This is a genomic window from Kluyvera sp. 142486 (assembly GCF_046569695.1).
In the GTDB taxonomy this organism is placed as follows: domain Bacteria; phylum Pseudomonadota; class Gammaproteobacteria; order Enterobacterales; family Enterobacteriaceae; genus Kluyvera.
In genome coordinates this window covers 57672-114306 of sequence record NZ_JBKHUI010000004.1, presented here as the reverse complement: position 1 = coordinate 114306, position 56635 = coordinate 57672, and the positions used below count along the sequence as shown (strand labels likewise).

The following is a 56635-nucleotide window of genomic DNA, read 5'->3' as shown; positions in this document are numbered from 1 at the left end:
AACCGTCCCAACCATGAAGTGATTGACCACTTTACCTATGTTTTTATGGGTGATGGCTGCATGATGGAAGGAATTTCGCATGAAGTCTGCTCGCTGGCGGGTACGCTAAAACTGGGTAAGCTGGTGGCGTTTTATGACGATAACGGTATCTCAATTGACGGTCACGTAGAGGGTTGGTTTACCGACGACACCGCCCAGCGTTTTGAAGCCTACGGCTGGCACGTGGTGCGTGATGTTGATGGACACGATGCCCTAGCGATACAACGTGCCGTCGAAGCCGCTCGTGCGCAGACGGATAAGCCTTCTTTGCTGATGTGTAAAACGGTGATTGGCTTTGGCTCACCGAACAAGGCGGGCACCCATGATGTCCACGGTGCACCGCTTGGCGAAGCGGAAATTGCCGCCACCCGTGAAGCGTTGAACTGGCCTTACGCACCGTTTGAAATCCCCTCTGAAATTTATGCGCACTGGGATGCTAGGGAAATCGGTGAAGCCAAAGAGTTACAGTGGCAGCAAAAGTTTGCCGCCTATGCGCAGGCTTTCCCCGAGGCGGCGGCTGAGCTGACACGTCGTCTGAATGGCGAACTACCGGCGGAATTCGACGCAAAATCGCAGGCTTTTATTGAACGCTTACAGGCTAAACCGGCGAAGATTGCCAGTCGTAAAGCGTCGCAAAATGCCATTGAGGCTTTCGGCCCGCTGCTGCCGGAGTTTCTCGGCGGCTCGGCGGATTTAGCCCCCAGCAATCTGACGCTGTGGTCCGGTTCAAAGGCTATCAATGAGGATAGCGCTGGTAACTACATCCACTATGGCGTGCGCGAGTTTGGTATGACCGCCATTGCCAACGGCATTGCGCTGCATGGGGGTTTTCTGCCTTACACCTCCACTTTCCTGATGTTCGTTGAGTATGCCCGCAACGCAGTGCGCATGGCGGCGCTTATGAAGCAGCGCCACGTGATGGTCTATACCCACGATTCGATTGGTCTGGGAGAGGATGGTCCGACGCATCAGCCGGTGGAACAGATTGCCTCGCTGCGTCTGACGCCGAACCTCAGCGTGTGGCGGCCATGCTGCCAGGTTGAAACCGCCGTGGCCTGGAAACAGGGCGTAGAGCGCACAGATGGGCCGACGGCGCTGATCCTCTCAAGGCAGAACCTGACTCAACCGGAGCGTACCTGGCAGCAAATTCAGGATATTGCGCGGGGTGGCTACGTGCTGAAGGACGGCGAGGGTGAACCGCAGGTGATTCTGATTGCCACCGGTTCAGAGGTAGAGTTGGCCGTAGTCGCCTGGCAGCAGCTGACCAGCGAAGGCATCCGCGCTCGTGTGGTATCGATGCCCTGTACCGACCGCTTTGATAAGCAGGATGCAGCCTATCGTGAATCGGTGCTACCCGCAGCGGTGACCGCGCGTGTGGCGGTCGAAGCCGGTATCACCGATTACTGGTTCAAATATACCGGGCTGGGTGGGGCGATTATTGGCATGCACGGCTTTGGCGAGTCGGCCCCCGCAGAACAGCTGTATGAAGCCTTTGGTATCACCGCTAAGGCCGTGGTACGTCAGGCCAAAGCGTTGCGGGCGTAATCACGCAGGCCCCTGCGTATGGGGGCCATTTTTCACCCAGGAGGAGCCATGTTCAACGTCGATTTACATCTGCATACCGTGGCCAGCACCCATGCGTACAGTACCGTTCACGATTATCTCGCCGCCGCGGCGCGTAAAGGTATACGGCTGATAGCCATTACCGATCACGGCCCGGAAATGGTCGATGCGCCTCATGCATTTCACTTTAACAATATGCGCATTCTGCCACGAGTCGTGGAGGGCGTGGGTCTCCTGCGCGGTATTGAAGCCAATATCAAAACCAACGGTGAAACCGACTGTAGTGACAAAATGCGCAGCGCATTGGATCTTATTATCGCCGGTTTTCATAAGCAGGTTTTTGCCCCCGCCGACGTGGTGACTAACACCGAGGCGATGATTGCGGTGATCGCCAGCGGCAAGGTGCATATCATCAGCCATCCAGGTAATCCGGAATACCCAATTGATATTCCGGCAGTTGTTGCCGCCGCCCGTGAATATGATGTGGCGCTGGAGGTGAATAACGCCTCGTTTCTGCTTTCCCGGCGGGGCAGCGAAGACAACTGTCGCAAAATTGTGGCGGCGGTGCGAGATGGCGGCGGCCTGCTGTCGCTGGGAACGGACTCGCATAGCGCCTTTGCATTGGGTGACTTCAGCGCCTGTCTGCCTCTGCTGGTGGAGAGTGGGTTTCCTGAAGCGCGAATTTTAAACCGCTCGCCGCAGCGGGTTCTGGCATTCCTTGAACGTCGCGGCGGCGAACCTATTGCAGAGTTGAATGCGTTGTTCGCTAGAGATCGATAACGTTGCCTCTTGGAAGATTCAGTGATTTGCGGATAGCAGAAATGACCTCGGCGGGCTTGAGCAGCAGCGAGTTGATGCAGACGTTGAGGATGCGGCAACCGTCGAAGCGCGTGGGGTTATCGATGGTGATGTCAGAGGCAATGATGGCGAGTTCGGCCTCAATTAAGTCTTTTTCGGTGATCTCGTTTTTCAGCCCCAGCACGCCCTGGGTCTCGATTTTGATAGAAAAACGGTAGGTTTTTGCCAGCTTTTCCAACTGCTCTGCGGCCATATAGGTATGCGCCACGCCAGTAGCGCAGGCAGTGACCGCCACGATATGCAGATGGCGATCGCTGGAAAAGGGCTGCACGTCATCTTTTGCGGTACGGGTCATGATAAGTTTGCTCCCTTGTTCTTACGCCGGTACTCAAGCGGCGTACAATCGTTGATGTCCCGGAACACTTTGCAAAAATAGTTGGTATCGGTGAAACCGCACTTCTCGGCGACCTCGTTAATCTTCATGGTGGTGTTGGTCAGCAGCGTTTTCGACCGTGAGATCCGGGCGAGCTTCAGGTACTCATTAAACTTCACGTCTGATTCGCGGGAGAACAGACGTGAAAGATAACCGGGAGAAATATTAAAAGCTTCCGCGACGCTTTCGCGGCTGATCTCCTGATGATAGTGGCTATCAATATGGCTTTTGATGTCGTCCAGCAGCGAAAAGGGCCCCCTTGGGTTGTTCATCCCTTCGGCCACCTGATAAAGCAGGTCGTTAAGCAGCGCGTAGACGATGTGAGCGAAGGTCTCGCTGGTTTTATCCTGTGCCCACGCCATCGATTCTGCTAACTCCAGCAGCCGGTCGCGTACCGTACTGCTGGAGTTTTGCAGGTTAAATTTTTCCACCTCTTTGAATTGCGTACCGTCCCAGTTGCTGATGCTAAAGCCGACGTCCTGCTTCCAGAAAACAATCGACATACAGATAACCGGGCTTTCCCACTGCGGTGAATTCCAGCTGTTGGCGGGAATATAGGTGATGGTGCCGACGGCACGCTCGCACTTAATGATGCGGTCGCTGCCTTTTGGCAGCAGCATACTGAGCGCGCCTTTTACCGTTAGTTCAATGCGCGGTACGTGCAGATGGTAGGCCATTACCGGCGGCTGGGCGTCACCGTTGGCGACCAGCACGCCTTCGCTGGTCGAGCTTTGAGCGCTGAACTCGCTTAAAATTGACTGAATAAATGCGGCCATTGTCTGCGTCCTTATTGCTCATCCTGGGGTTTAACCATGGTTTTCAGCACTTTTACCGCAATCGCGGTGGTCAGCGTGCCGGCAATCACCGAAACGATATAGCCGAAATGGTTACCCACCACCGGCAGCACGATAAGCCCGCCCCAAGGCGCGGCGTTGGTCGCGCCAAACCACAGCGACGAAATCGCTGCCACGGCGCTACCCAGCATGATGGCGGGGATCACGCGGATGGGGTCGGCGGCGGCAAAGGGAATGGCCCCCTCGGTTATCCCCATAAAACCCATGATGATCGCGGGCTTACCGGCTTCACGCTCGACGTCGTTGAAGATGCCTTTAAACATAAAGGTGGCCAGGGCGAGCCCGAGCGGCGGCGTGCAGTCGGCGGCGGCGACGGCGGCCATGAGCTGTGGGTTGGTGGAAATCAGCGCGACGGCAAAAAAGAAGGCGGTTTTGTTCATCGGTCCGCCCATGTCGACGGCAATCATGCAGCCCAGAATGCCGCCGAGAATGACAAACGACACTCCCTGCATATTGGCAAGCCATTCACTCAACCACTTCATGAGCCCGGCAATCGGGTCGCCGATGATGTAGTACACCGCCATCCCGGTCACAAAGGTGCCCAACAGCGGGATGATAAAAATGGGCAGCACCATGCGCAGAAAACCGGGGATCTTCAGGCGGGCAATCATCGCCAGCAGCACCCAGACTACCAGCCCGGCGATAATGCCCGCGAGCATACCGCCTAAAAAGCCTGCGCCCATTTGATAGGCCATCAGGCCGCCGATAGCGCCAGGAGCAATACCGGGTTTGTCCACCATCGACCAGGCGATAAATCCGGCCAGAATTGGAATAAAAAGCGTTAATCCGGCCATGCCAATTTGCGACATCGCTTTAAGAAAACCACTCTCCGGTACCGCAGCATGGCCGCTAAACATGACGGCCAGCGCCAGCAGTACGCCTCCCGCGACGACAAACGGCACCATATAGGACACGCCGGTCATAAAATGCCGCTTGGTATTTTTTAAGAGTTTTAACATACCGGCCTCGTTGCAGGGTTGGGCGAATCAGCGCGTTAAAGCGCTAAAAATCAGGTTGTAGAGCGCAATGGGGGTGGCGGCCGCTTTAGCTTTGCTGACGAATTCGTCGTTCATCAACAAACGGGCAAGGCTTGAGAAATGGCGCATATGCTCGTTTTCCGCTGCAATCGCGCTGATGGACAGCATAAAAACGGTATCCACCTGTACGCCGCCCCAGGCAATCGGCTGACGTAAGCGAGCGATGCTAATGGTGGAATGTTCAACAGAGGTAGTACGCGCGTGCGGAATGGCAAAACCTGTGCCAACCACGGTTGGGAACGGCGTTTCTCGCGCCCAGATGTCGTGGCAAAGCTGGTCACGGGCATCCGTACGCTGGTGTAGCCAGAGGTTATCGACCATGCTTTTGATCGTTTCGTTTTTATCCTTGGCATCCAGATCCCACTGGATCAATTCCGGCGTCAATAAAGGCCACTCGCTCCGGTTAACGGCGGTCTGCTGTCGTTTTTGTCTCTGCACGACTATTTCGCGACGGTAGTAGCGCTCGATTTTGTTATCGACCTCGGTAATCAGAATGCCGTGCTCACCGTCGAGTATCAGAAGCGGTTGTCGAGAAAGTGCGGCAGGATCAACATCGATATCCGCAAGCGTTGGAATATCCAGCGCTTGGGCGAGGATCGCAGTATGTGAACTTTTCCCCGTCTCGGAGAGTACCAGGCCCGCCAGATTTTTCCGCTCCAGCGACATCAGTTGGCTCGGGGTAAGCGCGCTGGCAAACACTAAGCGAGGGCGCGTGAGAGAAGGGGCAGGCTGCAGCAGCGGGTGGTCTGGATAGAGCACATGCAGAATTTGCGTGGCAATATCAAGAATATCCAGCGTGCGCTGCTGAATATAGCGGCTGGGCGAACGCGCCAGCACGGCGCTAAAATCCATAGACGCCTGGATAACGGCAGACCAGACGTTCATACCCCGATGGAGATAATCGCTGATGCTGGCCTGAAACTCACTATCGGTAATCAATGCCTGATGTGCTTCCAGCAGATCGTGCTCGATACCCTTCGTGCGCTGCAGGTCGATTTCTTTTGTCTGCCCCAGCGTTTCTAGCGCGGTCAGCAGGCGCTGCTGCGCGTGCTCCGAACTTTCACATTCATTAGGGCTCTGGACAAGCAGGGTGTTAAAGCAGGCGCCTGAAATAAAGACCGGTGGCGCGATGGCTATCCCGGCGCTGATACGAGCACCGGTGAGATAGTGCGGGCGCAGTTCTTCAAGGCAGCGCGGAAGCTGTCCGGGTGACGATTCCTGAGCGGTGCTGAAATCTGGCAGGCACTGGAGTAACGTGGTCAGGGCAATGGCTGCAGTCTGGCAGTCCGGCCCCCTTAGCGTAATGTGGCAGATATCGCCGGGTAAAGTATCGGTGGCGACCAGCGAGAGCGCATTTCTGGCGCTGCCGGTAATCCCGGTACGTAGATTCTGCCAGACAACCTCGGCCTGCCAGGTATTGCACAAACGGGCAATATGCCCCGCTGGCCTGGCGTGGATCCCCTCGCTTAACGAACAGTGGTAGGTGATTTCCTTCGCCATGGTGACTCCTGAGGGCATAACGCGGGTGGGTAGGATAAAAGGGTCATGCGACACCTGCTATCTTTTACCGATCCCTCAGGGGTTAATATAGTAAAAATGTCACCTTTCCTTGAAAATAGTGACCTGATTGTGAATTTGTGACGTTAGTCATACTTTATTTAGCGAGGGATATCAGCTATCTCTCTGTTTTTAATAATGATAATTATTAAGAGAGAACGTGTGGAGTTTGCGAAGTTAGTCACAAAATTTAAGCAATGCGGCGGGAAGTAAGACAAACCGCCCATTTCTGGGCGGTAGCGGGGGATTTATTCGCGAACCCAGCCTTTACGAATAGGTACAGAGAAAACAATGCGGTACAGCTGTTGCAGGCGTGGGTAAACCGTCGCACCACTATACTGCCACAGCATTTGTGCCACCATGCAGCCGGTAAGGCCACTCAGGAAACCGCCGAGCATATCCATTGGCCAGTGGACGCCGAGATAGACGCGGGACCAGGCAATCGCCAGGCCGACCACCATCAGCACCAGCCCGGACCACAGGCGATGCCAGAACAAGAAGGCCAGCGCAAAGGTGAAGATCACCGTGCCATGGTCGCTTGGGAAGGAGTTATCCGGCGCGTGTTGGAGGAAGGTGTGGCCGATGTTCTCCACAAACGGACGTTCATGCGGGAACAGCTGACCAATCATCCACGACAGCGCGAGGCTAACGGCGATAGCTAGCGCGACTTTAATTACCAGATGGCGCTGTGCGTGGACCTGTTTACGCTCTCCCCACAGCCACATGGCCGCGGCGAGCAGGGGAACTATCAGGATCAGATTCTGGGCAACAAAAGTGGCGAATGAGATCGCCCAAGGGGCGGACGCTGGGGTTGCGTTAATCAGCAAAAACAGCGAGTGGTTAAGATTTTCCAGCATAACGTTCCGGTTTCGCAAATGACGGTTTTATGACAGCTACCTTAAAAAGCCAATCCTGGACCGTAAAGCGGTATTGTCTGAATCACGCTATCGGCGTACAAGTGTCTGAAATTAAGGTCCTGCACTTAGTGGCGTAGAGTATAACGCCCACTACCTTAAGCGAATCTTAACAGCGTCAATTTGTGCGAAATCGTTAAGCTGCGTGATAATTAACTATCACCACTACTGCGCATTGATTAAACTTGCGCGTTTTTATGATAGATGCGAGCCACATGGATACTTCCTCTTCTTCCCGGAAACGCTTAGGGCGTAAGGCAATTTTGTTCCCGCTTTGCCTCGTGCTCTACGAATTTTCCACCTATATCGGCAACGATATGATCCAGCCGGGCATGCTTGCTGTCGTCAAAGAATTTAACGCGGGCAACGAGTGGGTTCCGACCTCGATGACCGCCTATCTGGCCGGCGGCATGTTCCTGCAATGGCTGCTTGGGCCGCTGTCGGATCGCATCGGCCGTCGCCCGGTGATGCTGACCGGCGTTATCTGGTTTATCGTCACCTGTCTTGCCACGCTGCTGGTGAACAATATTGAGCAGTTTACGATCCTGCGCTTCTTGCAGGGGGTGAGCCTGTGCTTTATCGGCGCGGTGGGCTACGCGGCAATTCAGGAATCGTTCGACGAGGCGACCTGCATCAAGATTACGGCGCTAATGGCGAACGTGGCGCTGATTGCACCGTTGCTGGGGCCACTGGTGGGCGCGGCGTGGATCCACGTGGCGCGCTGGGAAGGGATGTTTGTGCTCTTCGCGGCGCTGTCGGCCATTGCCTTCGTCGGGCTGTTTAAATCGATGCCGGAAACGGCGACCCGCATCGGCGAGACGCTGTCGCTCAAGACGCTGGGTCGTGATTATCGCGAAGTGCTGAAAAACGGCCGTTTCGTGGCTGGTGCGCTGGCAACGGGTTTTGTTAGCCTGCCGCTGCTGGCGTGGATTGCGCAGTCACCGGTGATTATCATCAGCGGCGAACACGCCAGTAGCTATGAATATGGCCTGCTGCAGGTGCCGATTTTCGGTGCGCTGATCCTCGGCAACCTGGTGCTGGCGCGTTTAACCTCGCGCCGTACGGTGCGCGCGCTGATTATTGCCGGTGGCTACCCGATTATGTTTGGCCTGGTGCTGGCTGCTGCGGCGACGGTGGTTTCGTCCCATGCTTATTTATGGATGACCGCCGGGTTAAGCTTCTACGCTTTCGGGATTGGCCTTGCCAACGCCGGGCTGGTGCGCCTGACGCTGTTCGCCAGCGATATGAGTAAAGGCACGGTCTCTGCGGCGATGGGGATGCTGCAAATGCTGATCTTCACGGTGGGGATTGAGCTCAGTAAGCATTGTTATGAGCTGGGCGGAATTGGTTTGTTCAGCCTGTTTAACCTGGCGGGTGGCCTGCTGTGGCTGGGGCTGATGGTGATGTTCCTGCGGGATAAAGCGGTGGGTAGCGGGCTGCAGCCGCAGTAATTAAATAACCCCGGCGGCGCTTCACCCTTCAACGCCTTATCAATCATCTCTAGCACGCCTTCTTCATTATTGTGCGGCGCATGATAGCCCGCCACGGCTTTTACCGCGTCGTTGGCATTGGCCATCGCAAAGCCGTAGCCTGCCTGCTTCACCATCTCAATATCGTTGCCGCTGTCGCCAAAGGCCACAACTTCATCATCGCTAACGCCCCAACGTTCCTGCAATAACCGCAGCCCGTTGGCTTTGTGAACGCCGGGAATAATCAGGTCGATGCTGCCGTGGCCGGTGGTGACGGCGGTCAGCATATGGCCGAGCTTCTCGTCGAGCATGGTCTGCATCTGCGGCACTTTCTCGTCCGGGATATTCAGCGCGAACTTCAGAATGGTGTCATCGAGGTTATCGAAATTGTCCACCAGCTCCAGACGGTGATAGTAGCGTACGGCAATATCGTGGAAGCTTTGGTCGTAGTTTTTTAGCGTATAGGCGCTCTTTTTACCGCAGACGATAATCTCGACTTCAGGGAGTGTGTGCAGGAAGCTGGCGATTTTATCGACGTGGTCACGCGGCATGGCGCAGTTATACACGTCTTCACCAGCGTCCTGCACCCAGCCGCCGTTCTCGGCGACAAAGGCGATTTCATTGACGATGTCCGGGAAGAACGAGGCCAACTGGTAATACTGGTTGCCGCTGGCGACCACAAAGTGGATCTGCTGCGCTTTCATCTGCTGATATTGCTGTTGAAAGCGCTCGCGGTTATAGGTTTTTTTATCGTTCAGGAACGTGCCATCCATGTCGACAGCGATCAGTTTAACGCTCATCAGTGACTCTCCATTACAACGCGGGGCTCGGGTTTTGCCACCGCTTTCGCCACCAGAGCGGCAATAAGAACCAGCGCCAGTACAGCCAGCATCGCACTGCGCAGGCCGTAGTGTTCGCCGAGGAAGCCGAGCAGCGGTGGGCCAACCAGGAAGGCCAGATAACCGGTGGTGGCGACAACGCTCACGCGGGTAGGGGCATCCGGGCCGGTGTCACTGGCGGCGGAAATGGTCAGCGGGAAGCCGAGCGATGCGCCAAGACCCCACAGAATAACCGACACGCCGGCAACCCAGGCGCTGTCGACAAAGATAATCAGGGCAATGCCCAGCGCACCCATTAGCGCGCTGGCGCGTACTACGGTAACACGGCTGTAGCGGTCGATAAACCAGCCGCCGGTAAAGCGCCCGACCGTCATACCCAGCGTGAAGCCAGCGTAAATCAGCGAGCCTGAGGTTGGGCTAAAGCCGTGGCCGTCCACCATCAGCAGCGGCAGCCAGTCGTTGGCGGAGCCTTCGGCAAAGGCCATTGCCAGTACCACCACGCCAATCAGCATCAGCTGCATATCGCGCCAGAACGGCACGCCTTTTTCTTGATGGTGCGCATCTTCCGCCGCGTTTTTGCCGGTGCCTTCAGGAATGGCTTTAATGGCGATAGCGATTGGCGCAATACCTATCAGCGCCGCCACAAAGATGTGCCACATGGCGGGCAGGCCGTAGGCGGTCACCGCCATACCAATTCCTGCGCCAATCAGCGTTCCGAAGCTGTAAAAGCCGTGCATCATCGGCAACACGGTTTTCTTCATTTCACGCTCAACCGCCGCGCCTTCAACGTTGATGGCCACTTCGGCAGAGCCAAAGCTGGCGCCAAAAATAGCTAACCCGATGGCGAAGATCCATGCGGAACCAAAGTGCAGCGCGAGGCTTAAAATCATCATGCCAAAGACGGCGCACGACATGGTGGTGCGGATGACCTTACGGGTCCCGAATCGTTTCACCAGAAACGCGGAACAAAGGATGCCGCTCATCGAGCCTATCGACAGGCCAAACAGCACGATGCCCATCTCAGCCGTTGAGAGCGATAAAATATCGCGGATTGCCGGGGTACGTGTAGCCCAGGAGGCCATGAGTAAACCGGGTAGAAAGAAGAACATAAAGAGCGCCCACATGCGTAGCTGCAGGGCTTTACGGGAGGTTAACGTTGTCATCCATTCGCGTCGGGTCGGAAAGTGTGCAGACAACACTAACAAGCTTGTGTACATTTGTACATAACCAGAAAGAGGAGAATTATGGCTCGCCGACCGAATGACCCGCAGCGCCGGGAGCGCATCCTGGATGCGACGCTCGAGACTATCGCCACGCACGGGATTAGCGCGGTAACGCACCGTAAAATCGCCAGCTGCGCCGACGTGCCGCTCGGCTCGATGACCTATTATTTCGACGGCATTGAAGCCCTGCTGGGGGAAGCATTCAGCGCCTTTACCGAACGGATGTCGCTCGAATATACCGCCTTTTTTGATGATGTCGGGACGCAGCGCGATGCCTGTGATGCGGTGGCGGCGCTTATCTTCAGCAGCCAGGTCACGACGCCGAAGAATATGACCCTGATGTACCAGTTTTATGCGCTGGCGAGCAGTTCACCCGCCATGAAAGCGGTAATGCAACGCTGGATGCAGCGCAGCCAGCAGACGCTGGAGCAGTGGTTCGACCCGGCAACCGCCCGCGCGCTGGACGCCTTTATTGAGGGAATGACGCTGCATTTCGTGACCGACCGCCAGCCGCTCGACCGCGACGATATACGAAAAATGGTAGGGCGGATTGCGGGGGAGAACGGCTGAAAAACGTTTACGCTTAGCGAAAGCGCAAAACGGAGATCTCGCGATGACAACCCTGCTTTCCGGTGGCTGCCTGTGCGGCCATATTACCTTCACCGCCGCTAACCCCGGCGCTTCCCACAGCTGTTCCTGCGATCTCTGCCAGAAGCATACCGGCGCCCAGTCGGTTATCTGGCTAGAGTTTGACGCCGACGATGTGCAATGGACCGGGGAGGGCGGAAAGCCTGCGGTCTGGCGCTCTTCCGAGGCATCCAGCCGCGCCTTCTGCCCACGCTGCGGCAGCTCGCTCGGGGCGATTGACGATGGCCCGGTTATTGCGCTGCTGAGCGGCGTATTTGACCAGAACCAGGATGCGCGATTTGCACCCGCCTCCCACTCGTTTGAAGATATGAAGCCGCAGTGGTGGCGGGCGCTGTTTACTGATGGACATGGGAACTAGCTAAGCGTTGCTCCGGCGGTCACGTTAACCACCGTGGCCGTCATAGCACCTGCGCTGCTGGAGGCGAGAAAGGTCATCACCCCGGCGATTTGCTCAAGCGTTGGCAGGCGTTTAAGCATCGTGCCCTGCGCCGCGCCTCCTAACCATTCATCGACCGTTAGCGACATCGCCTGCGCTTTTTCAGCAAACAGTTCACCGGTATAAGACCCTGCCTCGACCGCCCCCTCGATAGCATGCGACCGTACGCCTAGCACCCGAATATTACGCGGCCCCAGTTCACTTGCCAGCGCTCTGACCATTGCCTCCATTCCTGCACAGCCAACGATATGTCCCAGATGCCCCGGCATCGCCATGGTCGCTGCCGGGGCGACGACGTTCAGCATCACGCTATCGCGCTTGCCGCCCATATAGGGTGCCGTTGACTTGGCAATGATGAACTGCGCGATGAGGAAAGGATCAATACCTTGCTTAAACTCTGCCAGCGACAGACGTTCCAGATGTTTGCCCTGCTGATGCATAAACCCGGTAGCGTTGACCACGATATCGATGCCCAGCGTTTGTTCCGCAAGCTGCGCCACGCGCCGCTGGGTCGCTTGTTCATCAAGCACATCAACGGTAAAGGTACTGACCGCGCCACCTTCTGAACGAATGCGCTCAGCGGTAGCATCGAGCTTCTGCTGGTTACGCGCAGCCAGATGCACCAGCGCCCCTTCCCGCGCCATGGCAAGCGCCACCGCGCCCCCAATGGCACCGCTGCCGCCGAAGATGACGGCGACTTTGCCTGCAAGCAACATGAGTCACCTCGAATGTTGAGTGGGTGTCTTAGCAGTATGGGACAGGGGGGAGGGGATGCAAGCGAAGGGGCAAAGTGGTGATGGCTTCGAGGAGTATAGCGGATTGATTTTTAAAGGGGATGTGAATCTCAGGCAACAAAAAACCCATCAACCTTGAACCAAAGATGGCGGGGTTGATGGGCTCCACAAAATGGGGACATCAAAGAAAAGCAGTGGCACTAATTAAGACTCGCACCCTGATAAAAAGTTCTGCGTTGCGCAAAAATTTTTTTCTTTTCTTTGTTCCCCTTAACGCAGGGCTAACCGCCTAGCCCTGGCCAGATGATGATAATCAGCGTACCGGCAAGGGTTAGCAGCACGTTGGCGATAGCGTAGGTGCCCGCATAGCCTAGTGCAGGAATGTTGCTGCGCGCGGTGTCGCTGATGATTTCCATTGCCGGGGCGCAGGTGCGTGCGCCCATGATGGCGCCGAACAGCAGCGCGCGGTTCATGCGCAGCACGTAGGCGCCGAACAGGAAGCAAATAACCACTGGGATCAGGCTGACCAGCAGACCGGCCACCAGCATTTGACCGCCAACTACGCCGAGGCTCTTGCCGATGCCGCCGCCCGCACTTAAACCCACGCCTGCCATAAAGACCATCAGGCCGAACTCTTTCACCATGTTCAGCGCACCTTGCGGGATATAGCCGAAGGTAGGGTGGTTGGCACGCAGGAAGCCGAGCATGATACCGGCGAACAGCAGGCCGGCGGCGTTACCGATGCCGAAGTTAAAGTTGCTGAACTGGAAAGTGATCATGCCGATCATCAGGCCGACGATAAAGAAGGCGCAGAAGGCCAGCAGGTCGGTAACCTGGCTATGAATTGAGACGAAGCCGATGCGGTCAGCGACGGTTTTCACGCGGCGGGCATCGCCGCTCACCTGCAGGACGTCGCCCTTGTTAAGCACGATGTTGTCGTCGATAGGCATTTCAATTTGGCTGCGGATCACGCGGTTAAGGAAGCAGCCGTGGTCGGTCAGCTTCAGTTGCGCCAGGCGGCGGCCTACCACATTGTGGTTTTTAACCACGATCTCTTCGGTGACGATGCGCATGTCCAGTAGGTCGCGGTCGAATACCTCTTTGCCGTTACGGAAGCTTGGGTCAAGGCGTGCGTGCGCGTCCGGGTAGCCGACCAGCGAAATTTCATCACCCATTTGCAGCACGGCGTCGCCGTCAGGGTTGGCAAGAATACCGTTACGGCGGATACGCTCGATATAGCAACCGGTCTGGCGATAGATGCCAAGCTCGCGCAGGTTTTTGCCATCGGCCCACGCCACCAGTTCCGGGCCTACGCGGTAGGCCCGGATAACCGGCAGATAGACTTTACGGTTGGAGTCGGTGTCCAGACCGCGCTCGCGGGCGATTTGTTGGGCGCTGGTCTGTAGATCCTGATGCTGAAATTTAGGCAGGTAGCGGGCTGCGACAATCAGGCTCACGAGACCAATCAGGTAGGTCAGCGCATAGCCAAGGCTCAGGTGATCCTGTGCCTGCGCCAGCAGGCTCGCCTCCATGCCGGAGTGGCGTAACGTATCGCCTGCGCCCACCAGTACCGGGGTGGAGGTCATTGAGCCGGCGAGCATCCCGGCCGTCAGGCCGATGTCCCAGCCAAATAGCTTACCGAGACCTAATGCAATTAGCAGAGCGCTCCCGACCATCACCAGGCCGAGCATCAGATAATTTTTGCCGTCGCGGAAGAAAATTGAAAAAAAGTTTGGTCCGGCTTCCACACCCACGCAGAAAATAAACAGCATAAAGCCCAGATTCAGCGCTTCGGTGTTAATACTGAAGTGTTGCTGTCCTAATAGGAGAGAAACCACTAAAACGCCAATGGAATTACCGAGTTGGATGGAGCCAAGACGTAATTTGCCAAGACAAAGCCCCAGCGCTAATACCACGAATAATAACAGGATGTAATTCCCGTTTAACAAATCTGCGACGTTTATATTCACGGAGTCTAACTTATCGTTTACCAGTAACGTGTTGAAAGGAATGGTTATTTGGTCTACTGTTTACCACGGGCTAGGGTATGCGTTTTGCTATCCGGAACCCGAATAATAACCAGAAAATAGCGGCCAGTAGTTTAATCGTTCCTGATAGCTACGGCTAGCAACAATCGCTTTTGATACACATTACATATGATCAATCAGTCTGCATCGCGACGGTCAGAGAGTGAATCATCGGGCACACGATATTTTAGCCCGGGAGAACGCTCCGAAAGTACTGATAGATAAAATGTAGCGAAGTTTTGGCAGGGAAGGCCAACAACTTTATCTGACTGGGTGTCCGTAAGGACGAAGTCTGGGGTTTGATAGAGATATTTTCAGGAGATACGTGTGAAATCTGAACGCGGTTGGGCAGGGGTTATTTGCTGCTTCTTACTCTTTATTGTGGTCTTTTTTTCACTGATTCTGAACGTGAAGGGCGCATTTCGTGCAAGCGGAAGTCCTGAACTGGGGCTGCTATTTTTTATTGTCCCCGGCGTTGTCTCAAGCTTTATCTCATCGCGTCGTCGGGTGCTGCGCCCGCTGGTTGGCGCAATTCTGGCGGCACCGCTATGTCTTATCCTGCTTCGTCTCTTTTTCAGCAGCGATCGTTCATTCTGGCAAGAGCTGGCCTGGCTCTTCAGCGCCGTGTTCTGGTGCGCGCTCGGTGCGCTATGCTATCTGTTTATCAGCTCGCTGCTGCACGATAAGCGGCGAGAAAACAAACGCCCGCTTTAAGAGCGGGCGTTGATTGTGTTATCAGGCAAACAGGCCGAGATTCTCTTTCGCCCAGGCTTCAAAGTCTGTGCACCCGCCAATGTGTTTCTGATCGACAAAAATCTGCGGTACGGTTTCAACCGGCTTACCGACGGTTTTTTCCAAATCGGCTTTAGTGATGCCTTCCGCGTGGATGTCTACGTAGCGGTAGTTGAAATCATCACGCTCCTGGGTCAGCTTTTCCGCCAGCTCTTTTGCACGAACGCAGTAAGGGCAGCCTGGACGACCAAAAATTACGGTAAACATAATGTCTCTCCTCAAACGAGCGGAATAATCAACGTGCCTGTCGGCGAATGGCGCTTATCATGCCGCGCGAAGCGCTGCGGGGAAAGAAGGTTCTACCTGTTACTCTGATTCATTCTGGCTATGTCTCGCTAATTATTTTTCATCCGCATACCGTTATAATCGTCATCAATTGGCTATCAAAATACGCGAAGGGTTCACAGGAGAAGCAGCATGCGTTCGCTCGGAGCACTACCGAAAAGCGTTTTAATTCTGGAGACGGTCGGCATGATCGTGCTGGCGGTGGCGTGGCTATCGCTCAATCAGTACATCACGCTGCCCGCTCCGTTTGCCAGCCAGCTGGCGGCGGTGGTGATGATTTTTATCGGTATTGCGCTGATGCTGCCCGCAGCGGGCGTCCTCTTTTGGGGAATTGCCCGCGCCGTTGCTCCACAGCTGATGAACCCTAACCTGCCGCGAGACAAGGAAAAAAAAGATGACTCCGACCATTGAGGTTCTGCTTAACCATCGCTCTATTCGTCATTTTACCGGCGAGCCGATAAGCAACGAACAGCGCAGCGCGATTATCGCTAGCGCCCAGGCGACCTCCAGCTCCAGCTTTTTACAGTGCAGCTCGATTATCCGTATCACCGACAGCGCTATGCGTGAACAGCTGGTCACGCTGACTGGCGGCCAGGAACATGTCGCAAAGGCGGCGGAGTTTTGGGTCTTTTGCGCCGACTTTAACCGCCATCTGCAGATTTGCCCTGAGGCACAGCTGGGGCTGGCGGAACAACTGCTGCTCGGCGTGGTGGATACTTCACTGATGGCGCAAAATGCGCTGACCGCAGCGGAATCGCTGGGATTAGGCGGCGTCTATATTGGCGGCCTGCGTAATAATATTGCGCAGGTGACGGAACTGCTGAAGCTGCCAAAACACGTGCTGCCGCTGTTTGGTCTGTGCCTTGGCTGGCCTGCCAGCCATCCGGATCTCAAGCCGCGCCTGCCGGCCGCGCTGGTGGTGCATGAAAATCACTACCAGCCGATGGACCCCGAAGTACTGGCGCAGTACGACGAAGAACTTGCCCAGTACTATTTATCGCGCAGCACCAACGCGCGCCGCGATACCTGGAGCGACCATATTCGCCGCACGCTCATCAAAGAGAGCCGCCCGTTTATTCTTGATTATCTACATCAGCAGGGGTTTGCTACTCGCTGATTAATGCCCGATGGTGCTTCGGTTATCGGGCCTAGGGAATTGGGCTGTAGGCCGGGTAAGCGTACTGCCACCCGGCGCTGCAAATGCGTGAATCTGTGCCGGGGCTCAACCCTCTGCGGATGTGAAAAGCGTATGATACGCCGATTTTTTTTAGCGGCTTTTTTGGAGAGGTAAAGGGTGAAAATCGCCATATTGTCCCGGGATGGAACGCTCTTTTCGTGTAAGCGTCTGCGCGAAGCCGCCCAGCGCCGCGGCCATATTGTTGAAGTGCTCGACCCACTATCCTGCTATATGAACGTCGACCCGGCGGCCTCGTCGATACACTATAAAGGTCGGCAGTTGCCGCACTACGACGCGGTGATCCCACGGATTGGCTCGGCGATTACCTACTACGGCATGGCAACGTTGCGCCAGTTCGAGATGCTGGGCAGCTACCCGCTCAACGAATCGGTAGCGATTACCCGCGCCCGCGACAAGCTGCGTTCGCTGCAACTGCTGGCGCGTCAGGGTATTGATCTGCCGGTCACCGGTATCGCCCATTCACCGGACGATACCAGCGATCTTATCGACATGGTGGGCGGCGCGCCGTTGGTGGTTAAGCTGGTGGAGGGTACGCAGGGAATCGGCGTGGTGCTTGCCGAAACGCGGCAGGCGGCGGAAAGCGTGATTGACGCGTTTCGCGGGCTGAATGCGCATATCCTGGTGCAGGAATATATCGAAGAGGCGAAAGGGTGCGACATTCGCTGCCTGGTGGTGGGCAATGAAGTGGTGGCATCGATTGAACGGCGGGCAAAATCAGGCGATTTCCGTTCTAACCTCCACCGCGGTGGCGTGGCGAAGGTTGCTGAGATTACTCCGGCTGAACGAGCGATTGCCATTAAGGCCGCGCAAACCCTCGGCCTGGATGTCGCGGGCGTGGATATTCTGCGCGCCAACCGCGGCCCGCTGGTGATGGAAGTCAATGCATCGCCGGGTCTGGAAGGGGTGGAGACCACTACCGGCATCGATATCGCCGGAAAAATGATCGAGTGGATCGAACGTCAGGCACACCCCGGATTTTGTCTGAAAATCGGCGGATAGTGCGCTTTCATGGTATGTGACGCCTTTTTTGCGTAAGCTATGCGTTACTCTCGTACTTATACCGGGCTGCTGCCCGGTTATTTGTTGGTCTGGAATGTTTTACTTTACCGCATGAGGTCATAGGCAATATGGATTCTCTCGTCGTCCCGAGTCTGGATACGTTACGTCAGTGGCTCGACGAAATGGGCATGAACTTTTTTGAGTGCGACACCTGTCAGGCGCTGCACCTGCCGCATATGCAAAATTTTGAAGGCGTCTTCGATGCCAAAATTGATCTCATCGATAACGTCGTGCTGTTCTCGGCGCTGGCCGAGGTCAAGCCATCCGCGCTGCTGGCGCTGGGCGCCGATCTCTCCGCCATTAACGCCAGTTCGCTGACGGTTAAGGCGTTTCTCGACATGCAGGATGATAATCTGCCAAAGCTGGTGGTTTGCCAGTCTTTATCCGCAGGCGTGGGGGTGACCTTCGAACAGTTCGCCGCTTTTGTAACCCAGAGCGAAGAGCAGGTCTCGATGGTGATCCTCGAGGCCAACGCGCATCAACTGCTCTATAAGCCAGAAGACGAAGAGCAGCCGCCGGAAGATATCCAATACCATTTTCTTCACTGATCATCCCCGTCAAATAGCGCAGTCACTGCCATAGTGGCTGCGTATTACCTGCTTTTATTCTGCATTTAACCTATTTTTAAAGATTCATTCACTACCTGATTGCCCCTTTTGGCTTATCAGATAGAGTGATCTTGCATAAAAAATTGATAAAAGGCGTTTTTTACGCTGACCTATAGCCTCCAGTCCGGGCTACAGTTATTCTTGCGACATATCGATGCCCCCTCATTTATTGCTGGCAATATCCCTTGTTGGCGAGGTTCTTGCATTGATAAAGCGAGCAATGACTGCAGGGGAGCCCGTTCTCTTCTCTTTCATGCAGTACGAAAAAATATGCATGATTTTTGCATACTCTAAATTGCGTATATTTAGTCCGTTTGTTAACGGACGACGAGAAGGATAAGAGATATGGCCGCCTTAAATAAAAAATGGTTAACAGGTCTGGTGACGGGGGTGCTGATGGCCGCCTCGGCAAGCGTGCTCGCTGCGGAACAAAAAACGCTGCATATCTATAACTGGTCTGATTATATCGCGCCGGACACCGTGGCGAATTTTGAGAAAGAGACTGGGATTAAAGTCGTCTATGACGTGTTTGACTCCAACGAAGTGTTGGAAGGCAAACTGATGGCGGGCAGCACCGGTTTTGACCTGGTGGTGCCGTCAGCAAGCTTCCTCGAACGTCAGCTCACCGCCGGTGTGTTCCAGCCGCTCGATAAGAGCAAGCTGCCAAACTGGAAAAACCTCGACCCGGACGTGCTCAAGCTGGTGGCTAAACACGACCCGGACAACAAGTACGCGATGCCTTATCTGTGGGCGACGACCGGTATCGGCTACAACGTTGACAAAGTCAAAGCCGTGCTGGGCAAAGATGTACCGCTGAACAGCTGGGATCTGGTGATGAAGCCGGAAAACCTGGAGAAACTGAAAAGCTGCGGTGTCTCCTTCCTTGATGCGCCAGAAGAAATCTTTGCCACCGTGCTTAACTACTTAGGCAAAGATCCCAACAGCACCAAGGCCGATGACTACACCGGCCCGGCGACCGATCTGCTGCTGAAACTGCGTCCTAACATTCGCTACTTCCACTCTTCTCAGTATATTAACGACCTGGCAAACGGTGATATCTGTGTGGCCATCGGTTGGGCGGGTGACGTCTGGCAGGCGGCAAACCGTGCGAAAGAAGCGAAAAACGGCGTGAATGTTTCTTACTTCATTCCGAAAGAGGGCGCGCTGGCGTTCTTCGATGTCTTCGCGATGCCTGCTGATGCGAAGAATAAAGACGAAGCCTACCAGTTCCTTAACTATCTGATGCGCCCGGACGTGATTGCGCACATCAGTGACCATGTGTTCTACGCGAATGGCAACAAGGCTTCCACGCCGCTGGTCAGCGCCGAAATTCGCGATAATCCGGCGATTTACCCGCCGGCAGATGTGTTCGCCAAGCTGTTTACACTGAAAGTTCAGGATCCAAAAATTGACCGTGTGAGAACGCGCGCATGGACCAAAGTGAAAAGCGGTAAATAAATCAATCACCCATAACGTGATAAGCCTGCACCGGGGCAGTGCATCTGCCCCAATCTGGACACCGGCCGGGTGGTCGGTGTCCAGGGGTTGATATGACAACCGGGTCATATCGATATTTGTATTTTGCCGGAGAGCACCAGATTGAACGACGCTATTCCCCGCCCACAGGCGAAAATCCGCAAAGCGCTCACCCCGCTGCTGGAAATCCGTAATCTGACCAAATCCTTCGACGGCCAGCACGCCGTAGACGACGTTAACCTCACCATCTATAAAGGCGAAATTTTTGCGCTGTTAGGGGCTTCCGGCTGCGGAAAGTCGACCCTGTTGCGTATGCTGGCGGGCTTTGAACAACCCACCGCCGGGCAGATTATGCTGGACGGCGTGGACCTGGCGCACGTGCCGCCTTATCTGCGCCCGATCAACATGATGTTCCAGTCCTACGCGCTGTTCCCGCATATGACCGTGGAGCAGAACATCGCTTTCGGCCTCAAGCAGGACAAGCTGCCGAAAGCGGAAATTACCGCTCGCGTTGCCGAGATGCTGGCGCTGGTGCACATGCAGGAATTTGCCAGGCGCAAACCGCACCAGCTTTCCGGCGGTCAGCGTCAGCGTGTGGCGTTGGCACGCAGCCTGGCGAAACGCCCGAAACTGCTGTTGCTGGATGAACCGATGGGTGCGCTGGATAAAAAACTGCGTGACCGCATGCAGCTGGAAGTGGTCGATATTCTGGAACGCGTCGGCGTGACCTGCGTGATGGTGACCCACGACCAGGAAGAGGCGATGACCATGGCCGGGCGTATCGCCATTATGAACCGCGGTAAGTTCGTGCAGATTGGCGAGCCGGAAGAGATTTACGAGCACCCGACCACGCGCTACAGCGCCGAGTTTATCGGCTCGGTCAACGTTTTCGAGGGACTGCTGAAGTCGCGCGAGGACGATGGCCTGGTGATTGACTCTCCGGGACTGGTTCACCCGCTGAAAGTGGATCCGGACGCCTCGGTGGTCGATAACGTGCCGGTGTACGTTGCGCTGCGCCCGGAAAAAATCATGCTCTGCGAAGAGCCGCCTGCGGACGGTTATAACTTTGCCGTCGGCGAAGTGGTGCATATTGCCTATCTGGGCGATCTCTCCATTTACCACGTGCGGCTCAAAAGCGGGCAGATGATCAGCGCCCAGTTGCAGAACGCCCATCGCTATCAGAAAGGATTACCAACCTGGGGTGACGAGGTGCGTCTGTGCTGGGATGCCGATAGCTGCGTGGTGTTGACGGTTTAAGGAGGGGCTATGAGTACGTTTGAACCACCGGCCCGTTCGCGCAAACCGGGCGGCTTCGTCCTGTGGCTGGCGCGCATCAATATGAAGCACGGGCGCAAGCTGGTTATCGCCATGCCGTATGTGTGGCTGATCCTGCTGTTTCTGCTGCCGTTCCTGATTGTTTTCAAAATCAGCCTGGCGGAGATGGCGCGCGCGATCCCGCCGTATACCGATCTGATGGAGTGGGCCGACGGTCAGCTCACCATTGCGCTGAACTTCGGTAATTTCCTGCAGCTCACCGACGATCCACTCTACTTTGAGGCCTATCTGCAATCGCTGCAGGTGGCGGGGATCTCGACGATCTGTTGTCTGCTGCTTGGTTACCCATTGGCGTGGGCGGTAGCGCACAGCAAACCATCAACGCGCAATATTCTGCTGCTGTTGGTGATCCTGCCATCGTGGACCTCGTTCTTAATCCGCGTTTATGCGTGGATGGGGATCCTGAAAAATAACGGCATTCTGAATAACTTTCTGATGTGGTTAGGCGTTATCGATCAACCGCTGACGATTCTGCACACCAACCTGGCGGTCTATATCGGTATTGTCTATGCCTATCTGCCGTTTATGGTGCTGCCTATCTATACCGCGCTGACACGCATCGACTATTCGCTGGTGGAAGCCTCGCTGGACCTGGGCGCTCGCCCGCTGAAAACCTTCTTCAGCGTGATTGTGCCGCTCACTAAAGGCGGGATTATCGCCGGGTCGATGCTGGTATTTATCCCGGCGGTCGGGGAGTTTGTGATCCCGGAACTGCTCGGCGGCCCGGACAGCATTATGATTGGCCGCGTGCTGTGGCAGGAGTTCTTTAACAACCGCGACTGGCCGGTGGCTTCGGCGGTGGCCATTGTAATGCTATTGCTGCTGATCGTGCCGATCATGTGGTTCCATAAGCATCAGCAAAAACAGATAGGAGACCACGGATGAACAACCTGCCTGTCGTAAGATCGCCGTGGCGCATTCTGATCCTGGTGATTGGTTTTACCTTCCTCTATGCGCCGATGCTGATGCTGGTGGTTTACTCGTTTAACAGTTCGAAGCTGGTCACCGTTTGGGCGGGCTGGTCGACGCGCTGGTACGGCGAACTGTTCCGCGATGATGCGATGATGAGCGCCGTGGGGCTGAGTTTGACGATTGCGGCCTGCGCGGCAACCATGGCGGCCATCCTCGGCACCATTGCTGCCGTGGTGATGGTGCGCTTTGGCCGTTTCCGCGGGTCCACCGGCTTTGCCTTTATGATAACGGCGCCGCTGGTTATGCCGGACGTCATTACCGGACTGTCGCTGCTGCTGCTGTTTGTGGCGCTGGGTCATGCTATTGGCTGGCCTGCCGACCGTGGCATGCTGACCATCTGGCTGGCGCACGTCACCTTCTGTACGGCTTACGTGGCGGTGGTTATCTCCTCGCGCCTGCGTGAACTTGACCGTTCGATTGAAGAGGCGGCGATGGATCTCGGTGCAACACCGCTGAAGGTCTTTTTCATTATTACGCTACCGATGATCATGCCTGCCGTGGTCTCCGGCTGGCTGCTGGCCTTCACGCTGTCGCTCGACGATCTGGTCATCGCGAGTTTTGTGTCGGGGCCGGGTGCGACAACGCTGCCGATGCTGGTCTTCTCCAGCGTGCGGATGGGGGTGAATCCGGAGATTAACGCCCTGGCGACGCTTATCCTCGGCGTGGTCGGAATTGTCGGATTTATCGCCTGGTATCTGATGGCGCGCGCAGAAAAACAGCGAGTGCGCGATATCCAACGTGCAAGACGCGGATAATCCTCTTAAAATCGATACGGATATGCAGTCGATGCCGCGAACGTTCGCGGCATCGTTTTCATGGAAGGCAATACATTGGATCTGTTTACTCGAAGCCGTTCGCATGCTCGTCTGAATGTCCCTGCTTTGGTGCAGGTGGCGGCGCTCGCCATTATTTTAATCCGCTGTCTCGACCTGATTATGATAATCAACCTGCTCGGGCTGCATGGTATTGGCGAGTTTATTCACCGCAGTGTACAAACCTGGACGCTGACGCTGGTTTTTCTCAGCAGCCTGGTGCTGGTATTTGTGGAGATAGGCTGCGCATTTTCGCTGGTAAAAGGGCGTAACTGGGCGCGCTGGGTCTATCTGTTGACGCAGGTGATTGCGGCCAGCTATCTGTGGGCGGCCTCGCTAGGCTATGGCTATCCTGAGTTGTTCAGCATCGCGGGCGAATCGAAGCGGGAGATCTTCCGCTCGCTGGTAATGCAAAAAATGCCGGATCTGCTGGTTTTATGCCTGCTTTTTCTGCCCGCAGCCTCCCGACGATTTTTCCGCTTACAATAACGGTGATACAATCCACGCCCCCGATTTTCTCAAGGTCTTTTTATGCAGTGCGCACTTTATGATGCCCATCGTTGCCGTTCCTGTCAGTGGATTGAGCAGCCGATAGCCGAGCAACTCGCGGCCAAAATGGCCGATCTCCAGAGTTTGTTGGCGGATTTTCCCGTTAACGCCTGGTGCGCACCGGTATCTGGCCCGGAACAGGGTTTTCGTAATAAAGCCAAAATGGTGGTCAGCGGTAGCGTAGAACGCCCGCTGCTCGGCATGCTGCACCGCGATGGTACGCCGGAAGACTTAACCGACTGCCCGCTTTATCCCGATTCGTTTGTCCCGGTCTTTGCGGCACTGAAGCCGTTTATCGCCCGTGCGGGTTTAACGCCCTACAACGTGGCGCGTAAGCGCGGCGAGCTGAAATATCTGCTGCTCACCGAAAGCCAGCTCGACGGCGGCATGATGCTGCGCTTCGTGCTGCGCTCGGAAGCCAAGCTTGCCCAACTTCGCGCGGCGCTGCCGTCGTTACAGGCGCAACTACCACAGCTGAAGGTGATTACTGCCAATATTCAGCCGGTGCATATGGCGATTATGGAAGGCGAGCAGGAAATCTTCTTTACCGAGCAGCAGGCGCTGGCGGAAAACTTTAACGACGTGCCGCTGTGGATTCGTCCTCAGAGTTTCTTCCAGACCAACCCAACGGTGGCGAGCGCACTGTACGCGACCGCACGCGGCTGGGTGAGGGCGCTGCCGGTTAGCCACATGTGGGATCTGTTCTGTGGCGTCGGCGGTTTTGGTCTGCACTGTGCTACGCCGGAGATGACGCTGACCGGCATCGAAATTGCGCCGGAAGCGATCGCCTGTGCTAAGCAGTCGGCGGCGGCGCTGGGTCTGGACAGGCTTCATTTTCAGGCGCTGGATTCGACGCAGTTTGCTACCGCTCAGGCCGATATTCCGCAGCTGGTGCTGGTTAACCCACCGCGTCGCGGTATTGGTAAGGCGTTGTGTGATTATTTAAGCGAGATGGCACCGGAATTTATTATCTATTCCAGCTGTAATGCGCAGACCATGGCGAAGGATTTTGCGCATCTGACAGGGTATCGCGTGGAGAAGGTACAGCTGTTTGATATGTTCCCGCACACGGCGCATTACGAGGTGTTGACGCTGTTGGTGCGGAGATAGTGATAGTCCCGGCGGCGCTTCGCTTGGCCGGGCTACCAATAAATAACCCGGCTGATGCCGGGTTTTGTCTTTCTGTCGCTCGATAACGGCTGATTACTCAGCAAACCACTTATCGTTAATCTTCTGATAAGTACCGTCAGCTTTAATCGCTTTCAGCGCGCCGTTCAGTTTCTCCAGCAGCGCTTTGTTATCCGGACGTACCGCAATCCCCAAACCGATGCCGAAATACTGCGGGTCGGTCACTTTCTCAGTAGCTGCACCTAACTGCGGGTTGGTTTTCAGCCACTCGTTAACGACCGCGGTATCGCCAAATACGCCGTCGATACGGCCATTTTTCAAGTCGATAATCGCGTTCTGATAGCTGTCATAAGCCACGGTTTTCACTTCCGGGTGCTTATCCATCAGGTATTTCTGGTGGGTGGTTCCGTTTTCCATCCCGATACGTTTGCCTTTCAGATCGTCAAAGGTTTTGAACTCGCCTTTTTTGGCAATGACCAGCGCCGAGTTAGCATAGTAGGCGTCAGTGAAGGCAACCTGTTTGCTACGCTCTGGGGTGATGTCCATACCGGAAATGACCGCGTCGTATTTCTTAAATTTCAGCGCCGGGATCAGACTATCAAACGCATGGTTGGTGAACGTACACTCAGCCTGCATCTGCTTACAGAGCGCGTTAGCCAGATCGATATCAAAGCCGACAATCTGGTTGCTGGCATCCATGGATTCAAACGGCGGGTAGGTGGCGGAAACGCCAAAGCTGATTTTATCTGCGGCCTGGGCGCCTGCGGCGACGGTGGCAAGTAAGGCGGCCAATACTAATTTTTTCATGGATGAGCTCCTGTCTGTCTCGCTTATTGGGTGCTGCCCTGCGTGTGGCATGGAGCTACAATGCCACTGTGTGAATTTATATGCAATATATTTGATTAAATATTTTATTGTTTGCAAAAAAAAACGGACAGGCCAATGGCTTATCCGTTTTTTACAAACGCAGTTTATGCAGAAACTAGTCGCGGTGCTCGAAGGCCAACGCTTTGCGCTCGATTAAACGCATCATCAGCGTTAGCAGGCCGTTAACGACCAGATAAACCAGCCCGGCAGCGCCGAAGACCATCACGTCGTAGGTGCGCCCGTAGAGCAACTGACCGTGGCCCATCACTTCCATCAGCGTGATGGTATAGGCGAGAGACGTACTCTTGAATACCAGCACCACTTCGTTGGAGTAGGATGAGAGCGCACGTTTAAACGCATACGGCAGCAAAATAGCCAGCGTATCTTTCTTACTCATCCCCAGCGCATTACAGGACTGCCACTGGCCTTCCGGAATGGCGCGAATCGCCCCGAAGAACAGTTGGGTGGTGTAGGCAGCACTGTTCAGCGACAGCGCAATCAGTGCGCACAGCCACGGCTCAGAGAGCAGGTGCCACAGTACCGGGTAGTTCTGCAGCGTCGGGAACTGCCCCGGGCCGTAGTAGATAAGAAAGATTTGCACCAGCAGCGGCGTACCGGTGAACAGCGTAATGTAGCCGCGAACCAGCCATACCAGCACCGGCGTTTTCAGCGTCAGGATGATGGTGAAAATCAGCGCCAGCACCAGCGCCACTACGATGGAGGCAACGGTCAGCGTCAGGCTGGTGTGCAGCCCTTTCATCAGTTCCGGTAAATACTCGAGCATCAGCCTGGTCTCCGTTCAAAGCGAGTGGTACGCAGGTCAATGCGTTTGAGAATGTACTGGCTGAGCAGGGTAATCACTAAGTAGATAGCTGCCGCCACTATATACCAGGTAAACGGCTCCTGAGTGCGGGTGGCAATGCTCTTGGTTTGCAGCATCAGATCGTTCACGCTAATCAGCGACACCAGCGCGGTGTCTTTCAGCAGCACCAGCCACTGGTTGCCAAGACCCGGCAGCGCGTGACGCCACATCTGCGGCATGACCAGTCGGAAGAAGATAGCGCTTTTCGACATCCCCAGTGCCTGGCCGGATTCCCACTGACCCGCTGGTACCGCTTTTAACGCGCCGCGTAGGGTCTGCGAAGCGTAAGCCGAGTAGAGCAGGGAGAGGGCAATCACGCCGCACAGGAACGGGCTGACGTCGAAGTTTTCGATCTGCATCTGTACCGGAATCTGTACGAAGCCGAGGTTGATGTTAAAACCGTCGGACAGCGTCAGCAGCAGCTGCGAAGAGCCGAAGTAGATAAACAGCACTACCAGGATTTCCGGCAGGCCGCGCAGCACGGTCACCAGCGCGGAGCCGAGCCATGCGATAGGGCGCCATTTAACTGACTCCCATACCGCAAAGAACATCGCCAGCGCGAGGCCGATTATCAGTGCACAAACGGCAAGGCCGACGGTCATGCCGGCGGCGCTTGCTAAAGGAAACATTTCGTTCATCAAGTCTTACTTCTGGAACCATTTAGCGTAGATGGTTTGGTAGGTACCGTCTTTCTTCACTTTTTCCAGCGCAGCGTTGAATTTCTGCTGCAGCTCGGTGTTGCCCTGACGGACTGCAATACCCAGGCCGGTGCCGAAGTAGTCTTTATCGGTCACTTTATCGCCGACTGCCGCCAGCTTATCGTTGGCTTTCAGCCATTCGGTAACCACGGCGGTATCACCGAAGACCGCATCAATACGGCCATTCTGCAGATCCAGCTTAGCGTTCTGGTAGCTATCGTAAGGAACGGTGGTGATTTCCGGGTGTTTATCCATGATGAATTTCTGGTGCGTGGTGCCGTTCTGCACGCCCACTTTTTTGCCTTTCAGCTGGTCAACGCCGGTGAACTTGCCTTTCACGCCGATAAACAGGGCGGAGTTATCGTAGTACGGGGTGGTGAACAGCACCTGTTTTTCACGTTCTGGAGTGATATCCATACCGGCCATCACCGCGTCAATACGGCGGAATTTCAGGCTAGGGATCAGGCTATCGAAAGACTGGTTGCTGAAGGTACAGGTCGCATCGATCTCTTTACACAGGGCGTTCGCCAGATCCACGTCGAAGCCGACGATCTTATTGTTGGCATCCATGGATTCAAACGGAGGGTAAGAAGCTTCGGTCGCGAAACGAATGGTTTGAGCGGCGGCAGCGGAGAGGCTGACGCTAGCAAGCAGCGCGGCAATCAGTACTTTTTTCATCGTCATTGTCCTGAATCTCAGTGAGAAAGATAACTTCTAAATTCATCAGTCTGTGGGCTGTTAAAGCAGCTTGCATCGCCTTGTTCGACGATATAACCGTTTTCCATGTACACCACACGGCTGGCCGTTTTACGCGCCACTTCCACTTCGTGGGTGACGATAACCTGGGTAATGTTGGTTTCAGCCAGTTCGTGAATAATGCTGACGATCTGGGCGGTGATTTCCGGGTCAAGCGCGGCGGTCGGTTCATCAAACAGCAGAACCTGCGGCTCCATCATCAGCGCACGGGCAATCGCCACGCGCTGCTGCTGGCCACCGGAAAGGTGCAGTGGATAGCGATCGCTAAACGGCTTGAGGCGTAAACGTTCCAGCAGTTTTTCCGCACGCGCCATGGCCTGCTCTTTGCTTAAGCCCAGCACGCGGCACGGTGCTTCAATCAGGTTTTGTACTACCGTCAGATGGGGCCAGAGATTGTACTGCTGGAAGACCATGCCGACGTTTTGACGCAGTTCGCGAATCGCTTTGTCTGACGGGGTCTTAGCAAAATCGAAATGGTTACCCGCAATCGCCAGAGTGCCTGATTTCGGCATTTCCAGCAGATTCAGCACGCGCAGGAGTGAGCTTTTACCAGCGCCACTTGGGCCAAGCAGTACCAGCGTTTCGCCCTCAGGGCATTGCAGCGTGATGTCGAACAGCGCCTGATGCGCGCCATAAAAGCAGTTAATGCCGTCTAATTTAATGCTCATTGATACCCGTCACGAATGTGTTGTTCTCGCCCTGGAAAGGCCAGGTGCATGCTCTGCTGTCGTTTTTGGATTTCTCCGCTGAAGGTATCAGCCCATAGAGAATTATCAGCAATTGAGGCCGCAAATAGTACCTTTGACAGAATAGTTATGCAATATTTGTGCGTTAAAACTTAAATATAAACCAACTTTTCTTTTAAAGTTAGCACAAAATAACGGTCGGGGTGGGCGCGGGGTATAAATGTCGGCATTCCAGAAGGAATGCCAGACATTTTGCCGGAATAAGGCGTTTGGCAGAATTACGTTACAATTTATTAACGTTTCTCAAGAGATTGGCGTAATGTGCCCGCCGGAGCATGGGTGTTGTTGCCGAGATAGCGCACGTCATCCACGGCCCAGCAGTTACCCTCACGAATCATCAGAACTTCATCTTTCCAGCTCTGGGTTCCCTGTTTTAAATCCACACGCAGCGGAATGTTGCGGGCATCGGTATTCGGGATGGTGGAAGCGCTGGCAACATCGGCGCTGTCAGGCGCGCCTGCGCTGCTGGAGAACAGGTTAGATTGCAGCAGTGAACGTTTGTCTGGGTCCTGGCTGCTGTCGCTCAGGAGTTTTGCCAGACCGTCGCTCAGGTAAGGGCGAAGGGCGGTAAAGTCGGTACTGCGTTGCTGTTTTTGTGCGTCGTAAAACTTCTGCGCCACGGCGTCCGGGCCGCCCTCTACGCACTGTCCCACGCGGGTTCCGGTATCTTTATAGGCCGGCGTTACGGTGGTACAAGCGCTCAGCAGGAGTGCTGCAGGAAGAAGAAGTGCAAGGTTGGTGTAACGCATAGTGATTCCTTGTTAGCTGTCTCAACATTCATCGCCCATATGCCGCCATGCAGCGGGCGCGATTTATGTATACCCGTCATACTTCAAGTTGCATGCGCGTTGGCTGCACTCGAATTATTTAGGGTATATACAATAATGAAGTAATCCCTTTTCAAGCATAGCGTATCGGTCCGATAATGCGTTTAGCGCAGAGAGCTAAGGCATTGAACGTTAACGAAGGAGTAGTCCATGCAATTTTCTACGACCCCCACCCTCGAAGGGCAACCCATTACTGAATACTGCGGCGTGGTAACGGGAGAGGCGATTCTCGGGGCCAATATTTTCCGCGATTTTTTTGCCGGCATTCGTGACATCGTTGGCGGCCGCTCCGGCGCTTACGAAAAAGAGCTGCGCAAGGCGCGTGAAATTGCTTTTAAGGAGTTGGGCGAGCAGGCCAAAGCGCTGGGCGCTGATGCGGTTGTCGGGATTGATATTGATTATGAAACCGTGGGCAAAGACAGCAGTATGCTAATGGTCAGCGTGAGCGGTACGGCGGTCAAAACGCGCCGATGAAACGTTTACTCACCGTGGTGATGCTGGCGATGGTGCTGGCGGGGTGTGCCGGGGAAGATAAAAAGGCCGTCGTTGAAAAGCAGGATTATGTGCTGGATACCAGCCAGGCATCGCCGCAGGCGTATCCGCGCGTTAAAGAACTGGTGATTCACTATACGGCGGATGATTTTGACGTCTCTCTGGCGACGTTAGTTGGCCAGCAGGTGAGCGTGCATTATCTCATTCCAGCGGTACCGCCGCTGCTGCACGGCAAGCCGAAAATCTGGCAGCTGGTGCCGGAGTCGAAGCTCGCCTGGCATGCGGGAATCAGCTTCTGGCGCGGTGCAACGCGCATCAACGATACCTCTATCGGTATTGAACTGGAGAACCGCGGCTGGCAGAAAGCCGACGGCGCGAAGTTCTTTACGCCGTTTGAACCGGCACAGATTCAGGCGCTGGTCCCGCTGGCGAAAGATATCATCAAGCGCTACAACATTGAGCCGCAAAACGTGGTTGCCCATTCGGACATAGCACCGCAGCGTAAAGACGATCCAGGGCCGCTGTTCCCATGGAAGTCGCTGGCACAGCAAGGGATTGGCGCATGGCCGGATGAAAATCGGGTGGCGTTCTACCTGAACGGACGTGCACCTAACGCGCCGGTAGCGACCAATAATCTGCTCGATCTGCTGGGGCGATATGGCTACGAGGTGAGGCCAGGGATGACCAGAATGCAGCAAATCAGGGTCATTGCTGCTTTCCAGATGCACTTCCGCCCGACACGCTATGATGGCGTTGCCGATGCGGAAAGTCTGGCGATTGTCGAGGCGTTGTTGGAGAAATACGGCCAGGGTTAAGCCCTAGCGGGGCAGCTTACCGTGATCTTCCAACCAGGCGGCGGTACGGATAATACCGTCGTCGAGCGAGACGATGGGCTCATAGCCCAGCTCTTCGCGGGCGCGGCTGATATCCAGCGTAAAATCGAAGTTCAGCTTTGAGACACCGTAGTGTGTCAGCGAAGGCTCTTTCGCTTTTTTATCACCAAAGCGCTCCATGCTGCGGGCGATCATGTCCAGCATTGGATAAGGCACCGAACGAATCCGGCAGGGAATATCCAGCTCGTCAATCAAACGCTCTACGATGCTGCGTAGGGTGCGCGGCTCGCCGTTGGTGATGTTGTAAGCGCGGCCGGAAGGCAGGTTGTCACAGCGCGGCTGGCTGGCAAGCCACATCGCGTGGACCGCATTTTCGTAGTAGGTCATATCGACCATTGCATGACCGCCACGCGGCAACAGTACGCTGCCGTAATGGTGCATCATCTGCGCCAGGCGCGGAATAAAGACTTTATCGTGCGGCCCGAAAACGCTCTGCGGACGCAGAATCGTGAAGCGGGTATTCGGGTTGGCCTGCGCCAGCAGCTGAATCACCTCTTCGCTGGCCGCTTTGCTGCGGGCAAACTCGTTGGCAAAACGGTGTGGGCGGAAATCTTCGGTGATGTCGCGGTGATGATGGTAATCAAAATACAGCGACGGCGAAGAGATGTGGATGAAGTTGCGTACGCCCCACGCCACGGCCCATTCGCCTAAGCGGCGAGTGGCACGAACGTTGGCTAAGTCGAAGGCCGCTTGGGTGCCCCACGGCGAGGTAAAGCTGGAACAGTGCCACAGCGTATCGACGCCGGCCAGCATCACTTTGGCCTGGGAGGAAACCAGCTCGGTCAGGTCAGCATGGACGAACTCCGCGCCCATTTTTTCCAGCAGCTTGCCCATCGCTTCGTTGCGACCGCTCGCTCTGACGCTGATGCCTCTGCTACGCAGATATTCAACCGCGTTTCTGCCTAACCCGCTGGTGGCGCCGGTGACCAGTACCTTCATAATCATCCACAGTGTTAAAAAAGTTTTTCGTGCGCATTCTTCCGTTTATTTCACTCGTATGCAATGGGAAACTAAGACGAAAAAGGGTTATTGCGCACTTTTTCCTGTCGCTTCTTCTGCCAGACGGGTGATACGCCGCGCCATTCCCCGGAAGATGAACAGATGTGCCGGGATCATCAACAGCCAGTACAGTAATCCTGGCATACCGTGAGGATGCCACCAGGCGCGAACGTCTAATTCCCGGTGCGTGCCTTTATCGACCATGGTAAAGCTCAGGCGACCAAGGCCCGGCGCTTTCATACCAAACAGTAAGGTTAGTGCTTTTTCCGGCTCCACGATAATTACCTTCCAGCTGTCGACGGTATCACCTACCTGTAGCATTTCTTGCTGCGGACGACCTTTGGCGAGACGATGGCCGACCAGCAGATCCATCGCCGCACGCGTTTTCCACAGCACGTTTCCAAAGAAATAGCCCTCTTTACCACCCAGACGATTGACTACCTGCCACAGGGCGGAGAGGCTCGCGGAAGTCTGTACGGTAAAGCCGGCTTGCTTGGCAAAAAAACCGTACTCAGGGCGCCAGCGGGCAAAGGCCTGCGCGTCGTAACCCCAGTCGCTGGAGTTGGCGAGTTTTTTCTCCTCTTCCAGCGTGCGGCGCACTGCTTCGTCAAAGGGGATCAACTGCTGCGGGATCAGCGCTCGCAGCGTGCGATCGTCCGCTAGCAGATCGTGCTTTAGTCCCTGGATCAGCGCTTTGGCGATCGTCGGCGGCACGGAGGTAATCACGTTTAAGAACCACACCGAGATCCAGCTGGTGGGCAGGGGGATCGGGATAAGCGGGCGATGGCGGCCGCTGACCGCCATAAAATGTTCAAACTGCTGCTGATAGGTCAACTCCTCCGGGCCCGCCGCTTCGAACACGCGGTGCTCCGGTGAAGGATGGTTTAAGAGTTCGACCAGGTAGACCAGCAGGTTTTCCAGCGCGATGGGCGTGGTGCGCGAACGTACCCAGCGCGGGGGGGTAAGTACCGGCAGGTTGTACACCATGTCGCGCATCACCTCAAAAGCGGCTGAACCTGCACCAACGATGATTCCGGCACGTAGTTCGCTCACCGGTACCCCTGCGCTGCGCAATATATCGGCGGTGAGCTGACGGGCGCGCAGATGCGGCGACTGTTCGTGCTCTGGTGCCTGGAGGGAGCTTAAGAAGATCAGCTGTTTAACCGGGGTAATCAGCAGCGCGTCGCGTACGTTTTCCGCCACCCGGCGTTCGTGCTTAATAAAATCTTTGCTCTCGCCCATACCGTGCACCAGATAGTAGACGGTATCTACCCCATTGAGGAGCCGGGCAATATCGGTGGTTTTTTCCAGATCGACCGAGTAACAGGTCACGCCAGCAAGCTGTAATTTTTGCAGCCGCTCAATGCGACGTGCCACTGCCCGCACGGTATATCCGCGCTGGCTTAATTCAGACACCAGGTGCTGGCCGATATAGCCGCTGGCACCAAAAACCAGAATAGTACGTGACACGTCGTGCTCCTTAGCGGGCTAAAAAGGCTTTCCAGTGGGCAACCACTTCCGTGAGCTGCTGACGGTTGACGTCCAGATGCATCACCAGGCGCACGATAGGTGAGGCGTTAATCAATACGCCGCGTTCCTTCATAAACTCACCCAGCGCGGCTGCGTGAGCGTCACCGACGCGCACAAACAGCATATTGGTATCGTGGCGCATCACATCCGCGCCAATCTCACGGAGCTGTTCGGCAAGCCATGCGGCGTTGTCGTGGTCATCCTGCAGGCGAGCGACGTTGTTTTTCAGCGCATACAGCCCGGCTGCTGCCAGAATGCCCGCCTGGCGCATGCCGCCGCCGGTCATTTTGCGCCAGCGATTTGCGCGCTTGATGTAGTCGTGACTGCCGACCAGCAGCGAACCAATCGGTGTGCCGAGGCCTTTAGAGAGGCAGATGGTGAAAGAGTCGCAGTACTGGGTAATCTCTTTAAGCTCGCAGCCATAGCTGACCAGGGCGTTGAAGATACGTGCGCCGTCCACGTGCAGCGCCAGACCGCGCTCACGGGTAAATTCCCAAGCGTCTTTCAGGTACGCCTGTGGCAGCACTTTGCCGTTGTGGGTGTTTTCGATGCTCAGCAGCTTAGTGCGCGCGAAGTGGATATCGTCGGCTTTGATTTTCGCCGCCACTTTATCGAGCGGCAGGGTGCCATCCGAGGCGGCATCAATCGGCTGCGGCTGAATGCTGCCCAGCACCGCTGCACCACCGGCCTCATACAGATAGTTATGCGCGCCCTGGCCGACAATATACTCTTCGCCACGCTCGCAGTGGCTCAGCAGGGCCACCAGGTTGGCTTGGGTACCGGTAGGTAAGAAAAGCGCCGCCTCTTTACCAGACAGCTCGGCGGCGTATTGTTGGAGGGCGTTGACGGTAGGGTCGTCGCCATAAACATCATCGCCGACCGGCGCGGCCATCATCTCTTCTAGCATGGCGCGCGTCGGGCGGGTTACGGTATCACTGCGTAGGTCGATCACGGCATTTCCTTTTTAACTCAGAATAATGCCTCCATTTTTACCTGAGCCAGTTGGTTTTCGCCAGTTCGATTACTTCATCACCCCGGCCGCTGATAATGGCGCGCAGCATATACAGGCTGAAGCCTTTGGCCTGCTCAAGCTTAACCTGCGGTGGGATCGCCAGCTCTTCTTTTGCCACCACCACGTCAACCAGCACCGGGCCGTCAATGCTGAAGGCGCGTTGCAGGGCCTCATCGAGGTCAGCGGATTTCTCGACGCGGATGCCGGTTATCCCGCAGGCTTCAGCAATACGCGCAAAGTTGGTGTCGCCAAGCTCTGTGCCATCGGTCAGATAGCCTCCGGCTTTCATCTCCATCGCCACAAAGCCCAGTATGCTGTTGTTAAAGACCACGATTTTCACCGGCAACTTCATTTGTACGACCGAGAGAAAATCGCCCATCAGCATGCTGAAGCCGCCGTCGCCGCACATCGCCACCACCTGGCGTCCGGGTTCCGTGGCCTGCGCACCCAACGCTTGCGGCATCGCGTTAGCCATGGAGCCGTGGTTAAACGAACCAAGAAGGCGGCGCTTACCGTTCATTTGCAGGTAGCGGGCGGCCCATACGGTTGGTGTGCCTACGTCGCAGGTAAAGATGGCATCTTCGCTGGCGAAGCGGCTAATTTGCTGTGCCAGATACTGTGGGTGGATGACCTTATCGCTCGGTTTGGCTAAATCGTCTAATCCTTTGCGCGCGCTGCGGTAGTGTTCCAGCGCTTTATCGAGGAAGCTTCGATCGCTTTTCTCTTCTAACAGCGGCAGCAGCGCCGCCAGCGTGGCTTTCACATCACCGACCAGCGCCATATCCACTTTGCTGTGTGCGCCGATGCTGGCAGGGTTAATGTCTATCTGGATGATAGTGCTTTCGGTCGGGTAGAACGGGCGATAGGGGAACTGAGTGCCGAGCAGGATGAGCGTTTCGGCGTTCATCATGGCGTGGAAACCGGAGGAGAAACCGATAAGCCCGGTCATCCCGACATCATATGGGTTGTCATATTCCACGTGTTCTTTACCGCGCAGCGCATGCACGATAGGGGATTTTATTTTTTCCGCGAAAGCGGTGAGCTCGGCGTGTGCACCTGCACAACCGCTGCCGCACAGCAGGGTGATATTACGCGAAGACTTGAGCTTCTCGGCAAGCGTCTCCAGCTCGCTTTGTGGTGGAGTAACAATAGGATGCGGCGCAGGATACCAGTTTGTGCTGGCGCTCTCTGGCGCGGCCTTCAGCGCAACGTCGCCCGGTAGAACCACCACGGATACACCTCGGTTGAGTACTGCTTTACGCATCGCAATGGCCAGTACCTGTGGGATCTGTTCAGGTGTAGACACCAGCTCACAGTAGTGGCTGCATTCGCGGAACAGCTCCTGTGGATGGGTTTCCTGGAAATAGCCGCTGCCGATTTCACTCGACGGGATATGTGCGGCAATAGCAAGCACTGGAACATGGTTGCGGTGGCAGTCAAAAAGCCCGTTAATCAGGTGCAGGTTTCCCGGCCCGCAGGAACCGGCGCATACCGCCAGTTCGCCCGTGAGTTGCGCTTCAGCGCCCGCGGCGAAGGCGGCCACCTCTTCATGTCGTGTCGGCATCCACGCAATGGTGCCCATTCGGTTCAGGCTGTCGCTAAGGCCGTTGAGCGAATCGCCCGTCACGCCCCAGATTCGTTTCACTCCAGCTTGTTCTAATGTTTTCGCAATGTAGTTGGCTACGGTTTGTTTCATGGTTTTCCATCTCCGGAATTGTGATACCGGTTACAAGTTTAGATGAAACCCGTCGTTTCGCTGGAAATATACCCTTATTTTCAGCGGGTATATTTAGTAAATGAGAAGCAGTACCGTAGATATTCTACAGGGATAAACAGGGAAAAATTTAAATGATTCTAAAGTTGCTCCAGGCTGTGAACCGCACGTTGTCGCATGAGGATTTCGGCAAGTTATTACTGCGTCTTGCCGTCGGCGGCCTGATGCTGTTCCACGGGCTGCACAAGCTGTTTGATGGGGTTGACGGGATTAGTGCGATGCTAGTGGCAAAAGGGCTGCCGGGCTTTATCGCCTATGGCGTGCTGGTGGGAGAGGTGGTTGCGCCTATCCTGCTAATCCTCGGCGTGCTAACCCGCCCGGCAGCGCTGGTATTAGCGTTTACGATGGTGGTGGCATGGCTGATGGTCGGGTTGGATAAAACCGTCGCGTTGGATAAAACCGGGGCATGGGCGATTGAAAGCCTGGTGTACTTCTTTGTGGCGGCACTGGCGATTGCGTTTATCGGCGCGGGCAAATATGCGCTGGGCGGGAAATCAGCCTGGCAGTAGTCACCGCTTAAAAACATCAGACAGAGGCGAGTTCGCTCGGCTCTGTCTAAAAAACAACGTTAATCATCTTCATCACTCAACCACCGTTTCTTCCGCCGCCTGACCACCGGTCTCGTCAACGCATTGCTCATTGCTGCGCCAATCTCGGCGCTGACGACCAGGCCCTGAATAAAAGGACGATCGTGCATTAGCCACGGTAGGCTGCCAAACGCTATCCGCCCACGGGCGTTTTCCGGCGCCTGCAGCGTATAATCTTCACCGATATCCGGGATGTCATCACCACAGGCCAGAAGCTGCTCGCGCAACGTGGGGAAAGGGATATCTTTGCTTTTCAACGCCTTTTGCCCACGAGCATCAATAAACACATCAAATTCACGGCACTGATTATTGTGAGAAATAACCGTTTTTTCCCGATCATTCTTGCGTTCATAATCTGCCCCCAGCGCCACTATCTCAATCAGCCCGGCATCGTGCAGCGCCAGTACCCGACGAATGGACTCAGAAGGAATGGCAGCATAGTTATCAATGAACACCCGCGCCAGCCCGCGTTTGAACCGGGCGCGGTCAGCTTCATTGAGATACGGCACGATATCTTCGATAACCTCATGCAGCCGCAGCAGGGTATAGCGCCATGCCACGGTGTGCTGCTGCTGTTTGTTGCGTTCGACTTCCAGCAGATTGAGCCTCGCCCAGTCAAACGGATCGTGGTGGATGCGGTCAGCAAAACAGGCATCGGAGAACGTATCGGCGGTGAGCGTTTCAAGGCTTATTTGCTCGCTCCATTGCGGAGCTGCTTCTTGTAACTGCTTCACGATAAGTTCAAAGATGCGGTCCAGCAGCCCGTTTTGGCCTTGTGCAATAGTGCGCTGAATGGCGTCTTCAGTGGCGACAGTCAGCGGTTCATAGGGGAGAGGGCAGTAAAAATCTGCCTCTGGCAGTACGCCGGTGCGAGACATCAGGGTTAGCTTCAGATTTTGGCTGCCCGGTTTGCGTGTAAAGCGAATTATGCCATCAGTATCAGTAATGAAGCTGCCATGTTGGCACACCACGGCAACCGCCGCGTCGATAGCGCTTAGGGAGGTGCCAAGAATGCCTACCCGACAGGCGTTAATTTGCGCGTCCATCAGGCCGGTCCACGGGCTGGGGAAATATTGACGTGATGACGGATCCGTTTCAGGCCACAGATGGCCGGTGGCGATAGCGGCAAAATCGACATCAACGGGCTGCGATGAGTGGTTTATCCACAGCGAGATCCCTTCCGCGTTCGCGCGCAAATCGGTGACTTCGCTGGATTCATATACGGAAACCTCAAAGCCTAATCCCCGCGCCTTGTCGACGAGGGATAAAAAGCGATCGTGATAATAGTCGCCGAGGAGCACGCGCGGCAAAAACTGTCGCTCGTGGAGGGCGGTACGTTCCACGCCAAATTGCGCGAGGTACTCATCGCTTTGGCTTTGTAGCCACGTCAGATAGGTGATTTCAATGGGTGGGATCTCAATACTGGCGATGTTTGCCAGCATATGTTCAGAGTTGTTTTCGTTGTTGTAGGGCATACCGACGCCCGCCTGTTCGGCTTGCTCATAGAGCAGTATTGCCAGCGGTTCACCACGTTCTACCAACGCATGAAAGGTGTAGATTCCGGTAGGGCCGACGCCGACGATAGCGACTTTTTTCATGGGGTTCCTTTTGACAATCTTGACGGATGGTCGGGTGCATTGATTAGTTGGTGAATGTTAATTGTGGTTGAGAAATTGATGGATGAAATGTTTATGCTCGCCTTTTTTGCGAAGGGGATTACAGATTCGGATTATGGCTGTGTTTCTGTTTGGAAGGGGGGGGCAGGGCCTATCTACGAGTAGCCTGGCTGAGGTGGGTCAGCACTAAGTCCGGGGATGTTCCCGGCGTCACTTCGTTTAGCTGGGCTACCCGAAGGTGCCTTTGTCAGTAATCTGAATCAAGCTATTGGCTGTTTTTTAGCGGGCGGTGTTGATGACGCTTGTCACCGCACGAACAATTCATATCTGCTTTTTGCACACATTGCAGACAATCGCCTCAACATACAAAACCCACAAATCACTCTGTGTTGCTCACAAGCAAAAAAAAGCCACCCGGCAAAACTGGGTGGCTTTTTTACATCATAGCGCAGATTACGCCAGTACCAGGTCGCCCTGCGGATGGCAGGAGCAGGCCAGCACGTAGCCGTCGGCAATTTCCGCCTCGGTCAACGTCATGGTGCTGGTAACCGTATACTCACCGGAAACCACTTTGGTTTTGCAGCAACCGCAAACGCCCGCACGGCATGCAGCGACGATTGGCTCTTTATTGCTTTCCAGCGCGTCCAGCAGCGTTGTGCCGACCGGCGCGTAGAACTCTTTCGCCGGCTGCAGCTTGGTGAATTTCAAGCCGCTGGTTGCTGCATCAGCCACCGGGGTAAAGAACTTCTCTTTAAAGAAGCGCGTCACGCCAAGCGCTTTTACCTCGTTCTCGACCATATCCATGTACGGCGCTGGGCCGCAGGTCATCACGGTGCGAGAAGCCAGGTCCGGCACGCTTTTCAGCAGTTCAGTGCTCAGTCGACCAGAAACAAAGCCATGGGTCGCATTATTTTCCGCGACCAGTGTAACCGGGTATTGACGCCACTCTTCGGCAAAAATGACATCCTGCGGCGAGCGCACGTTAAAGATAACCTGGACATCGGCCTCGGGACGGTACTTCGCCAACCAGCGGCGCATCGACATAATCGGCGTAACCCCGCAGCCGGCGGCCAGCATCAGGAACTTGTCATCTGCTTTATCTTCACAGGTAAATTCACCCATTGCATCGGACAGCCAGATATAGTCGCCGCGCTTCACGTCACGGGTCAGCCACTGCGAACCGGCACCGTCATCAATACGGCGGACGGTCAGCGTAATGTATTCGCTTACGCCCGGCGTAGAGGAGATGGTGTAAGCACGCAGCGTATCCGCCGAGTTGCGCACGCTGACCAGTGCATACTGCCCGGCGTGGTACGGATAATAGTCGTGGCAGAGCAACGAAATTGTCCATACGTCCGGCGTTTCCTGATGGATGTGGTGAACCTGCATCCGCCACGGGCACTGATTTGTTGGCATCGTCATTCTTTACTCCTTACGCGCTCAGCAGCTGCTTCATATCTTCTTCAACGGTGGTCACGGAACGCAGACCGAATTTCTCGTTGAGCACAGCCAGCAGGTCCGGCGTGAAGAAGCCTGGTGCGGTTGGGCCAGTGACGATGTTTTTCACGCCCAGAGAGAGCAGGGTCAGCAGAATCACGATCGCCTTCTGTTCGAACCAGGAGAGCACCAGAGACAGCGGCAGGTCGTTTACGCCGCAGCCCAGTTTTTCTGCCAGCGTGACCGCCAGGATGATGGCAGAGTAAGCATCGTTACACTGACCGGCATCGACCAGACGCGGCAGACCTTCGATATCGCCGAATTCCAGTTTGTTGAAGCGGTATTTACCGCAGGCCAGGGTCAGGATCAGACAGTCGTCTGGTACGCTGGTGGCGAAATCGGTGAAGTAGTTACGTTCACCGCGCGCGCCGTCGCAGCCGCCGACCAGGAAGATGTGACGCAGTTTTTCGCGGCTTACCAGGTCAATCAGGGTATCCGCAGCGCCCAGCAGGGTCTGACGGCCAAAACCGACGGTGATCAGGTGTGGAATTTCGCTGTATGGGAAGCCTGCCATCTGCTGTGCCTGAGCGATAACCGGGCCGAAGTTGTCGCCTTCAAGGTGGCTTACGCCCGGCCAGCCGACAATGCTACGGGTCCAGATACGGTCGTCGTAAGCGCCTACGGTTGGGTCGATGATGCAGTTAGAGGTCATCACGATTGGGCCAGGGAAGCGGGCGAATTCCACCTGCTGGTTCTGCCAGCCGCTGCCGTAGTTACCGATCAGGTGTTTGAAGTTACGCAGCTCCGGGTAGCCGTGTGCTGGCAGCATTTCACCGTGGGTATAGACGTTAACGCCAGTGCCTTCGGTTTGCTCCAACAGGTTGTAGAGATCTTTGAGGTCATGGCCGGAGATCAGGATGCACTTGCCTTCGGTCGCTTTCACGTTGACCTGAGTTGGCGTTGGGTGACCGTATTTAGTGGTCTCGCCAGCATCCAGAATGCTCATCACTTTAAAGTTCATTTGGCCGATTTCCATTGAACATTCCAGCAGAGCGTTCATATCGGAAGGCCAGGTACCCAGCCACGCCATGATTTTGTGGTACTGCGCATAAATGTCGTTGTCGTACTGGCCGAGAACGTGCGCGTGTTCCATATAGGCCGCCGCACCTTTCAGGCCGTACAGGCAAAGCAGACGCAGGCCAAGAATGTTCTCGCCGATGGTTGCTTTGTCTTTGTTCGGGGTAAATTCCGCAGCCTGCTGTTGCAGGGCGCCCAGATCGTCGCTGACCAGCTGCAGGTCAGCCATTGGGTTCTCTACGGTGGCGTTGGCATCAACGGCCAGGCATTGTGCTTTCAGCGCATCGCGCATGGCGATGGCTTCACGGGCATAGCCAACGATACGTGGAGAATCAAAGTTAACGTTAGTCAGGGTAGAGAAGAACGCGCGCGGGGCGAAGTTATCGACGTCGTGGCTGATAATGCCGTATTCGCGAGCTTTAACCGCCCATGCGGACAGACCTTGCAGAGACGCAATCAGCAAATCCTGCAGATCGGACGTTTCAGCGGTCTTACCGCACATACCCTGTGCATAAGAGCAGCCGTTCCCTGCCGGAGTACGGATGGTTTGTTCACATTGCACACAAAACATGGTCACACCTTTTAAAGTTATATTTAATATACATGTTTAAGGGTAAGCCTGGTGCTGAGCCTTGAAAAGGGATTTCTGATGCAACTTAAAGGGAGGTTGATTTAGCGCAATTTTGGCGGCAGCCGGGGCTACCGCCATAGAGGTATCAGGCGGTGAAGAAGGCCATCATCAGAGGAACCAGCAGGCTCAGCAGGAAGCCGTGGACGATGGCGGGTGGCACCATTTCCACCCCGCCTGAGCGCTGAAGCACCGGCAGAGTAAAGTCCATTGAGGTTGCGCCGCACAGCCCCAGCGCCGTTGAGCGGCTGCGGCGAACCAGACCAGGAATCAGCATGATGGCGAGCAGTTCGCGCGCCAGGTCATTAAAGAAGGTGGCGCTGCCGATCACCGGGCCGTACGCATCAGTCAGAAGAATACCTGAGAGTGAATACCAGCCGAATCCGGAGGCCATTGCCATTCCGGTTTTAATCGGCAATCCGAGCAGGAACGCATTAATCACCCCGGCTACCATGGAACTGGCAACCACAACCAGCGCAATCACCATGCCGCGACGGTTGAGAATTATTTGGCGTAACGTCATGCCACTATTTCTCAGCTGAATACCAACAAGGAACAGCAGGAAGATCAGCGTATATTCGCTGGCGTCGGTGGCATGCTGTAAAAAAGCAAAACCGCTTAATCCAACGACAAAACCGGCTATAACCACAAAGCACAGTTTTAATGATTCCAGCGCCATGGCGACGCGGGACGGTAATTTTTCCTGATGGTGCGGATGCCCCCACGGACGCACTTTTTCAAGCCACATTAGCGCCAGCGTATTGCACGCTAAAATAACCACAATACTAATGGCGGAATAGTGGAAAATAGCTAACAGGTTGTCCGCCAGATTATCCAGGAATGCCAGACTGATCCCCATAAAGAAGAGAATAAGATAAACAATCCAGCTCAGCAGACGGTTGATTAGCTGCAGCGCGCTGCGGTGGGTGAGGGGGATAAGGTAGCCGATAATGAGTGGCACCAGAATGATTAGCAATCCCGATAACATGGCGAGCTCAGTTCCTTGCAGTGTTGAAATAGCGCACAGACACTACCGAAAAGCCCCAACTGAGTAAAGCCACGAAAAAAGAAAGACCCGACAGTGCGGGTCTTTGTAGGCCGGATAAGGCAACGCCACCATCCGGCAATGTGTGTAAAACCGCGTGAAGGCGCTACGCTTATCAGGCCTGCAGCCGTATTATTTCTTTTCCAGCAGGGTGCGATAAATCAGGCCACCCAGGATACCGCCGATAATTGGCATGACCCAGAAAAGCCACAGCTGGTTCAGTGCCCAACCGCCCTGGAAGATAGCGACTGCGGTACTACGCGCCGGGTTAACGGAGGTGTTAGTCACAGGAATACTGATAAGGTGGATCAGGGTCAGCGCCAAACCGATAGCAATAGGGGCAAAGCCCGCCGGTGCATTTTTATCGGTCGCACCGTGAATCACCAGCAGGAAGCCGCAGGTCAGCACGATTTCAATCACGATGGCGGACAGCATGGAGTAGCCACCCGGTGAGTGTTCGCCGTAGCCGTTAGACGCAAAGCCACTGGCTGCTGCATCAAAGCCTGCTTTACCACTGGCGATGAGATACAGAATAGCCGCGGCGATAATCCCGCCAACAACCTGAGCAATGATATAACCGATAACGTCTTTAGCCGGGAAACGACCGCCCGCCCAAAGGCCCAGCGTTACTGCCGGGTTAAAATGGCCGCCAGAAATGTGCCCTACTGCAAAAGCCATGGTGAGAACGGTTAAACCGAACGCCAGCGCCACACCCGCAAAGCCAATCCCTAACTCTGGGAATGCTGCAGCCAGAACTGCACTGCCGCAACCACCAAATACCAGCCAGAAGGTGCCAAAGCACTCTGCAGCCAATTTTCTAAACATAACCACCTCGAATTAAAAATATAATCGTCATAAAGGATGACGACTGAATTTATACCGGCCTGAATTGAGCGGCAGGCATAGTCAGCGCTATTTTAGAAACTAACGTCATCCCTTAACCAGTTAAATAAATACGCGAACTTTGATACAAAACAATGTGGTGTTAATCCTTGAGCAATTCATTCTTTAAATTAGAGTGTAGTGCATTATTTTCGGAATAATCGTGAAGAGAGATTGAGAGCGCATTTTATTACTTTGTGCGGTTAATGATGCCTTCTTCTCTCTGAAAGTAAGGGAATGAGCGGATGTCAACGCCCGTCCATGCCGCTATACTGCGAGAATGAAAGGAGAGCAGGCGTATCGTATTACGGAGGAGTTATGCTTCTTGAGCGCACCGAGATTGCAGGGTTTCGCGGCATCAACCGTTTGTCGTTAATGCTGGAACAAAATAATGTCTTAATCGGCGAAAACGCCTGGGGTAAGTCGAGTCTGCTGGATGCATTGACGCTGCTGCTTTCCCCGCATGAAGGGCTTTACCACTTTGTCCGCAACGATTTCTGGTTTCCGCCCGGCGACGTTCAGGGGCGTGAACATCATCTGCACATCATTCTGACCTTTCGCGAGAACGAACCGGGGCGTTACCGTGGGCGTCGCTACCGTGGTCTCACCGGTTGCTGGTCGCTGTGCCCTGACGGCTATCAGCGTATTTTCTATCGTCTGGAAGGGGAACTGGCCGCCGACGGCAGCGTACTGACGTTACGCAGCTTTATCGACAGCGACGGTCAGGCGCTGGAGCTGGATGATATTGATGCCTGCGCGCGCGAACTGATTCGTCTGATGCCGGTGCTGCGCCTGCGCGACGCTCGCTTTATGCGTCGTATCCGCAACGGCACCGTGCCGAACGTACCGGATGTCGAGATTACCGCTCGCCAACTGGATTATCTGTCGCGTGAGCTGGTCACCAGCCCACAGAATCTGAGCGATGGGCAAATTCGGCAGGGGCTCTCGGCGATGGGGCAACTGCTCGAACACTACTTTTCAGAACAGGGATCTGGCCCGGCGATTCAGCGCCTGATGCGCCGGCGATCTCACGATGAACAGCGTAGCTGGCGCTATCTCGATCTTATTAACCGCATGATCGATAAACCCGGCGCCCGCAATCACCGGGTGATCCTGCTGGGTATGTTTGCCACCTTATTGCAGGCGAAAGGGACAGTCAGGCTGGATAAAGACGCTCGCCCGCTGCTGCTGGTGGAAGACCCGGAAACCCGTCTACACCCAATTATGCTCTCCGTGGCCTGGAGTCTGCTGAACTTGCTGCCATTGCAACGCATTGCCACCACTAACTCTGGTGAACTGCTGTCGCTGACGCCGATGCAGTATGTTTGCCGTCTGGTGCGAGAATCGTCCCGCGTTTCCGCCTGGCGCTTAGGGCCGGAAGGGATGAACGCTGAAGATAGCCGCCGCATCTCCTTCCATATCCGCTTTAACCGCGCTTCATCGCTGTTTGCCCGCTGCTGGCTGCTGGTGGAAGGCGAGACGGAAACCTGGGTGATTAACGAACTGGCGCGCCAGTGCGGCCATCACTTTGATGCTGAAGGGGTGAAGGTGATTGAATTTGCCCAGTCGGGGTTAAAGCCGCTTATCAAGTTTGCGCGCCGGATGGGTATTGAATGGCACGTGCTGGTTGATGGTGACGAGGCTGGGAAAAAGTACGCCGCCACCGTGCGCGGTTTGCTCAATAACGACCGGGATCAGGAGCACCATCACCTGACCACGCTGCCGGCGCTGGACATGGAACACTTTATGTATAAGCAGGGCTTTTCCAGCGTCTATCATCGCGTTGCCCAGTTGCCGGAGAACATTCCGATGAATATGCGTCGGGTGATCACCAAAGCTATCCATCGCTCGTCAAAACCAGACCTGGCCATTGAAGTGGCGATGGAGGCGGGGCGACGAGGAACCGAAGCCGTGCCGCCTTTATTGAAGAAAATGTTTTCCCGCGTCGTCTGGCTGGCGCGCGGGAAAGCGGATTAGCGCGTGCTGGCCTGCAAAATCTGCTGCTGGAGTGCATCCAGCAGCTCATAGCGGCGGCGGTACTCCGCGCGTTTTTTGCTGGCAATCTCTTCCATAGTTTTACGCGGCAGTACCAGCGGCAGCACGTAATCTCCTTTACTATCTACCGTTGCGCTGAGCGATTCCCAGAAACTGTTGTAATCGGCATGCAGCTTGTCGCGCTTTTTACGACGATAGCGCAGGCTCTGGTAGATATGCGTCTCGTTGCTGACGGCGCGAATGTGTTCCACCGACAGCGGTGTCGCCAGCGTTAACAGCGCATCCACCACCAGCCGTTTCGGGAACAGGCCGTGGCAGGCTTTTGTCGCCGTCTGGATAAGCTGATGTGGAACATGCGCCTTCGCTCCCTGCAGACCCCCAATATAAAAGGTATTCAACCCGTTGAACGGGCATAACGTGAAAGTTAGCTCCGCCAGCACGGTGTTGTTTCCATCGCGAAACGTTAACGTTGCTTCACCTTCTTTATCCTGCATGGCATCTGCGTTCAGGCGAATAGCGTACTGCTGACCGTCTTTACCGTTAATGGTCGCCAGCAGCGCGCCGTGCGGTGAGAGATAGCCTTTCGTCACACTCTCCGGCAGATGACTCAGTAGTTGCTGGTAGTGCCAGCTTAGCGCCTCGATGGTCTGCTGATGATCGGTGTGGATAGACAACCACGGACGGTGAAGACGGCACGGAAGACCGGGCTGCACGTCCAGGATCTGTATTAAATATGGTTGCTTTGCCAGGTTTGCTAGCAGCTTGCCGGTCATGCGAGGCGTGCTCAGTGAACGCAGCATGAACTTGACGCGATAGCCTGGATTTTCCCACGCTCGGCCGGGCGTAAACACGCCGGTTGAAAGCAGTCGAAAGAAGTGCCAGCTGGATTCTGGCTGCAGGGCGGTGGACGCGGAAAGTTCGGCGAGGCTGGACATAGGAATAATCTCATAAGAAAGATTTGCCTATTTAAGCAATGAGATGCTCAACACAATTTCAACAAATGTAAGAATTGTGGAGATTAATATTTGTTTATGAATCGTTTAAGTTTTATGGCGTCTGTTTTCTCATTGTTTCTACGCACTACATCAGCAGTGCGTAGAAAACAGAGACTAGCGCTGGCTAAAGAATGTCGACATTTGTGTGCCAATAGCATCCAGTAACTCAAAGCGGCGGCGGTATTCTGCGCGTTTTTTGCTCGCAATTTCGGCAATATCTTTGCGGGCAATAGTGAGAGGGATATGGAAATAGCTGTTTTGATCGCATTCACCGCCCACGGCTTCCCAAAAGTTGTTGTAATCCGAAAGGACGGCTTTGTTTTTATCGTGGTAGCGCTCGCCACGGAAAATATGGACCGTGTTGCTGACGGCGAGTATTTGTTCCACCTGCAGACGGCCTGCAAAATGGCAAATGGCTTCCATCACCAGGCGTTTCGGGAACAGGCCGTGGCAGGCTTTGGTCGCTTCCTGAATGGCTTCATGAGGAAGCTCGCGTTTACCGCCCTGCAGTCCACCAATAAACAGCGTCCGTTGGTTCTGATAGTTCAGGATGGTAAAGGTCATTTCCGCTAGCGTATCGCCATTCGCGTTACGCATCAGGATCGTGCTATCGCCCTCTTTGTCGAGATTGACATCCATGGTCAGTTCAATGCTGAAGACCTCACCGTTTTTCCCCTCTAGTTTTGCAAGTGGGAAATACTGCGAATTTAGATAGGTCTTAAACTCTTCAGGGGACATTGCCTCAGATAACAGCTTATAGTGATAACGCAGCGCATCCACAATCAAAGGGCGGGGGAAATTGACCGACAGATAAGGGCGATGCAGTCGCACCGGCAGGCGTGGTTGGCGGGCCATGACCGCGTTAAGATTCGACCATTGAGATAATTCGCGCATCCATTCGCGGCTTAAACGTGGCATTAATAACGAACGCACCATAAACTTCCGTCGAAAGCTGTTTTTATGCCAGTGTTCGCCAGGGCGCCATTGCCCGCTGAACAAACGGAAAAATAGCCCAAGACTGGTGAAGGAATGCGCTGGGGGAAGAGAGTTATCACTGAGCTGAGACATTGCTGACGACCTGATATAAAAAACTTTTCCAAAGTTTACAATTGGAAAACTAAACCAATTCTCAATCATCGGACGATTCTTAGATACCTTTAGTGATTGTTTATATTTTGTTTACGCTTGCCTTTTCATTCTGATGGATACACTGGGGAATTCAGGATTTTTATGAACATCAAGGGAAAGTTTAAAAAACGCTATGTAATTGCGGCGATCGTCGTGATTATTGCCGTGATAGCGGTCTGGAAAACGCTGAATGCGCCGTTGCCCAACTACCAAACGTTGATTGTCCGTAAGGGCTCCCTGGAGCAAAGCGTGCTAGCTACCGGTAAGCTCGACGCGCTGCGCAAAGTGGACGTTGGTGCGCAGGTGAGCGGGCAGTTGAAAACGCTGTCGGTGAGCATTGGCGATAAAGTCGCAAAAGATCAGCTATTGGGGGTGATTGACCCCGAACAAGCGCAAAACCAGATAAAAGAGGTAGAAGCCACGCTGATGGAACTGCGAGCGCAGCGACAGCAGGCGGAAGCCGAATGGAAACTGGCGAGTGTAACCCTTTCCCGTCAGCAGCAACTGGCAAAAACCCAGGCGATTTCGCGCCAGGATCTGGACACCGCTGCCACCGAAATGGTGGTGAAAAAGGCGCAGATTGGGACAATTGACGCACAAATTAAGCGAAATCAGGCCTCTCTGGACACCGCCAAAACCAACCTCGATTTCACTCGTATCGTCGCGCCTATGGCGGGTGAAGTTACGCAAATTACTACCCTGCAGGGACAGACGGTGATCGCCGCTCAGCAGGCACCGAATATTCTGACCCTTGCCGACCTCCGCACGATGCTGGTGAAGGCGCAGGTGTCGGAAGCCGATGTCATTCACCTCAAGCCTGGGCAGAAAGCCTGGTTTACGGTGCTGGGTGACCCGCTGACGCGTTACGAAGGTACGCTCAAAGACATTCTGCCAACGCCGGAGAAGGTCAACGATGCCATCTTCTACTATGCCCGTTTTGAAGTGCCTAACCCGCAAGGCGTACTGCGCCTGGACATGACGGCTCAGGTGCATATTCAGCTCAGCGGCGTAAACGATGTGCTGACCATCCCGCTTTCTGCGCTGGGCGAGAACGTGGGTGATAACCGCTACAACGTGCGTCTGCTGCGCAACGGTGAGGTGAAAACCCGTGAAGTCGTGATTGGCGCGCGCAACGACACCGATGTGGAAATTGCCAAAGGGTTGGACGCGGGCGATGAGGTGATTACCGGAGAAGGTAAAGCCGGGGCCGCAAAATGACTGCACTGCTTGAACTGAGCAACATCCGCCGCAGCTACCCGTCTGGTGAGGGCAGCGTGGATGTGCTTAAAGGCATCTCGCTGCAAATTAACGCCGGTGAGATGGTGGCCATTGTCGGGGCCTCCGGTTCGGGAAAATCCACCCTGATGAATATCCTCGGCTGTCTTGATAAGCCCACAAGCGGGACTTATCGGGTTGCCGGGGTAGATGTCGCGACGCTGGATAGCGATGCGCTGGCAGCGCTTCGGCGCGAGCATTTTGGCTTTATCTTTCAGCGCTACCATCTGCTGTCTCACCTGACGGCAGCGCAGAACGTTGAAGTGCCCGCAGTGTATGCTGGCATGGAGCGTAAAGCCCGCCTTGAGCGCGCTGAGGAACTGTTGCAGCGTCTAGGGCTGGCCGATCGTGTTGACTATGCGCCTTCGCAGCTCTCCGGCGGCCAGCAGCAGCGCGTGAGTATTGCCCGTGCGTTGATGAACGGCGGCCAGGTGATACTCGCCGATGAACCCACGGGGGCGCTTGATACCCATTCGGGTGAAGAAGTGATGGCTATCCTGCATCAGCTAAAAGAGCAGGGTCACACCATTATTATCGTCACCCACGACCCGCAGGTTGCCGCACAGGCTGAGCGGGTGATTGAGATTCGTGATGGCGAAATCATCCATAATCCGCCACCGCGTCAGACGACGGTGGCGGCGCGCAAACCCACGGCTCAGAATGCGTCCGGCTGGCAGCAGTTCAGCAACAGCTTCCGCGAAGCGCTGTCAATGGCCTGGCGCGCGATGGTCGCCAATAAAATGCGCACGCTGCTGACCATGCTGGGCATCATCATCGGTATCGCCTCGGTGGTCTCCATCGTGGTGGTCGGCGACGCGGCCAAACAGATGGTGCTGGCGGATATTCGCGCCATTGGCACCAACACTATTGACGTCTATCCGGGGAAAGACTTTGGCGATGACGACCCGCAGTACCAGCAGTCGTTAAAATACGATGACCTGCTGGCGATTGAAAAGCAGTCGTGGGTCAGTTCAGTCACCCCGTCGGTGTCAAAAAACCTGCGTGTCAGGGCGGGCAATATAGATGTCGCCGCCAGCGTTCAGGGCATCGGGCAGCACTATTTTAACGTCTACGGCATGACCTTCAGCGAAGGGAATACCTTTAACGATGTGCAGGCCGCGGAGCGTTCACAGGTGGTGGTGCTTGATAGCAACACGCGCCGCCAACTGTTCCCGAATAAAGCCAATGTGGTGGGCGAAGTCATTCTGGTCGGCAATACGCCCGCGACGGTGATCGGCGTGGCAGATGAAAAACAGTCGATGTTTGGCAGTAGCAAGATTTTGCGCGTCTGGTTGCCGTACTCAACGATGTCCGGGCGAGTGATGGGGCAGACGTGGCTGAACTCGATTACCGTCAGAGTGAAAGAGGGTTACGACAGCAGTCTTGCGGAAGAACAGCTCACCCGGCTGTTAAACCTGCGGCACGGTAAAAAAGATTTCTTCGTCTGGAACATGGACAGCGTCTTGAAAACGGCGGAACGCACCACACATACATTACAGCTGTTCTTAACGCTGGTGGCGGTGATTTCGCTAGTAGTGGGCGGCATTGGCGTGATGAACATTATGTTGGTGTCGGTGACGGAGCGTACCCGGGAAATCGGCATTCGTATGGCGGTTGGGGCGCGGGCGAGCAACGTGCTGCAGCAGTTCCTGATAGAGGCGATTCTGGTCTGCCTTGTCGGTGGCGCGATCGGCGTGGCGCTTTCAATGATGATTGCGCTGCTCTTACAACTGGTGCTGCCAGGGTGGGAAATTGGCTTCTCGCCGCTGGCGCTGTTGACGGCATTTATCTGCTCGACGCTGACCGGCGTGCTGTTTGGTTGGCTACCCGCGCGCAACGCGGCAAGGCTCGATCCGGTCGATGCGCTAGCGCGGGAATAAGCGCAAAATAAATGAAAAAATGCCAGTCAGAAGGACTGGCATTTTGACAGCGGGATGTACACAATGGGGCAGTAACTAGGCGGCTGTTTCTGCTTCCAGAGGGATAATCACGCTGGCATGATTACCTTTCGGCCCCTCGTGGACATCAAACTGGACGGATTGCCCGGCTTTTAACGTTCTGTACCCATCCATCTGGATGGTGGAGTAATGGGCGAAGATGTCCTCGCCACCGCCTTCCGGGCAAATAAAACCGAACCCTTTAGCATTGTTGAACCACTTAACAGTACCCATTTCCATACTTCGACATCCTTCGTAACACTATTATACGTTTATAAGTAGATGGAATGAACCGGTGGTGGAGTCAGGAGTTGTTCAAAACCTCACCAACTCTCGCCAGTACAATTTAGATATTTCGCACAATGCGTCAAGCGTTTGAGGGAGGCTGAAGGGGGAAAATGCATCAAAATTTGAAGCAGTTAACGCTATTGACGGGAATGTGACAGAGTTCGCGAATGACAGCTATAGGTGATAGCTATCTATGATCTACAGTAAATTTAGAACGTGTATACACCAGGACGAACGGCAGCGCAGTGAACGGTAAATAATTCATTGGTACCGTCAATAGTGCGAAGCGCTTAGGTGTAGACAGAGACGTCAGTAGCACGAGATGACACCCACAATGATGACTGACAATGAGTAAGACCAGAGACTGGCTGGATTTCGACCAGCTTTCGGCAGATAAACTTCAGGATGGGCTTAAACCCCCATCGATGTATAAAGTGATATTGGTCAATGATGATTACACTCCGATGGAGTTTGTTATTGACGTGTTACAAAAATTCTTTTCTTATGATGTAGAACGCGCAACACAACTGATGCTAACGGTTCACTATCAGGGTAAAGCAATTTGTGGTGTCTTTACGGCAGAAGTCGCCGAGACCAAAGTTGCCATGGTGAATCAGTACGCGAGGGAGAACGAGCATCCACTGTTGTGTACGCTGGAACAAGCCTGATACAGGCATGAAAATTGGGGGAGGTGCCTATGCTCAATCAAGAACTGGAACTCAGTTTAAACATGGCTTTCGCCAGAGCGCGCGAGCACCGTCACGAGTTTATGACCGTCGAGCATCTGTTGCTGGCTCTGCTTAGCAACCCATCAGCCCGTGAAGCGCTGGAAGCGTGCTCGGTCGATCTGGTGGCGCTGCGTCAGGAACTCGAAGCCTTCATCGAACAAACCACGCCGGTACTACCGGTCAGTGAAGAAGAGCGCGAAACGCAACCTACGCTCAGCTTCCAGCGTGTTCTGCAGCGCGCGGTCTTCCACGTCCAGTCTTCCGGGCGTAGCGAAGTCACCGGTGCTAACGTCCTCGTGGCGATTTTCAGCGAGCAGGAATCGCAGGCTGCGTATCTTCTGCGTAAACATGAAGTCAGCCGCCTTGACGTGGTGAACTTCATCTCTCACGGCACGCGTAAAGACGAGCCAAGCCAGCCTTCCGATTCCGGGAATCAGCAAACTAACGAAGAGCAAGCAGGCGGGGAGGAACGTATGGAAAACTTCACCACCAATCTTAATCAGCTTGCTCGCGTCGGGGGAATAGACCCGCTGATTGGCCGCGACAAAGAGCTGGAGCGCGCCATTCAGGTGCTGTGCCGCCGCCGTAAGAATAACCCGCTGCTGGTGGGCGAATCCGGTGTCGGTAAAACGGCGATTGCCGAAGGCCTCGCGTGGCGCATTGTGCGCGGCGACGTGCCGGAAATCATGGCCGACTGCACTATCTACTCGCTCGATATAGGTTCGCTGCTGGCGGGCACTAAGTATCGCGGCGATTTCGAAAAACGCTTTAAAGCGCTGCTCAAGCAGTTAGAGCAGGACACCAACAGCATTCTGTTCATCGACGAAATCCACACCATTATTGGTGCGGGTGCCGCGTCGGGTGGGCAGGTGGATGCCGCGAACCTGATTAAACCGCTGCTCTCCAGCGGTAAAATTCGGGTGATGGGCTCCACCACCTACCAGGAGTTCAGCAATATCTTTGAGAAGGACAGGGCGCTGGCGCGTCGTTTCCAGAAAATCGATATTACCGAACCGTCGGTAGAAGAGACCGTCCAGATCCTGAACGGCCTGAAGCCGAAATACGAAGCGCACCACGACGTTCGCTATACCGCGAAAGCGGTGCGTGCGGCGGTGGAACTGGCGGTGAAATATATCAACGATCGTCATCTGCCAGATAAGGCCATCGACGTGATCGATGAGGCTGGCGCCCGCGCCCGTCTGATGCCGGTGAGTAAGCGTAAGAAAACGATCAACGTGGCGGACATTGAATCCGTGGTCGCGCGTATTGCGCGTATCCCGGAGAAAAGCGTCTCCCAGAGCGATCGCGATACGCTGAAAAACCTCGGCAATCGCCTGAAAATGCTGGTGTTCGGCCAGGATAACGCTATCGACGCGCTGACCGAAGCCATCAAGATGAGCCGCGCAGGCCTTGGCCACGATCATCGCCCGGTAGGCTCCTTCCTGTTTGCTGGCCCAACAGGGGTCGGTAAAACGGAGGTCACCGTCCAGTTGGCGAAGGCGATGGGCATTGAGCTGCTGCGTTTTGATATGTCCGAGTATATGGAACGCCATACGGTGAGCCGCCTTATCGGTGCGCCTCCGGGATACGTTGGTTTTGACCAGGGCGGCCTGCTGACCGATGCGGTTATCAAGCATCCGCACGCGGTACTGCTGCTGGACGAAATCGAAAAAGCGCACCCGGACGTCTTTAACCTGCTGCTGCAGGTGATGGACAACGGCACGCTGACCGATAACAACGGTCGCAAAGCCGATTTCCGTAACGTGGTGCTGGTGATGACCACCAACGCCGGCGTACGTGAAACCGAGCGTAAATCGATTGGCCTTATCCAGCAGGACAACAGCACCGACGCGATGGAAGAGATCAAAAAGATCTTTACGCCAGAGTTCCGTAACCGTCTCGACAACATTATCTGGTTCGATCATCTGTCTACCGATGTGATCCATCAGGTCGTCGATAAGTTCATCGTTGAGCTGCAGGTTCAACTGGATCAGAAAGGCGTGTCGCTGGAAGTCAGCCAGGAGGCCCGCAACTGGTTGGCCGAGAAAGGCTACGACCGTGCGATGGGTGCGCGTCCAATGGCGCGTGTGATTCAGGACAACCTGAAAAAACCGCTGGCTAACGAACTGCTGTTTGGCTCGCTGGTGGACGGCGGCCAGGTCACCGTGGCGCTCGACAACGAGAAGAACGAGCTGACCTACGGCTTCCAGAGTGCGCAGAAGCATAAGCCAGAAGCGGCGCATTAACGACAATCACTTGCGGTAAAAACAAAAACCGAGCTGATAACAGCTCGGTTTTTTTATGCGCTATCTTCGTTGTTTAATGCTGACATTCCCTTTTCGCAAATTTGAACAGCCGGATAATAACCAGACGTAAGGGTTGGCATGATGGGGGCAGAATATAACCAAACGGTGGCATCATGGTGGCAAAATGGTTATCGGTGATTTTACTCACCTGTGCGTTATTTTCTGGTCAGCTGATGGCAGGCCATAAAGGTCATCAGTTTTTGTGGGTTAAAAATGCCGATCATCAGTTACGTCATGAAGCGGACAGTGATGAGTTACGCGTGGTAGCTGAAGAGTCAGCGGAAGGGTTACGTGAGCACCATCACTGGCAAAAATCGCGTAAACCGGAAGCGCACAATTTATGAGGTAGTGTGGAAAAGACAAAAAAATGCCCCGCAATAAGCGAGGCATTACTATTCAGCAAATAGCGCTCGGCGAAAGTAGCGCCAGACGCTCATTATCTGCGGAGATTAGCGACTACGGAAGACAATGCGGCCTTTGCTCAGGTCGTACGGGGTCAGCTCAACAGTCACTTTGTCGCCCGTCAGGATACGGATGTAGTTTTTGCGCATTTTACCGGAGATATGTGCAGTAACCACGTGCCCGTTTTCCAGTTCTACGCGGAACATGGTATTAGGTAACGTATCAAGAACGGTACCCTGCATTTCAATATTGTCTTCTTTGGCCATCTAATCCTCTGGGGTATCACTACCGTAATTTGAACCGGCAAGATAATGCCGAAGTTCATCAAGTAAGTAAAGAATTGTCCGTCTTAATCGGCGAAAGTCGTTTTTGCGCATTACCCTTTCACCACACAAATGCATCGTGTGATGGGCACGAACCAGGCCGGAAACAGCAGGATAAACGTGGGCGTTATCTGACTCGAAGATTCCCAAACGTCGGCGGGGTAAAAGGCAGAAGCGACTCTCGTCGGCAATTATATCATCCTGATGGCAATTATGCTGAAATCATTTACGCTTCAGGCGAAAAGAGCGCTCGGGGTACCCAAAACTTATCGGCAAGCGGCTGCATGCGAAGCGCGTTGAGGTGTTCAAGGTAGTCACGACGTGGAATTTCCTCTGCACCGAGCGAGGCGGTGTGGCTGTTTAGCACCTGGCAGTCGATGAGTTTGCCACCCGCCTGGCGGAATGCCTCGCAAAAGACGTACAGCGCCGTCTTAGAGGCGTTCTCCGCGCGGCTGAACATCGACTCGCCGCAGAACAGTTCGCCCATTGCAACGCCGTACATGCCGCCTACCAGCGTGTTCTCCTGCCATACCTCGATAGAGTGCGCGTGGCCAAGTTCGTGCAGGCGATGATAGGCCTGACTGATGCTGGTGGTAATCCAGGTGCCTTCGTGACGATCCTGCGCGCAGCCAGCAATCACGTCGCTAAAGGCGTAGTTAATCGTTACGCGGTAAGGGGAGGTTTTATGGAACCGTTTCATGCTGCGGCTGAGGTGAAACTGCTCAGGCCAGAGCACGGCGCGAGGATCCGGCGACCACCAGAGAATAGGGTCACCGGGTGAGAACCACGGGAAAATACCTCGCTGATAGGCCATCAGCAGGCGCGCGGGGCCGAGATCGCCCCCTAAAGCGAGCAGTCCATTCGGTTCACGTAATGCGCCCTCTGGTGAGGGAAAAGCGATCGAGTGTCGAGAAAGCTGGACAAGGCGCATGTCGCGATGACCTCACGAAACAGGGTTAACTAATCATAGTCTACAGACGCTGTTTAAACTGGTAGTAACGACCTTGTTTTGCCAGCAGTTCTGCGTGATTACCTTGCTCAATAATTTGCCCATTGTCCATGACAATTATCTGATTAAATCGCGCCAGCCCGCGCAGACGATGGGTTACCATCAGCAGCGTTTTATGGCGCATTACGTCGGCCAGTAGTTCAAGCACCTGGCTCTCGGTGGTGGCGTCTAATCCTTCGGTCGGCTCGTCAAGCATTATCAGCGGTGCATCGTGCAGTAACGCTCGCGCAATCCCCAGTCGACGCAGTTCGCCGCCGGAAAGCTGACGTCCACCTTCACCCAGCCAGCTATTCAGCCCGGCGTCTTCGAGCAATTTCTCAAGACCGGTGCGGCGCAGAACATCGCTGAGCGCTTCATCGCTCGCGTCAGGTTTCGCCAGCAGCAGATTGTCGCGCAGGGTAGCGCTAAACAGATGTACGCGCTGCGGTACCAGACTGATGGTCTGGCGCAACGTTTGTTCATCAAACTGGGTCAGCGGCATGCTGTTCAGTAGAATCTCGCCCTGCTGTGGGTCCCAGGCGCGGGTGAGCAACTGGAGCAGCGTTGATTTACCACAGCCTGTACGGCCGAGGAGGGCGATATGCTGGCCTGCGGCGATATTCAGCGACAGATTATTCAGCGCAGGCTGCGCTTGCTGAGGATAGGTGAATGACACCCGATCCAGCGTCAATGCGACCTGCTGAGGACGCGCCACGACCTGTTCCGGGAAGGTCACTTCCGGCTGTTGTTCAATAAT

55 protein-coding genes and 1 pseudogene (2 of these 56 only partly in view) are annotated in these 56635 nt (G+C 55.0%); 25 read left to right on the top strand and 31 right to left on the bottom strand.

Annotated features, from left to right (window positions below):
- Positions 1–1584 carry the 3' portion of a transketolase gene (gene tkt, locus ACLGE8_RS06295; protein ID WP_410997273.1) on the top strand. Its footprint begins 411 nt before the window's first position, so the window shows 1584 of its 1995 coding nt (coding positions 412–1995); its start codon lies beyond the left edge, outside the window; the stop codon is at positions 1582–1584.
- Between the two features lie 48 nt (positions 1585–1632).
- Positions 1633–2382, top strand: coding sequence for a phosphatase (locus ACLGE8_RS06290; protein ID WP_410997271.1), 750 nt, complete (start codon positions 1633–1635; stop codon positions 2380–2382).
- Here the strand turns inward: ACLGE8_RS06290 and ACLGE8_RS06285 are convergent.
- The 5 genes from ACLGE8_RS06285 to ybjG all read right to left on the bottom strand — a co-directional run bounded on the left by ACLGE8_RS06285 (position 2369) and on the right by ybjG (position 7138).
- Complete coding sequence (locus ACLGE8_RS06285; protein ID WP_410997269.1) at positions 2369–2755, bottom strand: PTS fructose transporter subunit IIB; 387 nt, start codon at positions 2753–2755, stop codon at positions 2369–2371. The genes ACLGE8_RS06290 and ACLGE8_RS06285 overlap by 14 nt on opposite strands.
- Entirely contained in the window at positions 2752–3609 is an 858-nt protein-coding gene (locus ACLGE8_RS06280; RefSeq protein WP_410997267.1) for a helix-turn-helix transcriptional regulator, read from the bottom strand. Before ACLGE8_RS06280 ends, ACLGE8_RS06285 begins: the two co-directional genes overlap by 4 nt.
- A gap of 11 nt (positions 3610–3620) precedes the next feature.
- Positions 3621–4646, bottom strand: a complete 1026-nt coding sequence (locus ACLGE8_RS06275) for a PTS fructose transporter subunit IIC (protein ID WP_410997265.1) — start codon at positions 4644–4646, stop codon at positions 3621–3623.
- A 27-nt stretch (positions 4647–4673) separates the two neighbouring features.
- Complete coding sequence (locus ACLGE8_RS06270; protein WP_410997263.1) at positions 4674–6224, bottom strand: PTS sugar transporter subunit IIA; 1551 nt, start codon at positions 6222–6224, stop codon at positions 4674–4676.
- A 305-nt stretch (positions 6225–6529) separates the two neighbouring features.
- Positions 6530–7138 (bottom strand): undecaprenyl-diphosphate phosphatase, encoded by a 609-nt coding sequence (ybjG, locus tag ACLGE8_RS06265; RefSeq protein ID WP_410997261.1) that lies wholly within the window; start codon positions 7136–7138, stop codon positions 6530–6532.
- Positions 7139–7410: 272 nt separating this feature from the next.
- On the opposite strand from ybjG, the gene ACLGE8_RS06260 reads away from it, so the two are divergent.
- Positions 7411–8646, top strand: a complete 1236-nt coding sequence (locus ACLGE8_RS06260; RefSeq protein ID WP_410997259.1) for an MFS transporter — start codon at positions 7411–7413, stop codon at positions 8644–8646.
- Between the two features lie 14 nt (positions 8647–8660).
- Here the strand turns inward: ACLGE8_RS06260 and ACLGE8_RS06255 are convergent.
- Positions 8661–9464 (bottom strand): annotated as a pseudogene (locus ACLGE8_RS06255) (Cof-type HAD-IIB family hydrolase); the annotation flags it as partial.
- Complete coding sequence (locus tag ACLGE8_RS06250) at positions 9464–10822, bottom strand: MFS transporter (RefSeq protein ID WP_410997257.1); 1359 nt, start codon at positions 10820–10822, stop codon at positions 9464–9466. The gene ACLGE8_RS06250 and the pseudogene ACLGE8_RS06255, both read right to left, overlap by 1 nt.
- Between ACLGE8_RS06250 and ACLGE8_RS06245 the strand changes: the two genes are divergently transcribed.
- Both ACLGE8_RS06245 and ACLGE8_RS06240 read left to right on the top strand, forming a co-directional pair.
- Positions 10748–11296, top strand: a complete 549-nt coding sequence (locus ACLGE8_RS06245) for a TetR/AcrR family transcriptional regulator (protein ID WP_410997255.1) — start codon at positions 10748–10750, stop codon at positions 11294–11296. The genes ACLGE8_RS06250 and ACLGE8_RS06245 overlap by 75 nt on opposite strands.
- 43 nt (positions 11297–11339) lie before the next feature.
- Complete coding sequence (locus ACLGE8_RS06240) at positions 11340–11732, top strand: GFA family protein (RefSeq protein WP_410997253.1); 393 nt, start codon at positions 11340–11342, stop codon at positions 11730–11732.
- Here ACLGE8_RS06240 and ACLGE8_RS06235 read toward each other — a convergent pair.
- Together ACLGE8_RS06235 and ACLGE8_RS06230 are read right to left on the bottom strand one after the other, a co-directional pair.
- Positions 11729–12526 (bottom strand): SDR family NAD(P)-dependent oxidoreductase, encoded by a 798-nt coding sequence (locus ACLGE8_RS06235; protein ID WP_410997251.1) that lies wholly within the window; start codon positions 12524–12526, stop codon positions 11729–11731. The two genes, ACLGE8_RS06240 and ACLGE8_RS06235, sit on opposite strands and share 4 nt — an antisense overlap.
- A 299-nt stretch (positions 12527–12825) precedes the next feature.
- Entirely contained in the window at positions 12826–14514 is a 1689-nt protein-coding gene (locus tag ACLGE8_RS06230) for an aspartate:alanine antiporter (protein WP_220441038.1), read from the bottom strand.
- A 384-nt stretch (positions 14515–14898) separates the two neighbouring features.
- On the opposite strand from ACLGE8_RS06230, the gene ACLGE8_RS06225 reads away from it, so the two are divergent.
- On the top strand, positions 14899–15285 hold the full coding sequence (locus tag ACLGE8_RS06225) for an inner membrane protein YbjM (RefSeq protein WP_410997249.1): 387 nt from the start codon (positions 14899–14901) through the stop codon (positions 15283–15285).
- 21 nt (positions 15286–15306) lie between these two features.
- Here ACLGE8_RS06225 and ACLGE8_RS06220 read toward each other — a convergent pair whose 3' ends face one another.
- Entirely contained in the window at positions 15307–15570 is a 264-nt protein-coding gene (locus ACLGE8_RS06220) for a GrxA family glutaredoxin (protein WP_035894505.1), read from the bottom strand.
- A 210-nt stretch (positions 15571–15780) separates the two neighbouring features.
- Here ACLGE8_RS06220 and ACLGE8_RS06215 point away from each other — a divergent pair, with 210 nt between their 5' ends.
- From ACLGE8_RS06215 to rlmC, 10 genes are all read left to right on the top strand, one after another.
- Positions 15781–16059, top strand: coding sequence for a YbjC family protein (locus ACLGE8_RS06215; protein WP_410997247.1), 279 nt, complete (start codon positions 15781–15783; stop codon positions 16057–16059).
- Entirely contained in the window at positions 16043–16765 is a 723-nt protein-coding gene (gene nfsA / locus ACLGE8_RS06210) for an oxygen-insensitive NADPH nitroreductase (protein ID WP_410997245.1), read from the top strand. Before ACLGE8_RS06215 ends, nfsA begins: the two co-directional genes overlap by 17 nt.
- Positions 16766–16942: 177 nt before the next feature.
- Positions 16943–17845 (top strand): 30S ribosomal protein S6--L-glutamate ligase, encoded by a 903-nt coding sequence (rimK, locus tag ACLGE8_RS06205; RefSeq protein ID WP_410997243.1) that lies wholly within the window; start codon positions 16943–16945, stop codon positions 17843–17845.
- A 128-nt stretch (positions 17846–17973) separates the two neighbouring features.
- On the top strand, positions 17974–18453 hold the full coding sequence (locus ACLGE8_RS06200; RefSeq protein ID WP_185666630.1) for a YbjN domain-containing protein: 480 nt from the start codon (positions 17974–17976) through the stop codon (positions 18451–18453).
- A 405-nt stretch (positions 18454–18858) separates the two neighbouring features.
- Positions 18859–19971 (top strand): spermidine/putrescine ABC transporter substrate-binding protein PotF, encoded by a 1113-nt coding sequence (potF, locus tag ACLGE8_RS06195; protein WP_185666629.1) that lies wholly within the window; start codon positions 18859–18861, stop codon positions 19969–19971.
- 141 nt (positions 19972–20112) lie between these two features.
- The gene (gene potG, locus ACLGE8_RS06190) at positions 20113–21246 is read left to right on the top strand and encodes a putrescine ABC transporter ATP-binding subunit PotG (protein WP_410997241.1); all 1134 of its coding nucleotides are present in this window, start codon (positions 20113–20115) and stop codon (positions 21244–21246) included.
- A 9-nt stretch (positions 21247–21255) separates the two neighbouring features.
- On the top strand, positions 21256–22209 hold the full coding sequence (potH, locus tag ACLGE8_RS06185) for a putrescine ABC transporter permease PotH (protein ID WP_410997239.1): 954 nt from the start codon (positions 21256–21258) through the stop codon (positions 22207–22209).
- Positions 22206–23051: a putrescine ABC transporter permease PotI gene (gene potI, locus ACLGE8_RS06180; protein WP_035894653.1), complete on the top strand. Its 846-nt coding sequence runs from the start codon at positions 22206–22208 to the stop codon at positions 23049–23051. Before potH ends, potI begins: the two co-directional genes overlap by 4 nt.
- A 60-nt stretch (positions 23052–23111) precedes the next feature.
- A complete protein-coding gene (locus ACLGE8_RS06175; protein ID WP_333495826.1) occupies positions 23112–23597 on the top strand; it encodes a YbjO family protein in 486 nt (161 codons plus the stop codon).
- A gap of 42 nt (positions 23598–23639) precedes the next feature.
- A complete protein-coding gene (rlmC, locus tag ACLGE8_RS06170) occupies positions 23640–24767 on the top strand; it encodes a 23S rRNA (uracil(747)-C(5))-methyltransferase RlmC (RefSeq protein WP_410997237.1) in 1128 nt (375 codons plus the stop codon).
- A 93-nt stretch (positions 24768–24860) separates the two neighbouring features.
- Here rlmC and artJ read toward each other — a convergent pair whose 3' ends face one another.
- From artJ to ACLGE8_RS06140, 6 genes are all read right to left on the bottom strand, one after another.
- Complete coding sequence (gene artJ / locus ACLGE8_RS06165) at positions 24861–25592, bottom strand: arginine ABC transporter substrate-binding protein ArtJ (RefSeq protein WP_123651343.1); 732 nt, start codon at positions 25590–25592, stop codon at positions 24861–24863.
- Positions 25593–25767: 175 nt separating this feature from the next.
- On the bottom strand, positions 25768–26436 hold the full coding sequence (artM, locus tag ACLGE8_RS06160; RefSeq protein WP_333495823.1) for an arginine ABC transporter permease ArtM: 669 nt from the start codon (positions 26434–26436) through the stop codon (positions 25768–25770).
- Complete coding sequence (artQ, locus tag ACLGE8_RS06155) at positions 26436–27152, bottom strand: arginine ABC transporter permease ArtQ (RefSeq protein ID WP_035894658.1); 717 nt, start codon at positions 27150–27152, stop codon at positions 26436–26438. The genes artM and artQ overlap by 1 nt, the downstream gene beginning before the upstream one ends.
- 6 nt (positions 27153–27158) lie before the next feature.
- Entirely contained in the window at positions 27159–27890 is a 732-nt protein-coding gene (gene artI / locus ACLGE8_RS06150) for an arginine ABC transporter substrate-binding protein ArtI (RefSeq protein WP_220441031.1), read from the bottom strand.
- A gap of 17 nt (positions 27891–27907) precedes the next feature.
- Positions 27908–28636, bottom strand: a complete 729-nt coding sequence (artP, locus tag ACLGE8_RS06145; protein ID WP_410997234.1) for an arginine ABC transporter ATP-binding protein ArtP — start codon at positions 28634–28636, stop codon at positions 27908–27910.
- A gap of 311 nt (positions 28637–28947) precedes the next feature.
- Positions 28948–29463: a lipoprotein gene (locus ACLGE8_RS06140; RefSeq protein ID WP_410997232.1), complete on the bottom strand. Its 516-nt coding sequence runs from the start codon at positions 29461–29463 to the stop codon at positions 28948–28950.
- Positions 29464–29691: 228 nt separating this feature from the next.
- Here ACLGE8_RS06140 and ACLGE8_RS06135 point away from each other — a divergent pair, with 228 nt between their 5' ends.
- Both ACLGE8_RS06135 and ACLGE8_RS06130 read left to right on the top strand, forming a co-directional pair.
- Positions 29692–30015 (top strand): heavy metal-binding domain-containing protein, encoded by a 324-nt coding sequence (locus ACLGE8_RS06135; protein WP_151412805.1) that lies wholly within the window; start codon positions 29692–29694, stop codon positions 30013–30015.
- Complete coding sequence (locus ACLGE8_RS06130) at positions 30012–30848, top strand: N-acetylmuramoyl-L-alanine amidase (RefSeq protein WP_410997230.1); 837 nt, start codon at positions 30012–30014, stop codon at positions 30846–30848. Before ACLGE8_RS06135 ends, ACLGE8_RS06130 begins: the two co-directional genes overlap by 4 nt.
- Positions 30849–30851: 3 nt before the next feature.
- Here ACLGE8_RS06130 and ACLGE8_RS06125 read toward each other — a convergent pair whose 3' ends face one another.
- From ACLGE8_RS06125 to poxB, 4 genes are all read right to left on the bottom strand, one after another.
- A complete protein-coding gene (locus ACLGE8_RS06125; RefSeq protein ID WP_410997228.1) occupies positions 30852–31865 on the bottom strand; it encodes an NAD-dependent epimerase/dehydratase family protein in 1014 nt (337 codons plus the stop codon).
- 87 nt (positions 31866–31952) lie between these two features.
- Entirely contained in the window at positions 31953–33395 is a 1443-nt protein-coding gene (locus ACLGE8_RS06120; RefSeq protein ID WP_410997226.1) for a DUF2867 domain-containing protein, read from the bottom strand.
- 10 nt (positions 33396–33405) lie between these two features.
- On the bottom strand, positions 33406–34407 hold the full coding sequence (gene ltaE / locus ACLGE8_RS06115; protein ID WP_410997224.1) for a low-specificity L-threonine aldolase: 1002 nt from the start codon (positions 34405–34407) through the stop codon (positions 33406–33408).
- A 37-nt stretch (positions 34408–34444) separates the two neighbouring features.
- The gene (poxB, locus tag ACLGE8_RS06110) at positions 34445–36163 is read right to left on the bottom strand and encodes a ubiquinone-dependent pyruvate dehydrogenase (RefSeq protein WP_410997222.1); all 1719 of its coding nucleotides are present in this window, start codon (positions 36161–36163) and stop codon (positions 34445–34447) included.
- A 152-nt stretch (positions 36164–36315) separates the two neighbouring features.
- On the opposite strand from poxB, the gene ACLGE8_RS06105 reads away from it, so the two are divergent.
- On the top strand, positions 36316–36750 hold the full coding sequence (locus ACLGE8_RS06105) for a DoxX family protein (RefSeq protein WP_410997221.1): 435 nt from the start codon (positions 36316–36318) through the stop codon (positions 36748–36750).
- Between the two features lie 59 nt (positions 36751–36809).
- On the opposite strand, the gene ACLGE8_RS06100 is transcribed toward ACLGE8_RS06105, so the two are convergent.
- The 5 genes from ACLGE8_RS06100 to aqpZ all read right to left on the bottom strand — a co-directional run bounded on the left by ACLGE8_RS06100 (position 36810) and on the right by aqpZ (position 43456).
- Complete coding sequence (locus ACLGE8_RS06100; protein ID WP_410997219.1) at positions 36810–38426, bottom strand: FAD-NAD(P)-binding protein; 1617 nt, start codon at positions 38424–38426, stop codon at positions 36810–36812.
- 471 nt (positions 38427–38897) lie between these two features.
- Positions 38898–39866 (bottom strand): NADH oxidoreductase, encoded by a 969-nt coding sequence (gene hcr / locus ACLGE8_RS06095; protein ID WP_410997217.1) that lies wholly within the window; start codon positions 39864–39866, stop codon positions 38898–38900.
- Between the two features lie 10 nt (positions 39867–39876).
- Positions 39877–41529, bottom strand: coding sequence for a hydroxylamine reductase (hcp, locus tag ACLGE8_RS06090; RefSeq protein ID WP_410997215.1), 1653 nt, complete (start codon positions 41527–41529; stop codon positions 39877–39879).
- A 145-nt stretch (positions 41530–41674) separates the two neighbouring features.
- A complete protein-coding gene (locus tag ACLGE8_RS06085) occupies positions 41675–42574 on the bottom strand; it encodes a lysine exporter LysO family protein (protein WP_410997213.1) in 900 nt (299 codons plus the stop codon).
- 189 nt (positions 42575–42763) lie between these two features.
- A complete protein-coding gene (aqpZ, locus tag ACLGE8_RS06080; protein ID WP_185666594.1) occupies positions 42764–43456 on the bottom strand; it encodes an aquaporin Z in 693 nt (230 codons plus the stop codon).
- Between the two features lie 375 nt (positions 43457–43831).
- Between aqpZ and ACLGE8_RS06075 the strand changes: the two genes are divergently transcribed.
- On the top strand, positions 43832–45490 hold the full coding sequence (locus ACLGE8_RS06075; protein WP_185666593.1) for an ATP-dependent endonuclease: 1659 nt from the start codon (positions 43832–43834) through the stop codon (positions 45488–45490).
- On the opposite strand, the gene ACLGE8_RS06070 is transcribed toward ACLGE8_RS06075, so the two are convergent.
- Both ACLGE8_RS06070 and ACLGE8_RS06065 read right to left on the bottom strand, forming a co-directional pair.
- Positions 45487–46443 carry a VirK/YbjX family protein gene (locus tag ACLGE8_RS06070; RefSeq protein WP_410997211.1) on the bottom strand — a complete coding sequence of 319 codons (957 nt, stop codon included), beginning with the start codon at positions 46441–46443 and terminating at the stop codon, positions 45487–45489. The two genes, ACLGE8_RS06075 and ACLGE8_RS06070, sit on opposite strands and share 4 nt — an antisense overlap.
- 174 nt (positions 46444–46617) lie before the next feature.
- Positions 46618–47571 (bottom strand): VirK/YbjX family protein, encoded by a 954-nt coding sequence (locus tag ACLGE8_RS06065; protein WP_410997532.1) that lies wholly within the window; start codon positions 47569–47571, stop codon positions 46618–46620.
- Positions 47572–47733: 162 nt separating this feature from the next.
- Here ACLGE8_RS06065 and macA point away from each other — a divergent pair, with 162 nt between their 5' ends.
- Complete coding sequence (gene macA / locus ACLGE8_RS06060) at positions 47734–48849, top strand: macrolide transporter subunit MacA (protein ID WP_410997209.1); 1116 nt, start codon at positions 47734–47736, stop codon at positions 48847–48849.
- The gene (gene macB, locus ACLGE8_RS06055; RefSeq protein WP_410997207.1) at positions 48846–50786 is read left to right on the top strand and encodes a macrolide ABC transporter ATP-binding protein/permease MacB; all 1941 of its coding nucleotides are present in this window, start codon (positions 48846–48848) and stop codon (positions 50784–50786) included. The genes macA and macB overlap by 4 nt, the downstream gene beginning before the upstream one ends.
- Before the next feature lie 75 nt (positions 50787–50861).
- Here macB and cspD read toward each other — a convergent pair whose 3' ends face one another.
- Positions 50862–51083 (bottom strand): cold shock-like protein CspD, encoded by a 222-nt coding sequence (gene cspD / locus ACLGE8_RS06050; RefSeq protein WP_035896359.1) that lies wholly within the window; start codon positions 51081–51083, stop codon positions 50862–50864.
- 395 nt (positions 51084–51478) lie between these two features.
- Here cspD and clpS point away from each other — a divergent pair, with 395 nt between their 5' ends.
- The 3 genes from clpS (at position 51479) to ACLGE8_RS06035 (ending at position 54509) form a co-directional block, all read left to right on the top strand.
- Complete coding sequence (gene clpS, locus ACLGE8_RS06045; RefSeq protein ID WP_035896358.1) at positions 51479–51799, top strand: ATP-dependent Clp protease adapter ClpS; 321 nt, start codon at positions 51479–51481, stop codon at positions 51797–51799.
- A gap of 29 nt (positions 51800–51828) precedes the next feature.
- Positions 51829–54105 carry an ATP-dependent Clp protease ATP-binding subunit ClpA gene (gene clpA / locus ACLGE8_RS06040; RefSeq protein ID WP_035896357.1) on the top strand — a complete coding sequence of 759 codons (2277 nt, stop codon included), beginning with the start codon at positions 51829–51831 and terminating at the stop codon, positions 54103–54105.
- Positions 54106–54278: 173 nt separating this feature from the next.
- A complete protein-coding gene (locus tag ACLGE8_RS06035) occupies positions 54279–54509 on the top strand; it encodes a DUF2554 family protein (protein WP_410997204.1) in 231 nt (76 codons plus the stop codon).
- Between the two features lie 105 nt (positions 54510–54614).
- On the opposite strand, the gene infA is transcribed toward ACLGE8_RS06035, so the two are convergent.
- The 3 genes from infA to cydC all read right to left on the bottom strand — a co-directional run.
- On the bottom strand, positions 54615–54833 hold the full coding sequence (gene infA / locus ACLGE8_RS06030) for a translation initiation factor IF-1 (RefSeq protein ID WP_002211347.1): 219 nt from the start codon (positions 54831–54833) through the stop codon (positions 54615–54617).
- A 283-nt stretch (positions 54834–55116) separates the two neighbouring features.
- Positions 55117–55821 (bottom strand): leucyl/phenylalanyl-tRNA--protein transferase, encoded by a 705-nt coding sequence (aat, locus tag ACLGE8_RS06025; protein WP_410997201.1) that lies wholly within the window; start codon positions 55819–55821, stop codon positions 55117–55119.
- 40 nt (positions 55822–55861) lie between these two features.
- Positions 55862–56635 carry the 3' portion of a heme ABC transporter ATP-binding protein/permease CydC gene (gene cydC, locus ACLGE8_RS06020; protein WP_410997199.1) on the bottom strand. It continues 948 nt past the right edge of the window, so 774 of the gene's 1722 nt are visible here — the last part of the coding sequence; its start codon lies off the right edge, out of view — the gene reads right to left on this strand; the stop codon is at positions 55862–55864.

Excerpts from the sequence above, each read along its gene's own strand:
- ACLGE8_RS06290 (WP_410997271.1), top strand. The coding sequence starts at position 1,633 with ATGTTCAACGTCGATTTACATCTGCATACCGTGGCCAGCACCCATGCG.
- ACLGE8_RS06285 (WP_410997269.1), bottom strand. The coding sequence starts at position 2,755 with ATGACCCGTACCGCAAAAGATGACGTGCAGCCCTTTTCCAGCGATCGC.
- ACLGE8_RS06280 (WP_410997267.1), bottom strand. The coding sequence starts at position 3,609 with ATGGCCGCATTTATTCAGTCAATTTTAAGCGAGTTCAGCGCTCAAAGC.
- ACLGE8_RS06275 (WP_410997265.1), bottom strand. The coding sequence starts at position 4,646 with ATGTTAAAACTCTTAAAAAATACCAAGCGGCATTTTATGACCGGCGTG.
- ACLGE8_RS06270 (WP_410997263.1), bottom strand. The coding sequence starts at position 6,224 with ATGGCGAAGGAAATCACCTACCACTGTTCGTTAAGCGAGGGGATCCAC.
- ybjG (WP_410997261.1), bottom strand. The coding sequence starts at position 7,138 with ATGCTGGAAAATCTTAACCACTCGCTGTTTTTGCTGATTAACGCAACC.
- ACLGE8_RS06260 (WP_410997259.1), top strand. The coding sequence starts at position 7,411 with ATGGATACTTCCTCTTCTTCCCGGAAACGCTTAGGGCGTAAGGCAATT.
- ACLGE8_RS06245 (WP_410997255.1), top strand. The coding sequence starts at position 10,748 with ATGGCTCGCCGACCGAATGACCCGCAGCGCCGGGAGCGCATCCTGGAT.
- ACLGE8_RS06240 (WP_410997253.1), top strand. The coding sequence starts at position 11,340 with ATGACAACCCTGCTTTCCGGTGGCTGCCTGTGCGGCCATATTACCTTC.
- ACLGE8_RS06235 (WP_410997251.1), bottom strand. The coding sequence starts at position 12,526 with ATGTTGCTTGCAGGCAAAGTCGCCGTCATCTTCGGCGGCAGCGGTGCC.
- ACLGE8_RS06220 (WP_035894505.1), bottom strand. The coding sequence starts at position 15,570 with ATGTTTACCGTAATTTTTGGTCGTCCAGGCTGCCCTTACTGCGTTCGT.
- ACLGE8_RS06215 (WP_410997247.1), top strand. The coding sequence starts at position 15,781 with ATGCGTTCGCTCGGAGCACTACCGAAAAGCGTTTTAATTCTGGAGACG.
- nfsA (WP_410997245.1), top strand. The coding sequence starts at position 16,043 with ATGACTCCGACCATTGAGGTTCTGCTTAACCATCGCTCTATTCGTCAT.
- ACLGE8_RS06200 (WP_185666630.1), top strand. The coding sequence starts at position 17,974 with ATGGATTCTCTCGTCGTCCCGAGTCTGGATACGTTACGTCAGTGGCTC.
- potF (WP_185666629.1), top strand. The coding sequence starts at position 18,859 with ATGGCCGCCTTAAATAAAAAATGGTTAACAGGTCTGGTGACGGGGGTG.
- potH (WP_410997239.1), top strand. The coding sequence starts at position 21,256 with ATGAGTACGTTTGAACCACCGGCCCGTTCGCGCAAACCGGGCGGCTTC.
- potI (WP_035894653.1), top strand. The coding sequence starts at position 22,206 with ATGAACAACCTGCCTGTCGTAAGATCGCCGTGGCGCATTCTGATCCTG.
- ACLGE8_RS06175 (WP_333495826.1), top strand. The coding sequence starts at position 23,112 with ATGGAAGGCAATACATTGGATCTGTTTACTCGAAGCCGTTCGCATGCT.
- rlmC (WP_410997237.1), top strand. The coding sequence starts at position 23,640 with ATGCAGTGCGCACTTTATGATGCCCATCGTTGCCGTTCCTGTCAGTGG.
- artJ (WP_123651343.1), bottom strand. The coding sequence starts at position 25,592 with ATGAAAAAATTAGTATTGGCCGCCTTACTTGCCACCGTCGCCGCAGGC.
- artM (WP_333495823.1), bottom strand. The coding sequence starts at position 26,436 with ATGCTCGAGTATTTACCGGAACTGATGAAAGGGCTGCACACCAGCCTG.
- artQ (WP_035894658.1), bottom strand. The coding sequence starts at position 27,152 with ATGAACGAAATGTTTCCTTTAGCAAGCGCCGCCGGCATGACCGTCGGC.
- artI (WP_220441031.1), bottom strand. The coding sequence starts at position 27,890 with ATGAAAAAAGTACTGATTGCCGCGCTGCTTGCTAGCGTCAGCCTCTCC.
- artP (WP_410997234.1), bottom strand. The coding sequence starts at position 28,636 with ATGAGCATTAAATTAGACGGCATTAACTGCTTTTATGGCGCGCATCAG.
- ACLGE8_RS06140 (WP_410997232.1), bottom strand. The coding sequence starts at position 29,463 with ATGCGTTACACCAACCTTGCACTTCTTCTTCCTGCAGCACTCCTGCTG.
- ACLGE8_RS06135 (WP_151412805.1), top strand. The coding sequence starts at position 29,692 with ATGCAATTTTCTACGACCCCCACCCTCGAAGGGCAACCCATTACTGAA.
- ACLGE8_RS06130 (WP_410997230.1), top strand. The coding sequence starts at position 30,012 with ATGAAACGTTTACTCACCGTGGTGATGCTGGCGATGGTGCTGGCGGGG.
- ACLGE8_RS06125 (WP_410997228.1), bottom strand. The coding sequence starts at position 31,865 with ATGAAGGTACTGGTCACCGGCGCCACCAGCGGGTTAGGCAGAAACGCG.
- poxB (WP_410997222.1), bottom strand. The coding sequence starts at position 36,163 with ATGAAACAAACCGTAGCCAACTACATTGCGAAAACATTAGAACAAGCT.
- ACLGE8_RS06105 (WP_410997221.1), top strand. The coding sequence starts at position 36,316 with ATGATTCTAAAGTTGCTCCAGGCTGTGAACCGCACGTTGTCGCATGAG.
- ACLGE8_RS06100 (WP_410997219.1), bottom strand. The coding sequence starts at position 38,426 with ATGAAAAAAGTCGCTATCGTCGGCGTCGGCCCTACCGGAATCTACACC.
- hcr (WP_410997217.1), bottom strand. The coding sequence starts at position 39,866 with ATGACGATGCCAACAAATCAGTGCCCGTGGCGGATGCAGGTTCACCAC.
- hcp (WP_410997215.1), bottom strand. The coding sequence starts at position 41,529 with ATGTTTTGTGTGCAATGTGAACAAACCATCCGTACTCCGGCAGGGAAC.
- ACLGE8_RS06085 (WP_410997213.1), bottom strand. The coding sequence starts at position 42,574 with ATGTTATCGGGATTGCTAATCATTCTGGTGCCACTCATTATCGGCTAC.
- aqpZ (WP_185666594.1), bottom strand. The coding sequence starts at position 43,456 with ATGTTTAGAAAATTGGCTGCAGAGTGCTTTGGCACCTTCTGGCTGGTA.
- ACLGE8_RS06075 (WP_185666593.1), top strand. The coding sequence starts at position 43,832 with ATGCTTCTTGAGCGCACCGAGATTGCAGGGTTTCGCGGCATCAACCGT.
- ACLGE8_RS06070 (WP_410997211.1), bottom strand. The coding sequence starts at position 46,443 with ATGTCCAGCCTCGCCGAACTTTCCGCGTCCACCGCCCTGCAGCCAGAA.
- ACLGE8_RS06065 (WP_410997532.1), bottom strand. The coding sequence starts at position 47,571 with ATGTCTCAGCTCAGTGATAACTCTCTTCCCCCAGCGCATTCCTTCACC.
- macA (WP_410997209.1), top strand. The coding sequence starts at position 47,734 with ATGAACATCAAGGGAAAGTTTAAAAAACGCTATGTAATTGCGGCGATC.
- macB (WP_410997207.1), top strand. The coding sequence starts at position 48,846 with ATGACTGCACTGCTTGAACTGAGCAACATCCGCCGCAGCTACCCGTCT.
- cspD (WP_035896359.1), bottom strand. The coding sequence starts at position 51,083 with ATGGAAATGGGTACTGTTAAGTGGTTCAACAATGCTAAAGGGTTCGGT.
- clpS (WP_035896358.1), top strand. The coding sequence starts at position 51,479 with ATGAGTAAGACCAGAGACTGGCTGGATTTCGACCAGCTTTCGGCAGAT.
- clpA (WP_035896357.1), top strand. The coding sequence starts at position 51,829 with ATGCTCAATCAAGAACTGGAACTCAGTTTAAACATGGCTTTCGCCAGA.
- ACLGE8_RS06035 (WP_410997204.1), top strand. The coding sequence starts at position 54,279 with ATGGTGGCAAAATGGTTATCGGTGATTTTACTCACCTGTGCGTTATTT.
- infA (WP_002211347.1), bottom strand. The coding sequence starts at position 54,833 with ATGGCCAAAGAAGACAATATTGAAATGCAGGGTACCGTTCTTGATACG.
- aat (WP_410997201.1), bottom strand. The coding sequence starts at position 55,821 with ATGCGCCTTGTCCAGCTTTCTCGACACTCGATCGCTTTTCCCTCACCA.